Genomic DNA, 57,348 nt, shown 5'->3' on the forward strand with positions numbered 1-57,348 from the left:
ACATCGACCCCGACTGGTTCCAGAAGCTCACCCAGAAGGCCCGCCCCACGGCCACCATCCCGACCCGCAGCCGCTACGACGACGAGCCACCGTTCTAGCGTGCCGTGGTCCGATGGGCCGCCCACTGCGCGGGATGGCCTACCGTCACGCCGGTGACGGAGGCGGGTGCGGGGCGACGATGAACCGACGCCATTTCCTGGTCCTCGCCGGGCTGACGGGGTGGGCCGTCACCAGCGGGTGCGGGGCGCCCGACGCCGCCGCCGGCCACCCCGAGCGCCTCCCGGGCCTCGCCGACCCGGACCGCCGACGTGTCGCCGAGGCGGTCATCAGCACGTTCGAGAACTCGACGATCGAGCTGCCCTACGCCGCGGCCCACCGCCTCGACGACGGCCGCGGCATCACCGCCGGCCGGGCCGGCTTCACCAGCGGCACGCACGACCTCCTGCTGGTGGTGCAGCGCTACGCCGCGACCGCCGGCAACAACACCCCCGTGAGCCGGTACCTCCCGGCGCTGCGAGCCATCGACGCGAAGGTGCAGGAGGGTGGCGACGGCTCCAGCACCAAGGGCCTCGACGGCTTCGAGGACGCCTGGACCACGACGTCCCGCACCGATCCGGGACTCAACGCCGCGCAGGACGCCGTCTACGACGAGCTCTACTTCCGGCCCGCCGTCGACCGGGCCCGGGCAGCCGGTCAGACCACCGCGCTGGGCCAGCTCGTCGTCCTCGACACCGCCGTACAGCACGGCATCGGCGGCCGGGACGGCCTCCAGGCGCTGATCACCGAGACCGGGAAGCAGGCCGATCCGACGGCGTGGCTGGGGCGCTTCCTCGAGATCCGCCGGGCCCATCTCCTGGACCCGGCCGACGAGGAGACGGCCGAGGTCTGGAAGGAGTCGGTCCCCCGGGTGACCACGCTCGAGACGCTGCTGGCGCAGGAGCGGTTCGACCTGGACACCCCGCTGGAGTGGACGTTCGCCGGGGACCGCTTCAGCCTCCCCGCCTGACGAAGGTCACCGCCGACCACCGGGCCCACCCGGGCACCGCTATCGATCGTGGTGACCGGCCGCCACCGGGTTGGCCGACGGACGCCGACCCCGCCACGATGGCTCGATCCGAGCGCGTGGAGGTGGACGGGTGGCCCGGGGTCGGTCGAACACGGTGTTCTCGGCGGGGTTCTTCGCCGACGAGGGGTGGGACTTCGCCGTCCGGATCGCGCTGGGCCAGTGCGCCTCCGGCGGCGCCGATGCGGGCGAGGTGCTCGCCACCGTCGCGCGGATCCACGGCGGGAAGACCTGGACCCCGGAGTGGTCCGCCCGCGCCGAGCAGCTCCGGGGCACCGCCGAGCAGCGGGCCCGGCAGGGCGACGAGCGCGGCGCCGCGGCGGCGTTCCTCCGGGCGGCGGGCTACGGGGCCCTCGCCCTCGACGGCCTGACCGGCGAGGAGGACTCCGAGCAGCTCACCGCCGCCTTCCGCGCCCACCGCGCGAGCTGGGAGCGCTTCGTCGACTGCTCGGCAGGGCGGCACGAGCGGGTCGCGGTGCCCTACGAGGACACCACGCTGCCCGGCTGGCTGCTGCGCCCGGACGCCTCGGGCGCGCCGCGCCCGACGCTGGTGATGACCAACGGCAGCGACGGAGCGATCACCTCGCTGTGGGGCAGCGGGGCGGCGGCGGCCCTGGAGCGGGGATGGAACGCGTTCGTCTACGACGGGCCGGGCCAGCAGTCCCTGCTGTTCGAGCGCGGCGTCGGGTTCCGCCACGACTGGGAGGCCGTCCTCACTCCGGTGGTCGACGCGCTCGTCGCCCGCGACGACGTCGACGCCGATCGGCTGACCGCCTACGGCATCAGCCAGGCCGGCTACTGGCTACCGCGGGCCCTCGCCTTCGAGCACCGCTTCGTCGCCGCGGTCGCCGACCCCGGGGTGGTCGACGTGTCGACCGCGTGGACCGAGCGCCTGCCCGCGAGCATGGTCACGATGCTCGAGCAGGGCGACCGGGAGAAGTTCAACCGCAACATGCGGCTGCCGCTGCTCATCCCCTCGATCGCCCGCACCCTGCGCTTCCGCGCCCGCCCCTTCCAGCGCGACGACTGGTTCGACACCTTCACCGAGGCCCGCCGCTACCGACTGACCCCGGAGCTGGCCGACTCGATCCGCACGCCCCTGATGATCACCGACCCGGAGGACGAACAGTTCTGGCCCGGACAGGCCCAGCAGCTGGCCGACCTCGTGCCTGGCTCGCACCGCGTGCGGTTCCTGGCCGCCGAGGGCGCCAACATGCACTGCCAGCCGATGGCCCGCCTGCTCACCCACGAGCGGATGTTCGCCTGGCTCGACGAGCAGCTCGCGACGACCGGATCCTGACGCGGGCCAGGGAGTACCGCCGGCGCGTCCACCACGCGCGGGCGGTCGCGCGCAGGCGCCGGAGCGGACCCTCGACCGGCTCGGCGGGCTCGCTCGGGGCCGGGACGGGGACGACCCGGTCGAGGAAGCCGACCAGCGCGTCGGTGAAGGCTTCCGGGGCGTCCAGGTTGCTCAGGTGCGAGGCCGACGGGATCACGACGAGCTCGACGCGGGGGTCGCGACGGGCCCAGCGCCGCGCGCCCGCGGCGATGTCGCCCACGCGATCGCCGTCGCCGTGGACGAGCAGCATCGGCACCGGCAGCCGGTAGCCCGGCTCGGCGCGCAGGGCGTCCGAGACCAGCGACGACAGCACGCCGACGGTCGCGGCCTGGGGCATCGCCGCCGTGGCCTCCCGGACGTATCGGCGCGCGTCGGGGTCCCGGGCGGTGGCCCGGCCGGCGGCGTGCAGGAAGAGCCGGCGCGGGTACCAGGCCAGCGAGCGCAGGGCGGCGAGCGTCGCCACCTTCTCGGTGGGGAGACGGACCACGCTGTTGCAGGTCGCGTCGGCCACCACCAGGGCGTCGACGCGCTCGGGGTCGCGGCGCACGACCTCCTGTGCAATGTTGCCGCCCAGGCTCAGACCGACCAGCGCCAGCGGGTCCGGTGCCAGCGCGTCGAGCAGCGCCAGCACGTCGTCGACGGCGTCGTGGAAGCGGAAGGCGCCGGAGGCCGTCGACGCCCCGTGGTGGCGCAGGTCCACCGTGACCACCCGGTAGCGGTCACGCAGGACACGGACCTGCGGTCGCCACGCGTGATGGTCGAGGGCCGCGCCGTGCAGCAGGAGCACCGTCGGCGCGTGCGGTGGTCCCTCGACCCAGTACGACACCGTCGCGTCCGGGCGGTCCAGGGATCGAGCGGTCATCGAGCCGTCCTCCGACGACGCCCCTGCGGGCGTCGGGTGCGGGCGGACCGCCGGGCCGAGACGTCCTGTGGCGGTCACCGACACCGTGACCCGCGACCCCGCCCCGGTCAAGCCGCCCTCGCCCGGCGCCGCCCGCGTCCGGGTGAGAGCCGCCCCTCCCCGGGGCCGCGGCGCTGGTCACGGGCTCGCTCCGTCGGCCGTGGTGACGGGGTGGCGCCGACCACGCGAGTCGCCGTGCCGTGGTCGCGGCCCGGCGATCGCCGGTGCTCACCGCCGGCTCAGCACGACCAGCCGCTCGCGGGTGGGCGTCGGGGTGGGGTCCTGAGCGCTCGACGACACAGCGTCGGGCGGCGTCGGGAGCAGGTCCTCCAGCCCCCCGACGCGGCGCAGCTTCTGCCACCCCAGCCGCATGCCGCCGGCCGCCGTCACCATCGACCGGATCAGCACCGCGTACATCAGCTGCCGGTAGACGATCTGCTGCAGCGGCAGGAGCCAGAGCACGCGCAGCGGCTCGCGCTCGAGCCGGAAGGCGATCACCGCGGCGACGAGCTGGATCGCCTGCACCGACGACCACGCGATCAGCGTCGTCACCGGGTCGAGGAACAGCAGCCCGTAGATCAGGAAGATGTCGACCAGCGGCGCGAGCAGCGGCAACAGCACCTGGAACACCGCGAGGTGCCCCAGGCCCGCCCGGCCGAAGCGACCGGACGCGCCGGTCTCGAGCACCGCGCGACGGTGCTTCCACATCGACTGCATCGTCCCGTAGCTCCAGCGGTAGCGCTGGCGCCAGAGCTGGCCGAGGGTCGCGGGCGCCTCGGTCCAGGCCCGCGCGGACTCCTCGTAGACGACGCGCCGACCGCTGCGGCAGATCGCCATCGTGAGGTCGGTGTCCTCGGCGAGCGTGTCGTCGCTGACCCCGCCCACCTGCAGGAGCACCGAGCGCCGGAACGCGCCGACGGCCCCGGGGATGGTCGGCATGCAGCGCAGGACGTCGTACACGCGGCGGTCGACGTTGAAGCCCATGACGTACTCGATGTGCTGCCAGCGCGAGATCAACCCCCGGCGGGAGGCGACCTTCGCGTTGCCCGCGACGGCGCCGACCGACGGGTCCGCGAACGGCGCCACCAGGCGCCCGACCGTCGACGGCTCGAACACCGTGTCGCCGTCGATCATGACGATGAGCTGGTGACGGGCGTGGGCGAGGCCGGCGTTGAGCGCGGCGGGCTTCCCGCCGTTGGCCTGCCGGATCACGCGCACGTCGGGCAGGCGCAGCGCCTCGACGATCTCGGCGGTCCCGTCGGTGCTGCCGTCGTCGACGACGAGCACCTCGACGGGATGCTCGCTCGCCACCAGCGAGCGCACGGTCGCCGCGATGTTCTCCTTCTCGTTGTAGGCCGGGACGATCACCGAGACCGGCTCGGTCACCGGCGGTCCCCACGAGAAGTCGGCACGGTGCCGCTGCCGGTGGTGCCGGACGGCGACGACGAGCATCAGCACCAGCCGGAGCACGACGAGCACGCCGACGACGACCAGCAGCCAGGTCAGCGCATCGACGACGACGCCGGCCACCGCGACCAGCCCGATCAGCGTCGCGCCCAGCAGGTGATGGACCGTCGACACCGGACGGTTGTCGGCGGGCAGACCCACCGCGACCTCCGGGGTGGTGAAGCGGTAGCCCTGCGCCTGCAGCTGCGGGATGAGCCGGTCGAGGGCCGCGACGGTCTGGGACCGATCGCCGCCGGCGTCGTGGAGCAGGACGACGCCGCCCGCGCCGTTCGCGGGGACCGAGTTGGCGACGATGGCGTCGACGCCGGGGCGCTGCCAGTCCTCGCTGTCGGTGTCGGAGAGCACGGTGACGTAGCCGTCGGTGCCGGCGGTCCGGAACGAGCGCAGGGCGTCGTTGTCCACCGCGTCGGCGGTCGAGGAGTAGGGCGGGCGCAGCAGGTAGCTCGACTCGCCCAGGGCCCCGGCCAGCACGAGCTGGGTCTCGGTGAGCTCGCGGTCGATGCGCACGTCCGACGCCGCGGAGAGGTCGGGGTGGGTGAAGGTGTGGAGCCCGACCTCCGAGCCGGCGTCGCGGATGTCGCGGAGCAGCTGCGGGTGCTGGGCGGCCATCGAGCCGACGACGAAGAACGTCGCCGGGACCTGGTGGCGGCGCAGGACCTCGAGGACCTGCGGGGTCCAGACCGGGTCCGGCCCGTCGTCGAAGGTCAGCGAGATCGTCTTCGCCGGCATGCGCGCGCTCACCGGGGTGGCGCCGCGGGCGTCGATGACCGGTCCGCCGTCCGTGATGGCCGGCGGGACCTCGTCGTGGGCCTCCTCGGTCGGCACCGCGCCGGTGGCGTCGACGCCGACCTGCGAGCGGGCGAGTCCGTGGACCAGCAGCAGGCAGCTGAACATCAGCAGGGCGACCACGATGAACAGCACGCCGGGCCGGGGCGCGAGGCGCTTCCAGCCCCGGCCGGTGGTCACCGCGCGGTGCGGGTGGCGCGCCGGCGGGAGGTCCCGGGCGCGGGGCCCTGACGATCGAGGGGCGGACGATCGGGGCCCTGGGGAGCGGTGGCTGCCCACGGTCAGGCCGCCTGACCGGTCGTGAAGGGAGCGGGCAGCACGTCGGCGAGGGCCGGGTCCGTCGCGGTGCTGCCGGACGACCCGGTCCCGGTGCTGGTGCCCGTGCCGCCGGTGGTGGTGCCGCTCCCCGCGCCGGTGCCTGCCCCGGAGCCGGTGCCGCTGCCCGTTCCGGAGCCGGTGCCCGTCGTCGGGACCGCGCCGCCCGACGACGAGCCCCCACCCGAGCTGCCGCCCGCGGTGCCACCGGTCGCCGGCGTCGTGTCCGGCGTGGAGTGGGGAGTACTCGGCACGGCGCCACCGTGCGAGGTGCTGGGGCGAGGGGAGCTCGCGGGAACGGCGCCGGCGGCCGACTGCGGGCCGCGCACGACCCGGAGGGGAACCAGCGGCGACGCGTGAGCCCGGGGCGCTGCCGCCGCCTCCGGCTCTGCCTTGGCGTGCCGCCCGCCGGCTCCCTGCGAGTGCCGCGACGTGCCGTCGCCCCCGTGAGCCGCTCGATGGGTCGTCGCCGGGGTGGTCACCGCGGCGTCGGCGACGGCGGGGCCCTCCGACGTGACCGGCACGGCGACGTCCTCGACGCCGTCCTCCTCCACCGAGGGCGTCGGCTCCAGGGCTGCCCCGGCGGCGTCGATCACGCCCGCGTGCGTGCTGACGGTGATGCCGAACGCCGCCAGGTAGGCGGTGCAGGCTGAGGCGCCGAGATAGCCCAGGACCGTGACCCCGCGCCGCCGGCGCCCGCTCGCATCGACGAAGACCGGCGCCCGCTCGGCGAGCTCTCGTGGTGACTGCTCAGCGTCCATGGTCGTCCCCCCGTATCACCGACTCACAGCCGGCGGGGCTTCCTCGTGAAGCCCGATCAACCACTCATCGTCACCACAAGCGCCGATTGATACGTCGGACGTGTCACACGAACGAGTGAAGTAGGCCGAATGGGTCACGAATCCCGGACTCCTCGTCGGCTCCGACATCCTCGGCGAGGAGGAGACCGTCGCCGGGACGAGTGTCGAGTCGTGACCGAACCGGACGTAACGACGACCGCGGACACGCCGACTGCACGACCGTCTGCCGTCACGGGAAGCGAGCCGAGGAGGACGTGCCGATGAGCACCGAGCTGCGGGAAGGATCGACGCGCCTCGACGCCGCCATGACGCGTCGCCACCGGCTGGACGAGCAGGTCGTCGCCCTGGAGACCTTCGAGCGCCGCCTCGCCGAGCGCGTCCATGCCGCGCGGACGTCGCCCGGACGGTCCGACTCGGTGCGCGAGCTCCTCTCGCGCCTGCTCGGGGTCCGCGCCCGCCTCCAGGAGGCCGAGCTGGCACGGACAGAGGCCGTCGCAGCCGAGTCGCGGCTGCGCGACTCGGCCCGCGAGGAGCAGGACCGGGTCGAGCGGACTCGGCGCGAGGCCGACGACCGAGAGGAGTTCTACCGGGCCTGCCTGAGCGCCCCGTCGCTCCGAGCCTCCGAGAAGGCCGGAGACCTCGTCAGCAGCTGACGACAAGCGCCGGTAGTGCCGGTGTGACCGGTGGGCGCCACGCGGGTCAGGGCAGTGACGGCATCCAGTCGATGACGGCGGAGACGAACCGGTCGAGGACCTCATCGACCACGGCGGCTCTCGGCGAACTCGCGGTGGCTGCGCTCGATGCGGGGCCGCTCGTCCGCGTAGATCTTGCGGGTCGTCGCCACCCATCGCACGCGTGCGGGTGGGTCGTCGTCGAAGAGCAGGAGCCCGTACTGGGCGACCCGGCCCCCGCAGCTCGAGCGGCGCGGAGTCGAGCACCAGCAGGTCCACACCGGGCGGGAGCAGGACGTCGAAGGATGCCGGGGCCTCCCCGCCCCACCAGGCGCGACGTCGACGTCGGAATCCGGACGCGCCGTGCCCCGCGCACGGCTGCCGTACAGCAGGGCGAACCGCGCCGGCCTCCCGGAGGAGCCGCACGATCTCATCGCGCTCCGGAAGCGGGAGGTCGGACGTCGCGGTGGCGAGAGGTGGCACGCGGACCGCCGTGACCTGCGGCTCTCCGATTCTCCGGCGTGACCCGTGCGGACGCGCGTCGTTGTGCGGGTTGCGGCCCTCCGGCGGCGCGACCCCGCGCCGCGTCGACGGGGATCGGGCCTGCGGGAGGACGCACCGTGGCACCGATCGGACACCTGCGGCGTGGGCTCGTGACGGTGATCGCCGCGGTCGGGTTGGCGGCCCTGGGCGTACCGACCGCGCTCGGCGACGGCAGCCACGGGGACGGCGACGGCAGCGGCGGTGCGGGCTCGGTCGAGTACGTCAACATGGGCGACAGCTACAGCGCGGCCAGCGGCGTCCTGCCGCCCGCGCCCGGCGCGCCGCCCCAGTGCCTGCAGTCGGCCCGCAACTGGGGCCACGTCCTCGCCGACCGGTGGGGGTACGACCTCACCGACGTCTCCTGCGGCGCCGCCGAGACCCGCCACTACACCGAGGCGCAGTACCCCGGCGTCCCGCCGCAGGTCGAGGCGCTCTCCGACGAGACCGACGTCGTCACGATGACCATCGGCGGCAACGACAGCGGCGTGTTCAGCGGCACCATCCAGGCCTGCGCGACCGCAGCGGCCACCACTGCCGGCACCGGTAACCCCTGCGAGGAGCAGAACGGCGACCGGTTCACCGACACCATCGAGAACGTCACCTACCCGTCGCTGGTCGACGCGCTCGAGACCGTCAAGGCCGCCGCCCCAGACGCCCGTGTTGCGATCGCCGGCTACCTGCAGATCCTGCCCGCCGAACGGGGCTGCTACCCGATCATGCCGGTCGCCTCCGGCGACGTCCCCTACATCAACGACATCCAGGCCACCCTCAACGACGCCGTCCGCCGCGCCGCCGAGGCCACCGGCGTCACCTACGTCGACGTCACCGAGGCGTCCCAGGGCCACGATGCGTGCCGGCCGATCGGCACCCGCTGGGTCGAGCCCGCCGTCGGCGGCACCAACCCCGTCGTCGTGCACCCCAACGCCCTCGGCGAGCAGGCCATGGCCGACCGCGCCGCCGCCGAGCTCGGCGGAGCGTCCCGCGGCTGACGCCGCTCCCTGGGACCGCCAGGGGACCCCGGGTGGGAGGCGGTCCAGTGCGGCGCATGGAGCCCGCCGAGCTCTCCGCGGCGGTTACTCGCGCCGGTCGACGAATCGGTCGCTCGAACCTGCCGCCGACCTCGTCGGCAGCTGATCTCGCGCGCTAGTAGCCGAAGACGGAGCACCCCTCCTCGAAGTCACGGCGGCCCCGCTCGTCGGGTGGGCCGTACCCCTGGTCCCGGTCGTGATCGGCCAGCCAGCACTGCTCCCGGGTGCTCGGCAGGGTCGGCCCGTAGTTGTAGTTACAGCGCAGCTCGGCGTTCGACATCGGATCGTCCGTGTCGTACGAGCGTTCCTGGGCAGCGCGTTCGGCGAGGCAGCCGTAGGGATCGGCGCCCGAGGCGCCGGCGGTTCCCGATGCTTGCGACGAGCCGGCTGACGACGAGTCGCTGCTCGTCACGCATCCGAGACGCTCGGCGGCACTATCCGGGACCACGACCTCCTCGTCCCCGCCGCTGTCCGAGCAGACCGGTCCCGTGCCCATGGCCAGGAATCGCACGGGCGGCCCGAGCGCGTAGATGGTCCGCACGCCGTCGGGCGTCGACGACGACCGGAGAGACACGACGGCGAACCCGCCGGCGCACGTCGCCGCACTCGTGGGTCGGGCGTCGGCTCCGTAGTTGCTCTCTGCGCGGCGGAACACCTCGACGAGTTGCTGCGCACTCGGGCATGAGGAGCCGCCGGCGGCCGACGTGGTCGGCGCTGCGGGAGAGGGTGTGGCGATCGGGACGGGGCCCGGAGGGTTGACGGCCCCTTGCGACCCGGGGGACGCCACTGGCTGAGCCGGTGGCAGGAAGAACAACCCGATGAGCGCACCGGTGCCGACCGCCAGGACGGCGAGAAGCAGGGCGACCACCGCGAGGCGGACCCGCCGTCGGTTCGGAGTGGAGCCACGCCGCGACGTCGGGCCCGGGCGGCCCGACGGGGCCGCCGAGGTCCTCGGAAGCGGGATGCGGTCGGTGATCGCGTCGTGGACGATGTCGGTCACGCCGCCTCGTTCCGCGCCTTGAGGATGGCGTAGGCCTCGTCGACGCTTCCGACTTGGATCATCACGCCCGTCTGGTCGACGAGGAGGGCGAAGTAGTCGTACGGCGGCTGCTCGTGGTGCATGACGTCGCGGTCGATCTGGGCGTGCGCGAAGTGCCGCACCACCGGGGCCCGCCCTCGATCAGCGCGTCCGGCAACCCAGAGGCCTCCGCGCGTGACGGCGTAGACCGGTTCCCACAGATCACCGCGCCGGCCGTCGTAGGCGCCCATGAAGCTGACGTGGTCGGCCGCGCCGAGGATCGCTGTGCTTTGCGTGTCGAGTCGCGCGACGAGGGCGTCGGCGACGTCCGTGCGTCTCGCCAGCGCTTCGGGGTTCCACAGCTTCTTCTGACTCCCGCCCGAGGGATTGATGCGGTTCCCACCGAAGAGGGGCTCGAGGTGGTCGGCGTGCTCGAGCGCGTTCGTGCCGACGACGGCCACCGCTTGGATCAGATCGTCAGGAGATGTGCGGTCGTGCCAGAGCCGGACGATCCGGTCGAGGTCGTACGTGTCTCCCTCCGGATAGAGGTAGAGACCGCCGAGCAAGTACCGGCCCGCGTGCTCGGCGACGTACTGGAAGAGCGCGGGCCGCGGTGGGAGGTCCTGGAGGATCACGCCGCGGACCGACACGTTTACTCGTCCTCCGGACGTCTCCTCGGTGTCGACGAACACGCTCGTGGTGCCGATCGGCACGGCAACGACACCCGTCGGATTCCGATACACGTCCTCGAAGCGTCCGAACAGGGTGGTGAAGCACTCCTGCAGCGCCCGCGACGCGGGCGAGTCGGGCGGACCGTGACCGCCCGACGCCGTCTGGATGTCCACCCCGCATCCGCCGCAGAAGCGGTCGCCGTCGTGCAACCGCGCACCGCACCGCGCACACGCCATCGTTCGTCCCCCTCGTCGTTGTGGTGAGGCCTCGGCGCCCCGGCCCTCGTTCGGAAGCGCGGTCAGTTCGCCGGCCCGCCGGCCGTCGTCGGAGCAGTTGGGGTCATCTCGCTGGGCAGCGGCGTCGCCGGATCATCTGGTTGGTCCGGCTCGACCACTTCCGGAGGCGGCGGCTTGGCCGGCATCCCCTTTTGAGGGCCCATCGGACCGAGAGGGATGGGAGACGCAGAGCCACCGGGGTCCACGGGCACGACGCCGGGACGACCCCCCGAGCCAGGCTCGCTCGGGGCGCCGCGTGAAGGCGTCGTGGTCGGCGCGGGTTCCGTCGTGGCGCCCGGTCGCGACGACGGGCGTGGCGAGAGCGGAGCCGGTGGGGCGGCACTGCTGGTGCTCGGAACGGCGACGCTCGGGGCCGCGACCGGGGCGGTCCCCGCCACCCCGGCCCCCAGGAGGGCGGCGACCACGATCGCGGGGATCGCGACCACGGCACCGAGCACGGGGGCGAGAACGGTGGCCGAGGGCGCACCGCCGGACACACCGGCCGGCCACCAACTGGCCATGCCTGCTTCCGCGATCACGCCGAGGCCGCCGCCTTCTCCCTGGAGCAGGGGCGGTGCCTCGCGGGCGAGGGCGTCGCTCAGCCAGCCGGGTGCGGGCACCACCGCGGGCGCCGAGGCCAACAGCGTTCGCGGGGACACGAGTCGATCCCTGGCCTCCCGACACCCGAGACAGTGCTCGATGTGGCGGTTGACCCGCTTGCGGAGAAGGACGGTCATGGCGCCGTCCCAGGCACCCAGGAGCTCGGCGAGCTCGGCGCACCGCTCGGGCTGGTGGCGCGCGACGAGCAGCGCGCCGAGGCAGCGTCGGACGGTGTCCCGCAGCCTCGAGACCAGGGTGTTCGCGTTGGTGGCGCTCAGCCCGAGGGCGTCCGCCAGCTCCGGGCCGTCGAGCCCGTGCCGGTAGTGCAGTTCGAGCACCGCACGGTCCCGGTCGCTGAGCCCGCTGGCCGCGTCGGCGACCAGCGCCGCGAGCTCGCCGCGAGCAGCCAGCACCTCGGGACCGTCGTCGTGGGTGGCCCGTTCGGGCAGGACCTCGGCCGGCTGCTCCCGCCGACGGCTCCGCAGACGGGCGAGCGCTTCGTGGCGGGCGATCGCGTAGAGCCAGGGCCGCAGCTTGTCGTGCTCGCGCAGCTGATGCAGGCGGGTGGCCGCGGTACAGAACACGTCCTGCACGCAGTCCGCCGCCGCGTCGGGATCCCGCAGCATGCCCAGGCAGAAGGTGTGGAGGGAGTCGCCATAGCGGCGGTAGATCGCCCCGAATGCCGTGGGGTTGTGCGGCGCGGCCGCGGCGAGCGAAGCGTCGCTGACACGCAGAGGGCCGGTGAACACGTCGGCGGCACGTCGCGGGCGCGGGAGGCGCACGCGCAGGGGAACCGGCGAGAGCTCCGGGGTCGACCCGAGCGCAATCGGCTCGGTCTGCATGTCCGGGTCGTCCATGACGAACGGGAGCGCCGCGTGGGTCCCGTGGAGGCGGGCGTTCCCGAGGGTCACGCGGCCACCACGGTGCCCCGACCCACGTCGACCTGTGCACTCATCCCGCACCCCGCTCTCTCGTGCGGGTGGCCGGCACGAAGTACCGAGCCGCCCGCTGACCCCCCGGTCGGGCGTTGATCTGCGCATCGCCGCGACGCCGCGCAACGTTTCCGATCACCGGTCAGCGGTCGACTCTCCGCGCCCAACGGCGTCGCTCGACCCGGCGGAAAATCTTCTCGAGAAAAGTGTGCGGGTCGTCGGGGGTCGCTGCTCCTACCCGCGTCACCGCCGCCGAGACCGGCTGCGGGCGAGATGCGAGGAGAGCCCGATGTCCCTGCGTTGCCACCTGCCGATCCGCTTCAACGCCCTTCTCGGCGGCGCCCTGCTCGCGGGCGTGTTGCTGCCCTTCAGCGCCGGCATCGCTCTCGCCGACCCCGCGGCCTCCACCGACCCGGCCTGCGTCGCGCTCGTCGAGGCCGGGGACCTCGTCACCGAGCGGCAGAAGGCGCTGACCAAGGCCCGCAACGCCTACGAGCGGCAGAAGGTGGTCGTGGAGACCACCTACGCCGAGTACAAGCGGGTGCAGGCCGACGAGGAAGCCACCCCCGCCGACGTCGAGGATGCCCGGCTCACCGCCCACCGGGCCGTCGAGCGCAGTACCGCGCTCTTCGAGGCGCAGACCGCGGCCGGCCGCGCCCACGCTGCGGCAGTCCGCGCCCGGGACGAGGCCCGCCGGGACGCGGCGCGCGTCGACTGCACCCCCGACGAAACCACCACGAACCCGCGGCCCAACCCGAACCCCAACCCGAACCCCAACCCGAACCCGCGGCCGCAACCGGTCCCCCGGCCCGTCCCGCAGCCGACGGCGGTGAACCGGCCGGTGGTCCTCACGCAGCAGACCCATATCCACCCGACGTCGGTCTACCTCTACGACGGCGGCCGCTGGGTGGCCTACAGCGACGGCACGGCCGTCCGATGCGGCTCGAACGGTCAGGACGTCGAGCGTGTCGAGGTCGTGGAGACCGGAACCGAGCAGGGCGTCCCGAGCGCCGCCGACGTCCAGGACGCGAGCTACCCCACCGGTGGCGTCGAGGCGGGCGACGGGTCCAGCCCCGTCGACCCGATCCTGCCGGTGGCCGCCGGCGCCCTGGGTCTCTCAGCAGCCGGCACCGGGGCCTACGCCTGGCACCGCCGACGCGGCGCGGTGGGCTGACCGAGGGAACGACCTCCAGCAACCGAGTGAATGACATCTCCGCGCGAGATGTCCGTGCACGGACCGTCGATCGAAGTGATCACGAACGCCCCTGGGAGATGGGAAGTCATGGAACTGCTGATCGTGCTGCTCTGGCTCGTCGGATGGATGGTCGGGATCGGCGTGCTCCGCGCGCGAGCCGGTCTCGGCCTCTGGCACACGTTGCGCGTGTTCGGGCCCGGAGGTGTCGGGCTCGCCTGGCCGTTCCTGGCCGGAATGTGCGCGCTGCTCTGGCCGATCACATTGGTCGTCTGGCTCGCACGAGGCTGCCCGGAGCCGCGCGTCGTCTTCAACGAGCGCGCCGAGGCCCGTGAGGCCCGACCCGCCGCGTCGATCTGATCGTCATCACCAACCCCACCTCGGAGGAGAACGACATCATGGCGACCTGCCGCGTCTGCAACGGCAACAAGAGGTGCACGACCTGCAACGGCAACGGGTCAAAGGGCGGAGTGATCCGCTCCAGCTGCCCGACCTGTAAGGGCAAGCGCTACTGCTTCGCTTGCGACGGCAAGGGCTGGCGCAATTGACCGCCGCCGACACTCGGCACGGGAGCGCTCCGGGCGCCCGATACGCCGACACAATGACCCTCCGCGACGCCCTCCGCACCGTGCGAAGGTTCGGAGAACGGCGCTGTCAACAGGGCGACGCCTTCACCGAGACCTGCGACCTCGACGGCGCCTTCTTCTACGAGACGGGCGCCGCTCGGGTCGGGATCCGCCTGTGGGGCAACGACGATGAGTGGGCGATCAGCGTCTTCTCGGCGGCGCGGATGAACATGGCTCCGACGCTCGAGCTCTACCGATTCATCTCGCGCTGGCGCACCACCAGCGGGACGGGCGCGCCCTACGTCGTCGAGGACGGCGGAAGGGCCGCGGTTATGTGCGAGCGCGGTTACCAGAGCTCACAGCTGGCCAGCGACACGACGGGTTGGCGACTCATCGCCTCAACCATCGACCTCGTCGGCGAGTCCGCCCTCCCGATCGCCCGAGCGCTCGACCGCGCCGACGGCGTCCCCTTCACCGCCCGCGGCGAAGTCGGCCTCGAGCTGCTGCACGGGTGGTGGGAGATCGACGAAGAAGCCGTCACCCGCGCCCTGCGCGCCACCTGAACACCCTCCGGAGAACGGAATCCCCATGACCTTTCTGATCATCGTGACGGTCGTGGTCGTCGCCATCGTCGGCTTCCGCATCGCACGCAAGGGCAGAGCTCGAGACGAGTACGAGCAGCGCAGTGCCCAGCAGCCGCTCGACCCCGGGCTGAGCGAGGTGTTCCACCGGACGGCGGGCGAGTCCGACTGGAAGGCCCGCAGGCTCGCCGACGACGCGCTGCGGGAGGCCACCCCGCACGTGCACCGCCTGACCCGGGAGATCGGGCAGGCCCCCGTCCTGATCCTCCATCAGCGGACGGACAACTCCTACCTGGCGAAGGGAGGGCTGCTCGTCGTCACCACCGACCGAACACTCCTCTTCTCCGAGGGCAGGTTGTCCAGCGTCTCCCACAGCAGCGGGACGACCACCAGAATCCAGGGCACGGGAACGACGTTCTGGATCGAGATCGAGGGCGGGGACGGCTCGTTCACCTACGCCTGCGACAACCTCGAGATCGCACGACTGGTGTGCGCGACCATCGACATGTGGGCCGACAACCTCGACGTGCGGTACATCCCGGGGGCGCACATCACACCGGAGCGCGTACACATCCCGGTCGACTTCTACGCCGGCGTCCTGCAGGCCTCGCGGTACCCCGTCACGCACTCCAACCTGCGAGCGCTGCAGGAGCGATTCGGCATGCTCTTCATCCACTACACCCGCAAGCTGATCGACTCGACCTCCGGGCTCGCCGTCGGCGAGCACTTCACCCGGGACCACGGGCGCCCGACGGACGACCGTGAACTACCCCAGTGGCCCGAGCGCGTGCTGCGCGGCCTCATCGCGCTCGACCGCGACGCGGGGTACGTCATGGCCCCGTTCCTGCCTGGGCGGGTGCACAGCATTCTCCTCGAGGACTACCTCGCCCACCCCGAGCGGCCGCTGTCCATGTGGATGAGCAACGAGTACGAGAACGACGGCACGGGAGCTCGGCGGCACGGCTCCTACGGAGCCCTGCCTCCCATGTCGACGTGAGGTCGCCTCCCAACGACGGCCTCCGCGGGGGAAGAGACTGTCTCAGCCACGGCTACGACTGCACCCCGGGCTACTCGGGCCACAACGCCCTCTCCGGCTGGTCAGGGCGGTGGTACGGAGCTGACTCCCAGGCGCCCATCGGCATCCACAACTGCACGCTCTACGTCGCGTGGCGGCTGAAGCAGGCGGGGATGCCCGACCCGAATCGGTCGTGGGGCAATGCCGCCGGCTGGTCGATGTTCTTACGGCACGCGCGGCCGGGCAGTGGACGGTGTGCGTGTTCGGCATCAACGTGGGCCCGGACACGAACACCTGTACTGGCTGTCGGTCCCTCTCGGTCTCACCCGAACCCTTCGGGTACCTCGACGTCCGTCGGGTGCCCGGTGGCACCGAGGCCAGCGGGACCGCGCCATGGAGGTCGCGGACCGGGTCCCGACTGCACGGCCCGCGGCGGTGGGACCCGGAGGGCGACGGTGTCCGGGTCGTCGTCCACGCGCGGAGGCGCCGCGGCGTGGCGACGACCGGGCGTGCCGAGGTCCCGCGTCGTCGGCTCGGCGAACACCTGCTCGACGGCCGTCGACAACGCAGAGCGCTCGAGCCGGCAACCGCGGCAGAAGCGTCGGCTGCGCGCGACGGTGCAGCGCAGCGCGTACAGGTTGTCAGCACCGGCTCCCCGCCGCGATGAGGCGTCGCTCCGACGCGGCCGTCACGGCCCGTCGCAGATGTCCTCGTAGCCGTTGCCCGGCGGCAGGGACGTCTCGCCCTCGGTCGGGAAGTACCAGCCGACGCTGCGGTAGGCGAGCCGCCCGTGGCAGTCCCCGAGGTTGGTGGCGACGACCACCGCGGGCCGCGACACGCTGTCGGAGACGTAGCCGTCCGGGGGCATCCAGCTGCCCGTGCCCCGGCCGATGGCCGTGGGGCCGCCCCACGACTGCCAGGTCACGTCGGTGACCATCCCGGTCGGGTCGCCGCCGGCGTAGACCTCGGGGGGACGCACCGCGCCGAAGCCGGTCTGGTTCGGCGCCCAGACTGCGCCGAGGGTCGGAGTGGCTCCGCCGGGCACGGCGCTCTCGCGCAGGCCCGTGCCCGAGCCCTCCCCGGTCCGCAACGCGGTGTGGGACGCGTAGCCGCCTGTGTGCGACAGGCGCTTGGCGTAGCAGTCGTCCGGCCCGAATCCCGCGCTCTCGCACCAGGCGTTCGCGGCGTCGGCGGACGGGAAGGAGCGGTTGACCAGCGTGATCCAGAAGTCGCCGCTGCGGAAGCTGGTGTAGTCCCCCGACCACACGAGGATCGCGTCGGGCTGCTGCCCGCGGAGGCGCTGGTGGTCGGTGAGGATCGTCGCCGCGTCGTAGGTCTCCCCGTCGACGACCAGGCCCTGCTTCTTCGCCGAGAGCTGCGGCGCCCACGAGCCGACCAGTGCCTCGGCCGCCGCGGCGTCGGCGCCTCGCAGGACCTCCAGCGCCTGCGCGGGGTCCGCGGGCAGGGCCGGCGAGGCCGGTGTCGGAGCTGACGCGGCCACCGGACCGGCGGCCGTCGTCGTGCCGGCTCCGGCCGACCACGGCGTGCCGACGACGAGGAAGGCGCCGAGGACCACGGCCACGAGCGCGAGCACGCAGGCCACCACGATCAGGCCGCGGTTCGAACGGCGCTGCCCGGGAGCCGGCGACGGCCCGGCCGGCGGGAACGGTGTCGGCCACGGCGGGGCGGGTGGACCCGGCGGCCGCCCGGGAGGTCCGGGCGGTCCGGCCCATCCCTGCGTGGGCACGGCGGCCTGCGGGACGCCCCGTCGGGGTGATGGCGGCCCGAGCGGGGCCTGGTGGCCGCAGGTCGGGCAGAAGCGCGCACCGGGTCGCCACGGCGCCGCGCAGCCGCGACAGGTGGCGTCGGCCGCGTCGATGGTGGTCATGCCCGTCCCCCCGGAATCGATCGACGGCAACCGAGCCGTCGACAACGGGTCGCTGGGGGATGCGGAGTCGTTACAGATCACCCGCACGCCCCTCCATTCGCCGGGGCCGCCGGTCCGGTCTTCAGGGCCGCCCTCACGCGTTCATGCCTGTGTAGCGCCCCGGACTAGTTGCCACGGGGGCGCATCCCTCCTTGAAGTCCCACCGATCGCGCTCGTACGGCGTTGTCAGGCCTTGATCTTGGTCGTACGCGGCAAGCCAGGACTTTCGCCGTGATCGACTTCCCCGGCTTCAGCGCTAGGACAGATGCCGGGGGGAGGTATCAACGTCGGAGGAGCCCGAGCTCCGGCCGATGTCCGCCAGCCCTACGGCCCGCCCCGTGGAGACTGCGACCGCGTACTAAGCCAGCAGACGCCTTGCGCTCGCTGCTCACCACCAGCACCTACCGCAATTGCCCCTCTTGAGTCCGTCCGGCTCCTGCACCCTCGTTGACACCGTCACCCGCTGATGTCGTCACGGTTCCTAGAACCAGAACCGGTACAGAGGGCACCAACCTTGTTGTCTACCTCGACCGTGCAACAGGTACGCCTCTTCTTTGCAGTCAATAGCGACCAAGTCCAGCAGTGGGCGCCTTTCGGTCGTCCGTCCGAATGATCGCCGCACCCAGTCGCTCGCGACTACAGGCCGTACGTGCGAACTCGCTGACTGACACGTCCGAAGCGAGGTCATCTCTCGACCTCTGCATCACCAGCACGGGCTAGCACGCAGTACCATGCGCTCTTGGAACTAGAGCACCTACGCCGACCACGCACCCTTAACTAGCCACGGTTGGCCATAAGCCTTCACGTGCTCCTCGGATGAGCACGGCGACGTCCAGAGCGCCTACGTCGCGCCGAGCGAGACTCACGACATCAAAGACCCAACAACTGCGCCAGCTGTCCGTCCGCTCGAAGTGATTCGAATATCTGCCGCGACAGCGGTCTTACATGACTAGACTCGCCAAAGAGAATGCGCTCGACCGTTTCTGCGATCAGGAAAGCATCCGGCCTCTCTACCAACCATTCAGAAGGAAGAATCTCACCCAAGGAGCCTACCCGAGTTGCTACGACCGCGAGTTCGTTCGCGAGCGCTTCCAACACCACGAGCGGCTCAGCCTCATTCGCGTAGCTACTAGGAAAGAGAAAACAGTCGCTACGTTCAAGGACGGAGTAGATCTCGTCGGTGTTACACTGGCCGTGGTGCGTCACCGAAGAATCACTGGCGGCCAGACGTGCGACCCGATCAGCGAGTTGAGTCGAGCGAATTGGCCCAACAAGATCGAGGCTGACTTCTGCGTTCCGACTCCTGAGAATCTTGTACGCGTCTAGCACAACCGGAGTGCCCTTCTCAACGGAGAGATTGCTAACGTGCACAAGGCGCATCTTTGCCAAAGATCGGTCTTCTCGAGGCCGACCCCTTCGCACCACGAGAGCATTACTCACAACTACTCTCGAACCGACGCGGCCATATAGCGCGACGAAGCGCGTCTCCATATCTCGAGACAAGAACACTTGCCGATCTTTCGTGCGCAATAGCCGAGTCATTGCGCTCATCGCCAGCGTTCGCTTGCCAGACAAGTAGCGATAGCTGTGATGGTGGAGAATGACGCGACAGCCGCGGACTCTAGCTACAGCAACGGCTAGCACCTGATACCAAAGCCCTAGGCCACCTGCTACCGAAACGTAAACAACACCGCTCGAAGGCAGCGACAAGACTTCTCTCGTAGCCCTCAGGTTGGTGACGACTCGACGTACGTGGTAGGCCCATGAACGGCCTAGACTTCCACCAGATGTTGATATCCGCCTGACCTTAGCAGCCTCGACAACATCCGGATCAGTTGAGACCGCATCCGTCACCAACGCCGCTCCGTGCCGCGGCGGCGGAAAGGGACCGATGACAAGCATATCGCTCTTCGCGGCGTTTGGACCGATTGCCATTATCGACATGCCCGAGAGCGTGGCAGCGGGCTCAGCAACAATGCCATCAGCTGCCCAACCGTGATTCCACGGTCGGCGCGTCAGCTCCGTCCGACACTTCAGCTCGACGGTGGGGGCTCGGCCTCCGCGCGGCGCTCTGCGTATCCTGAGATCTAGCCGTTGGCCTAGGGGCGCCCGCCGAGGATGCGCTGGGGTCAGAGTAGTACGAGTCATACTGGCCATAGACGCGCGCGTCTGCTTTGGGGACGAAGGTAAGTACGGCTCCTAGCAGCCGGGCTCTCACGTTCGCAAGAATCGCCACCGAGGCACGCAACTGCTGCGCTTTGAGCAATCCGTGGCGGCAGAACAAGATCACACCATCGCAGGCAGGTGCCAGGGCGGCAGCATCCGAAACGGGCAGAAGAGGCGGTGCGTCTACCAAGACGTAGTCGAACTGCGCCCCCAACTCGTCTAGAACATTCTGCATACGCTCAGAGGACAAGAGCTCGCTCGGGTTCGGCGGGACAGCGCCACTGCCCAAGAATGTCAGACGATCGCCAGCTGACTGCAACACGTCCTTAAGCTCCGCTCGCCCCGCCAGAATCGTCGTCAATCCCACGTCGCTCGTGAGACCAAGGTACGAGCCAGCTTTCGGCCTGCGAAGATCGGCTTCCACGAGACAAACAGAGTAGCCACTAGCCGAGATGGCGAGCGCCAGGTTGCAGACGCTGGTCGTCTTACCCTCAGCCGGCACAGAACTGGTAACCAACACGCGCCTAGCCGGATTGTCAACCGACAGAAATTGAAGATTCGTCCTAATCTGCCTTGCTGCCTCAGCGTGAGTGGACTGCGTGCCCCTCCTAACGGTAAGCGCATCGTCTTGGATCGACGAGTCTTTCGGCATCACCCCGATGATCGGTGCCATCGTAAGATTCGTCACCGTGTCAGTGGACCGGACCGAGGTGTCAAGGAGGTCACGCAAGAACCCGACGCCCAGTCCAAGGATAAGTCCGAGAACGGCCGCCAGACCGAGATAGAGCGCCGGCCTCGGCTCTATTGGGGCCGCCGCTGGGACTGCGGGCTGCACCACGCGAGCGATCACTTGCGGAGGGCCCGGACGGCCGATCGGCTGTTCGAGCTCAGCCACAAGATCCGAAAACGAAGCAGCTCCAGCATTAGCGATGGCGGCCGACCTCGCAGGGTCCGAGTCCCGTACCGACAGCACGAGGATCACACTGTCTGGCTGCGTTGAAGCAGACATCTTCGCCGCGATTTGGGACGCGTTCTCTGGCAATCCCAGCCGCTCAACCACGCCCTGTCCGACACGCTCACCGGCAAGAAGCTGACTGTAAGACTGAACCCTCTGTTCAGAGAGAAGTCCGCCTTGGTATGCCTGCGTCGTATTATCAGCCTGCGAGGTGATGTAGATCGTCGTTTGCGACAAGTAGATGGGCGTCATCGAGAAGGTATATGCAAATCCGATCAGTAGACATATACCGAAGACGACACCGATCTCCTTCCATCTACGACGAACAACAACAACAACATCGTTGACGCTCATACTCCGTCAGCCCCGATCAGTCTGTTTCGCTGCGCACTCTCAAATTTTCCGTAGCCAGCAGGATCGTCGTAAAACGCGGAAGGTGCTGAAAGCCTCTGACGGCGGACAAAGAGGCTCAGCGCTACGAGACTCAGTCCAGCCAATACTGCGACCTCGAGATAGATTGGGAGCAGCTTCGCGCCATTGCCACGTATGAGGGTCGGGACGCCCGCCCATAAGGTCAAAGTTAGGACACCGACACGATAGGGAGGATTGAACTTCGGCCGCGAGAGCTGGGCCAGGATGACGCCGAGAAGTGTCATACCAATAACAACCCCGACAAGGTCGAGATCATTCATCAATAGGCCCACTATCGAGGGGACCGGGCAATAGGGCTGTCCACAGCTCCCGCCATAAGTCGCCTGCAGGAACTGATCACTGAACAAGTCCTCGGGTGATAGGTTCGCGGGCAACGCTGCCACGGCTGCCTCACCTATAGTCGCTTCTCCGTAACCATAAGGATAGCCCGATTGGCGGGCGATCGACGATAGCGCGACATAGTTGAACATCTCTGTGTCATACGATACGAAAAACTGACGTACCGGCTCCCCGACCCCTTCGTTGACCACGTACTCAAGAGCAGCTCCGACAAGCGAGTCTGATTCCCCTCGCGACCCTTCGCTGCGCACGAAAGGCGTGACCATTAGTAGCAGCGTTACGACAATTGCGGGTAGAAAGATTCGCGGACTCAGTACACGTTTCCACTTGTTGGTAGAGACGCAAAGGAGCAACGCGACAAGAACCGGAAGAATAAATCGACGTGTCCCGAGCGCCAGAGGCGGTATGAGCGCCAACGCGACGGCCATCCAGAACCAGAGTCGTTCGGATACTTTTAGGGGCCTGCTTGAGCTTATTCTCAACCGAACGATACAAACCATGATTGCGCCAACCATTGGTAGCGCACCCACGAGATTCGGTACATTGGTCTGGATTTCAGAGTTCACTTCATTACGTCCGGCGAAGAGAGTCGCGAGGTAACCGGCGCCTCCGCCGATGAGCGCTTGAAGCGCGACCCACAATAGGGTCCAGAGTATCGCTATGCTCCCGACCGCCGGCATGCTGGGCCATCTCATCGTCGAAGCCGACGGGCGAACACCTGGTAGTACAGCCGTTGGTGACGACTCCGAACTTGTTAGCACTACACGTTCGGCTATCAGGAACGAGATAAGCAGAACCGCAACGGCAACGAACCCGGCGAAGGCCGCATACTGGAACCCCGGCTCGATGTTAACACCGTAAAGAAGATACGATCTATCGTTGATCATGTAGAGCGGTCGTATCCCGAAGATTGAGACTAGTACCAGCAAGGTGATAGAAATCGGGCTAAGAATCCGACCGACCTCAAGTCGCGTGACCAAAAGCCATCCGCCCAGCCCGAGGACAACTGTGCTGACAGGGAACGCAAGTGATGGTCCGCCTGAAAGTATCATCGGTCGACGCCAGGAGTCGTAATAGCATTATTTGCAACGATCTCACTTGCGCCAGCCGCAAGCTCTCTGAAAGGCGACGCCATCTGCTCCGTCGAGTGTTCGTCGGCAATGCGAGCAGAGAGTTCGGCCGGGGCGCCGAACTTTTCGCTCGGCGAGGAACTTGCCAGATCGACGAGTATCGCGGGTAGCTCGCTCAATGCTTCTTTGGAGCTGTAAGCCCTACTGTTGAGATCATTGAGTAGAACCACTTCAGGGGCGTGGGGTTCATCGTAAGGATAGATGACAGGAACCCCGAAACCAAGTGCCTGAATTGCATTAAGCCCTATGTAGCCCGTCGCAATTAGGGCTCGAACGGAGTGGAAAATAGGACGAAGAAGCTCTGGGTCGTTGACTTCGCCATGGAAGACCACTCGGCCATCTATCCCTAGTTGGCGCGATAGGGCTTCCGCGGCTGGCCTCTCCTCACCGTCTCCAACGAGGTGAAGAGTGAAATCCTTAGGCAAGCTAGGTGCCGCTCGCGCGAAACACTCAATCACGACGAGCGGTTTCTTCGACTTCGTCAACCGTCCGATACTTAGGAACCCGCGAGCATCCCCTACGCGTCTGGAGCTGAGGAGGTTGGCCGAATATAGTGCATTATTCGCTGAGCGAATCCAACGGCCGGGAAGCCGCGTCCGGAACAGGGCGGCGTCTTCCGGCGTGTACGCGATAATTCCATTACATGCGCGCTCGAGGAAGGCACGAACAAATCCAGGGTCCCCGCCAGCCCGGGAGGTTGCATGTCCCCACCCCACGGTTGGGCGACCACGAGCCCGCCGAAGGAGTATCACCAGCCATGATGAGAGCACTCTAGGGTTCAGCTCAACTACGACCACTTCGGCCTCAATGACTGAACGAACTTTGATCGCTTGCCACGCAAGCCGCCCGCCGAAAAGGAATCGATTGCGACCGACGGAGGTCACAAGCGGGCTCTTTAACAGGCCGGGATCCGAGCGCGGAGACCCGTGAAAGAATCGATCACCAACGTGAAAGCGGACCAAATGTTCCAGATCACGTAGTTCTTCCAGGAGCCCACGGCGATACGCTGGCATCACAAGCTGGAGGACTAGGAGTCCGCGACTCTTGTGCTGTCTCACAAGGATCGGCCCCGATCTCTGCTGAACAACGCGAGAATCGCTCGCTCGGCCTGCCTAGACTCGATGGCCGCTTCGGCGATGATTTGAAGAGAGTGCTCTCGCTCGTCAATACGGTCGGCGATAAAATCCTCCGGCGCTCGACCAGAAACTTCAAGCCCACCTAGGTCGGCTACATGATGTCCTAGCTTAACGGCTCCCAATACCGACTCGAGCTTCCGCTGCCGATAGCTCGTCAAGCACAGTGGTAAGGCACCTTCGACGGCGGCGAGAACAAATACATGCAGTCGGTCAGTGATCACCACATCGGCTTCCCGGTACGTCTGGCGAAGGTTCCTTTCATGGCGAGTCCGGATCGGGTCCCACGCGAGAACGCCTCCAGCCAGCCGATCTGCAATCATCGAAGCACGGTCTCCGTCGCGCTCCACCTGCACGACCACAATCGGCTCGAGTTCGTACCGCTTCGTGACGTCGCTCAAGGCTTGGAACCACCGCTCAGGCGGATATTCCCGATCTCCGCGCATCGCGACTACTATCCGATTACACCGTCCTCGATGCTTCTCAACTGGTGCCTCCGCTAATCCGATGTCGGGGACGACCCGACCGACCTGCATCTGATCGCAGGACTCTCGGTCTCGCCAAGTTGTGCTGGTGGAGATCCTGCACGCAAGAGCGTGCACGAATCCGGTTAGGGGATGAACGTTCGCGACGGAGCGCGCGACCCTGATTACCTGACCTCCACGAAGTCGCACCAGCGCAGTAAGTAGCAAGGTGATTAGCTCGTGGGGCATCTGCCTCAAAGGCAATGTGAATTCGCCGGGCGCGAAAAAGAGGACCGGCCGACGCGTGGCGACGCATCGCAGGAACCAAGCTGACTGTCGCTGGATCATTTCACTTGCCTTGAGCTCAAGGCTCTGGATCCAATCCGGATCTGCATCTCCCGCGAAAACCTTGACAGGTCCGATTTGGCGCGCCAGTTCAAGGGTTCGGCGTCGGATCAGCAGATCACCCAGATTGTCGAACTGGGCGGACACGCTCACGAACGTGGTCTGCATTAATGGACCGCCTGGACTTCGGTTAGCCTCGGACTGTTCAAAGTGAGTAGCAGTAGAATAATCTGCACTAGAAACGCGATCGCACCCGCCAAGGCTGCGCCGTTGGCACCAATCAAGTAACCAAGTAGACCGATCGACGCAAGGTGCAACGACGCCACGACCCAGGCAATGGACGCCGCGTGTGTTGGAGTGATTACCTGCACTCCGCTATTCAAGACCGACGAGATTGCCGCGAGACTTAACGAACCAATTGCAATGGCTGTCGGCATAGAGCTGCTCCCGTAGCCTGCGCCGAGAACTACTGGAAGCAAGAAATAGGCAGCAGCCGCCAGTAGGAGGTAGAACGGGACAGCCAGAATGACGACAGGGAGAACATCTCGCCGACCGAGCGGGCGACCTTCCCGAGACAATCTCGCGAGGACGAGTTGCGCATACGTCGTGGGCAGGATTCGAAGTGGTGGAACTAGACGACTAGCCGGCGCAAAGGACGTCGCTGCTTGCAGGCCCCCGGCTGCGCCTAGGACCACGAGGTCTAGTTGGCGCACTTGTTGAGCTATTCCGTTCATCCAGAACGGCATTACTGTACGTAGTACTTCTGCCCGACTTTGATGGGCTACCCCGTCGCCCACCGCAAAGCTTCCGATACGTGCGCCGAGAAAGATCAGCGCCGCAATCGATGAAGCCGCGGACGAGATCGCGAATACCTCCACTGAGTTAACTTCGACGACACCCGCCACCAATACCGCAACTAGGACAAGCGCTCGTCTTCCGACTAATGCGATGCTACCCCGGACGATGCGATTCCAAGAAACAAGGTAGACGGTCCTGACCTCAACCTGCCTCTCGGCGGCGACCCACACCGCTAGAGGCAATAGTTGGATAAGGATTAACGAGTCAAGCAGTCTCGCCGCTATGAATAGCCCTACAAAGGCGGTCACTGCGGACGCGACGGCAACGTCGCGCCCCAGTCTCAAGATCGCTAAGACTTGGCCGCTATCATTGTGGAACCGCGCAATGGCCGTACCGCAGCCAAGGTCGGCGAACGCCTGAAAGAGTAGGAGCGCACCAAGCGTTGCGGAGAACACCGCGAACTCGGTCGGGGCTAGTGCCCGGGCGATCACCACGAGGGTAATGGCCTGAAGCAGTGTGGCGGCTATCCGGCTCGATGCAAATCCCGTGAACGACCTCAGCAAATCAAGGCCATCCCGACATCCGTGCGGCTCCGCTTGAGGCCGGCCCATGGAGAAGTCATCGGCCGAGGGCGGTCGTCTCGGCGTCGACCATGAGGTGGGCGAGTTGTTCGGGCATGGTCTGGGCCTTCCAGCCGAGCTCGCGCTGGGCCTTGGACGCATCCCCGATCAGGGCGTCGACCTCGGTCGGCCGCAGGTAGGTCTCGTCGAAGCGGACGTGCTTCTCCCAGTCGAGCCCGACCCGCTCGAAGCAGTACCGGGTGAACTCCCGCACCGTGGTCGCGGTCCCGGTGGCCAGCACGTAGTCGGTGGCCTGGTCGGCCTGCAGCATCCGCCACATGCCCTCGACGTACTCCTCGGCATACCCCCAGTCCCGCACCGCGTCGAGGTTGCCGAGATACACGTTCTCCTCGATCCCCGCCGCGATGCGGGCGGCGGCGCGGGCGATCTTGCGGGTCACGAACGTCTCCCCCCGCCGCGGGGACTCGTGGTTGAACAGGATCCCGTTGACCGCGAACAGCCCGTGGGCCTCGCGGTAGTTCCGCGCCATCCAGTACCCGTAGACCTTCGCCGCCCCGTACGGGCTACGCGGGTAGAACGGGGTGTCCTCGTCCTGCGGCGGCGGGGTCGCCCCGAACATCTCCGAGGACGACGCCTGGTAATACCTCGTGTCGACCCCGACCATCCGGATCGCCTCGAGCAACCTCGTGGTCCCCACCCCGGTGGTGTTGCCGGTGTACTCCGGCTCATCGAACGACACCCGCACATGCGACTGCGCCGCCAGGTGATACACCTCGTCGGGACGGATCTTCTCGATCAACGTCACCAGACGCGAGCTGTCGGTCAGGTCCCCGTAGTGCAGCACCAGACGCTGATCGCGCTCGTGCGGATCCTGATACAGGTGATCGATCCGCCCGGTGTTGAACGTCGAGGAGCGACGGATGATCCCGTGCACCTGATAGCCCTTCGAGATCAACAACTCGGTCAGGTACGACCCGTCCTGCCCCGTGATCCCCGTGATCAACGCCCGCTTCACTGCGCCCCCCTACTCAGACATCTTTTCGTGCACGACACTCGGACGAGCGGCGAAAGCCCCAGAATCGTCGCCACGTTGGTCGCCTCGCCGAAAGAGCAGATCGGCCTGGAGGATCTCGTGCGACTCTCCACGAGCAGGATTTTCGATCGCGATCAACTGGAACCCACGGGACGAGAGATAGGCAATGATCTCGGTGCCCAGCGCTTGGCCTTCGTAGAGATGCCTGAAGGAGCACTCGAGGTAGATGTCCGCGAAGCCTCGAATTTGCTCGCCGAGCCCTTTCAGTACCTCCAACTCCAGCCCCTGGACATCGATCTTCAGCAGACCGGTCCCCGCACCGAACTCGGCGGTGTGCCGGTCAAGACGATGTACGGGCACCGAGAAACGGCCGACTTCGCCGGCGTTCGCAACCTGCTCAGCCAGCTCGCCCACCGGAAGGAGTGAGGACGAATCCTCGCGGCCGGAAACAATGAATTCCTCGATGCCCTCCTCGTTACTGAGGGCGACTTCGTGTACCTCACCCCGGCCACCGACGACCGCTCTTGCAGTCGCTGCACATTTGGGCTGCGGCTCGAAGCAGAACAAGCGGGAATGTGGCCACTGGTTCTTCGCGAACGACGCGAACTGCCCTCTGGACGCTCCGGCATCGACGACGTAGTCGTAATGGCTCAGGAAAGGAACTTGCAGGTGCTCCAGCCCTGGGAAGACGCCCCTCCGGAGGTCGCTCCAGTAGGCTGGTCGCGTAGCGAGCCTGCCAACCTTCATTATCCGCATCCGAAGGATCTCCAGTTTCCAGCGGATGCTCATGATCGTCCATGCTCTCTAATCATCGTCCCCCCGAGTCGACGCGAGCACTGTAACGACCGTCCCTTCAACGGCAGCGAGGGGACGAAACTAGTGGCGCGTTCGGCTCATGTGAAGGCCCCGAACAGCCTAACCATTTTGGCGCAATCAGCCCAAGTCGGCGATCTCAAACGGTCTTCGCGCCAAGGCGACGCGAACGAGCGGCGACCGCACGACGAGGAGCGGGAACCACGACAGCGTCCGTGGCCGGAACGCCCAGCGGAAGCACCGCGGCGCGGCGCGCGCCAGCGAGCTGCTCGACCCAGGTGACGTAAGCCGTACGGGCGGCACCCTCGGCGAGGGCGTCGCGAGCGAACAGCTGGCCGCGCAGACCCATGGCCAGCGCCTCCTCCTTGTCGGCGCCGACCTCCATGACGACCTGGAGAAGGGCCTCGGGCTGACCCGGTGCCACGAGCCGGCCGCCGCCCGAGGCGGTGACCTCGCTGGTGGCCGCGCTCTTCGAGCTGGTCGCCGCGACGACCGGCCGGCCCGAGGCGAAGTAGGAGGTGAGCTTGCTCGGGACGCACATCTCGGCGACCTCGGGCCGCTCGTTGAGCAGCAGCACGTCCGCAGCGGCCATGGCCGTCTGGAACTCGTCGCCGGGCAGCGGGTCGATGAACTGGAGGCGCTCGATGCCGGCGCCGAGCTCCTCGAGGTAGGCACGCTGGTTGCCGGCGCCCAGCAGGACGAACCGCATCGGGAGGCCGTCGCGGTCGGCGGCGCGAGCGGCCTCGACGACGTTCTCCAGGCCCTGCTTGGCGCCCATGTTGCCGGCGTGGAGGGCGATGATCTCGTCGTCGCGCCATCCGAGCCGGTTGCGGAGCTTCTGGGTGTCGCCGACGACGCCCTTGATGTGGGTCCAGTTGCGGATCGTGGTGATGCGCTCGTCGTCGATGCCCAGGTTCACCAGCGAGTGGCGGAAGCTCTCGTGGATCGCGATGACACCGTCGGCCCGGCGGAGCAGCGCACGCTCGAGGCGCTCCGCGGCCTTGGCGCCCCTGCCGCCGAGAGCGCCGGTCTCGGCGATCGCCCGGCTGTAGAGGTCCTGAGTGATGACGCCGATCGCGGTGCGGCCCGGGGTGCGCCACCGCAGGGCGGCCGCAACGGTGAGAAGGGCGGGGCTGACGGCGAGGACGACGTCGGGGCGGGGGCCGGCCACGGCCGCGGCCTGCAGCGCGAAGACCGCCTCCATCTTGATGCGGCTCTTGCCGGTCGGGACCCCGGGAACCGGGTGCGAGACCCGGGTGATGCGGACCTTGCCGTCCTCCTCGTGGATGCGACGACCGCGGTAGCCGGGGGCGATCTCCCAGTGCGGGTAGTGCGGCAGCCCGGTGATGACGTGGACGTCGTGGCCGGCCTCGGCCAGGAAGTGCGCCATGCCCGTCGTGTAGGGCGCGATGCCGGTCGGCTCCGGTGCGTAGTTGAGGCCGAGGATCAGGATGCGGAGGGCCTTCGTCATGGTCGTTTCTCCTGTAAGTGGCAAGGGGGTGCTAGCGGAAGGAGGTGCGACGAGCTGAGAAGGGCGCCTAGTAGGCGCCGCGGCCGCGGAAGACCGCGCCGACCGTCTTCCAGAGGATCGAGATGTCGAGGGCGGCGGACCAGTTCTCGACGTAGCGGAGGTCCAGCCGGACCGACTCTTCCCAGGTGAGGTCCGAGCGTCCGCTGACCTGCCAGAGGCCGGTGAGGCCCGGGCGGACGCAGAGCTTGCGCAGCGCGTCCTCGGTGTAGGTGGCCACCTCGCGCTGCAGGGCGGGGCGGGGGCCGACCAGCGACATCGAGCCGCCGATGACGTTGAACAGCTGTGGGAGCTCGTCGATCGAGAAGCGGCGCAGCACCCCGCCGATGCGGGTGATGCGCGGGTCGCGCTTCATCTTGAACAGCGGGCCGGCGCCCTCGTTGGCGGCGGCGAGCTGGGCGACCTGCTGGTCGGCGGTGACGACCATCGAGCGGAACTTGATCATCCGGAAGGTCTGGCCTGCGCGGCCGACGCGCTCCTGACGGTAGAACACCGGGCCGCCGTCCTGGCGGATGAGGACCGCGATGGCGAGGAACACCGGCGCGAGGATCAGGACCAGGGTCGCGGCGGCGGCGCGGTCGAAGAGGTTCTTGGCCATACGGGCCGGGCCGCCCCAGCGGGGCTCGGTGAGGCGCAGCAGCGGCAGGCCGTCGACCGGGGCGACGTGCAGCCGGGGGCCGGTGATCTCCATGAGGCCCGGGTCGACCACCAGCTCGACGCCGGCGCCCTCGAGGTCCCAGGCGAGGCTGTGCAGGCGCTTCGGGGTCCACCCGGGCGTCGGGGCGACGGCGACGACCTCAATGCCGAGCTCGTGCACGTGGCGGGCGACGTCGTCGAGGTCACCAACCACCGGGACACCGGCGATCTCGCCGGCGCCGGTGGAGGTGCAGGCCGCCGTGACGGTCCAGCCGTGGTGCGGCACGCGGCGGGTGCGGGCGACGAGGTCGGCGATCGCGGCCTCGGAGCCGACGACGAGCACCGAGGACATGCAGCGGGCGTCGCGGCGGGCGCGGTGCAGGACACGGCGTACGGCGTAGCGGCCGAGCAGCAGGCCGGCGCCCGTGGCGGGGATGACCCCGAAGATCCAGGGGCGGACCTGCTCGACCTTGAGGGCCATCCCGGCGAGGGCCAGGACGACGGCCGCCACGGCAGTGCCGCGGAGAACGCGGTTGAACTCGTCGGCGCCCTGACCGAGGACCCCGCGGTCCCAGGCCCGGAAGGCCACCAGCCCACCGAGTACGAGGGCCGCCGCGACGGCGTTGAACTGCGTAGAGGGCCCGAGGCCCCAGTCGCCGATCACCGTGGCGAGGGCCGAGACGATGGCGATGACCGTCAGGTCGGTCGCGACCGTGATCTGGAGGAGCCGGCGCTGCCAGCGACGCGAACTCGGTCGGGCAGTGACGGTCGAGGTGGAGTCGGCGGCGGCGCGAGGACGCGGCACCGAGCTCTCAATCGATTCCGTCAACTCGAGGCCACTGCTCACTGCGATCCCCCCGGATGTCACGGATGGTGAACGACCATCCGCCCCTCTGACCTCGCGGCGTCGGCTCTGTGTGAGCCGGACCGCGTTCTTGTGCCGCTATCGCGTGACCTCGCCCAGGTCGTTACACACGCCCTGCGGCCGTTCCTCGGCGTGTCGCAACGACACGCGCTGTTTGATGACGCGCGTTCACCCATCCAGCTCTGTGTGGTCTGGATCGCACCGCCTGTGCGTAACGTTTCGGAGGGCAACGATCAGCGGTGCACCGACCGGACGTTCACCCAGCTGGGGCTCGCGCGTCGTACTTCCACCGCGCTCGAGTCGGCGTCAGCGGGAGCCGCTGATCACGGTCGCTAGTCCGTTCAGGGCAGCGCCGGAGGTCACGCCGCCTTCACGCCGAAAGGTCGGTGAAAGCGGAACCGTGTCTGCTCTGCGTCACGGGCCGCTGGCCGGTGGCAGGAGGGAGCGACGCGATGTCGATCGCCTCGCGCCGCCGGACAGGGCCCGGGGCCACGGGCTGCGACCCGTCCCGGCCTGACGAGGGGGGTACGTCAGGGCGGCGGGAGCAGTCCGAGCGGGCGGGCGTCCGGCGGGATGGGGAGACCCCCCGCCGGGCGCCCGTGCCCCGGCTTGACGTAGCGGACGAAGCCCCGGGCGGCCTCCGCCCAGGGCGCCCAGCCGAGGCCGTCGGCGACGGTCGCGGCCTGGCCCAGGAGCTTGCGGGCCTCCGTCCGGTCGCCGAGCACGGCGGCGGCGAGGCCCTGGTAGAGCGCGAGCGGCCCGAAGGTGGCCGAGCCGATGCCCACGACGACCACCGCACCGGGGTCCGGGGGCAGGTCGCGGCGGACGACCTCGGCGGTCGGGACGTCGCCCAGCGCGAACGCCGCGCAGGCGGCCAGGCAGAGGCCGGGCCGGTCGAAGAGCCGGCCCTCGCGCCCCTCGCGCTTGCGGTGCCAGTCGGCGAGGTGGCCGGCGGCGGTGTCGAGGTCCTCGGCGACCGCGGCGTCCACCGCGGCGGCGGCCGACCACGCCGCGACCAGCGGGTACATGGCGGCCGCGCCGGCGGGCAGGCCCTGGAGCGAGGGCAGGGTGCGCCCCAGCAGGTGGCGCACCAGCAGGTGCACCCCGTAGGCGCCGACGGCGTCGGGGAGCCCGAGCTCCTGGCCGCGGTGCAGGGCGGCGAGCGCGGCGGCGTCGGCCTCGTCGGTGTCGCCGCGGGCCAGGGTGAGGCCGGCGTCGAGCAGCGAGACCATCCACATGGTGCGCGGCCGGTGACGGTCGACGGCGAGCGGCTCGAGGGCGCGGCGCGCCGCGACGGCCGCGTCCTGCCGGCCGGTGGCCAGCAGCGCGGCGATGCGCAGCTCCTCGGCCTCGAACCACAGCGCGTCCACGCCCTCGGCGTCGGCGAGCGCGGCGGCCTGCTCGCAGACCGCGAGCCGCTGGGCGGCGGGGACGGGCGCGTCGACGAGGTGGTTGGCCTCCAGGACGCGGACGCCGGCGAGCAGGCCCGGGTCGCCGAATCCCGTCGCGGCGAGCTCCAGCAGCTCGGGCAGCGCCGTGGGGTCGTCGACGTCCCCGTGGAGCTGCTCCTCCTCCAGGATCAGGCTGCGCAGCACCTCGGCGCGCTGCCGCTTCGACAGCGGCAGCGCCCGGGCGCGCCGCAGTCGCCGGGCGCGTCGGGGGCGCCCGGCGACGCTGATGCCCATGGCGTCGTGCCCGACGGCGGCGACCACCGCGTCGTCGACCTCGCGTGTGTCCGCCGCGGCAAGGCCCTGCTCGGCGCCCAGTGCGGCGTGCTCGACGACCTCGTCGAGCACCTCGTCAGCCTCGTCGTGACGGCCGAGCGCCTCGAGCACGAGACCGCGGTGCAGCGAGACCGAGCTGGGACGCGACGAGTCGAGCACCGCGTCGAGCTGGACGAGGGCTTCCTCCATCGCGCCCTGGCGGTACGCCGCGATACCGGCCCCGAGCCGGGCGTCGCCGAGCTCGAGGGTCGGGAGGAGCGGGCCGGCGCCGACGGCGTGGCGCAGCAGGGTGAACGGTTCCGGCCGGCTCTCCGTGACGAGGACCCGGTAGCGGGCGTGGTGCAGCGCCTGCGCGCTCGCCGGCGGGACGGCGTCGAGCACGGCGTCGCGGGTCAGGGCGTGCCGGAAGGCGAAGCCGTCGCCCGTGGCGGCGAGCAGACCCCGGTCGACGGCGCTGCGGAGCTGCTTCGACAGCGCCCGTGGAGCGACGTCGAGCAGGGCGCCCAGGTCGGCGAGCGAGAGCGGGGCGAGCACGGCCAGGCCCTCGAGGGCGTCGCGGGCCTCGGGCTCCAGGCCGGCGAGCTGGTGGTCGAGCAGGGGCCGCAGGCGCGCGGGGATGACGGTGGCGAGCTCGTCGACCGCCTTCTCCCCGTCCGGGGCGTCGAGGCCGGAGAGCGACTCGATCACCGCGGAGACGTGCAGGGCGTGCCCCCGCGTGCGCTCGAAGAGCGCCTCGGCGACGCGCGCGGCGCCGTCGGGCGCGAGCCCCGGAAGGTGCCGGACGACCAGCCGGCGCACCGCTGCGGAGTCGAGCTCGCTGAGGCGCACGTCGCTGACGCCGTCGAGCAGCGCCAGGTCGGCGTGGGTCCCGCCCCAGATCGGGTGGGCCTGCGCGTCGGGCTCGCGGGCGGCGACGAGCAGCGCCACCCCGGCGGGCAGGCCGAGGCGGGCGAGGCCGCGCAGGGCGGCGAGCGTCGCGGAGTCGGCCAGGTGGAGGTCGTCGAGGGTCAGCAGCACCGGACCGGGCCGGGCGGTGAGCCGGTCGAGCAGCGCGCGACCCGGGGCGGGCTCCCCCGGGGCGACCGGGGGGACGCCGAGGTCGGCGAGCGCCTCGGCCCACGCCGTCCACGGTGGCGCGTCGACGTCGCACGAGCCGCCGCCGACGGCCGCCCCGCGCATCCACGCCTCGCGGCGGGCGGCGCGCAGCAGCGCGGTCTTGCCGATGCCGGCCTCGCCGGTGATCAGGCGGATCGCGCCCGCCTCGGGGGCCTCGAGCAGCGCCCGGACCGCGGCGAGCTCCTCCTCCCGGCCGACCAGGGTAGGTCGCGGCTGGCGAGTGGGGGTGGGGGCGAGCAGCCGGAGGGTGAGGTCCTCGATCTCGGCGCCCGGCTCGACGGCGTAGTGGTCGTGCAGCACGCGGCGCGTGGCGGTGAGGATCTCGAGGGCCTCGCTCGTGCGGCCCTGGCGATGCAGGCCGGACGCGGCGATGACGGCGAGGCGCTCGCGCGAGCGGTCGGCGGTGAGGTCGGCGACGACGAGCTCGACGGCCTCGGCGGGACGGTCGAGGTCGAGCAGGGTGGCGCCCATCCGCTCGACGAGACGCAGGCGCCGGTCGACGGCGCGCACGCGCTCGACCTCGAGGCGCTGGCCCACCGGCGTCCCGGCGAAGGGCTCGCCGCGCCAGGTCGCCAGCGCCCGTCCGCCGCGCTCGAGCACGGTGTCGCGCGAGGCGTCGGCGGCGAGGGCGGCGGCGGCGTCGTCGTGGAAGCGGTGGAGGTCGACGGCGTCGCGCGGCAGGTCGAGCCGGTAGGTCTCGCCGATCGGGACGATCGGCAGCCGCGTCCCCTCGTCCGGGGCCTCGCGCCGGAGCCGGCTGACCAGCACCTGCAGCGCGCCGTCGGGCCGCTCCGGGAGGTCCTCGGCCCAGATCTCGTCGATCAGCGCCGGCACCGCCACGGTGCCCCGGCACGCCGCGGCGATCAGGGCCAGGAGGGTGCGCAGCCGTCGCCCCGGCCGTCCGATCTCGCCCGACGCGCCCTCGATGGCGACCTCGCCGAGCACCCGGATACGGACATCCGAGGACGACGACGGTGACATCGAACCCCCAGGGATACTCACAGTGACGGAGACACAGGACATTACGTCCTTCGAGGTCAGAAGCAAGGACGAGGTCCGGCCCGGAGACCTACTCCTCGTCACCCAGATACCCGGTGAGGCGCTCGGCCGACTCATGGAGCGCTTCGACGGCACCGTGCTCTCGCACTCCGGGATCGCCGTGAGCATCGACGAGGACGGACGCCCCCAGCGCGACGGTCCGGCGAACGGCATCGCCAGCGCCCTGGCCGACAACCTCCGGTACGACGTCGGCGGCATCCGGTGGGACAGGTTCGAGAAGTTCTGGCCGAGTCGCGATTTCTACACCATCGCGATGCCGGACGCCCTGCGCGCCCGGGCCCTCGACTACCTCGATCGCTTCGAGCCGACGCCGGGCGAGGAGGGGGCCTTCTCCTTCCTCAAGCTCGTCAACGTCGCCGCCGGCCTGCGGTCGGTGGAGCTGTGGGCGACCGACCGCGACCTCGGCGACCGCCTCTACCGCGCCTGCCGTGACGTCGCGACCTCCTGGGCGGCCACCCCCACATCACCGAGCTTCTACTGCGCCGAGCTCGTGGCCACCGCCTACGGACGACGCTTCACCCGCGCCGAGTTCACCCCGCCCCCGGCCCGTGGCCTGCGCAGGGACATCGAGGAGCCGGAGTGGGCCTCGACCGTGATGGAGCGTCTGCAGCGCCGTGTCGACGACCTCGAGGACACCGACGACCGGTCTGCCGCGACCATGCTCGCCCTCCTCTCCTCCGACGACTGGGACTTCGTCGTCGACGCCTCCACGGCCATCGCCCAGTCCGGCGGCAAGGCGATCGGCGACCTGCTCGACGGGATGGTCGACCGCGTGAGTTCCTGGGTGCGCGGGGACGAGGAGGCCGACCCGGGCGAGAAGCCCCGCGCCCCGGAGGCCCTGCCCGACCCCCGGCCGATGCCGGGCCTGCCCGACCCCGACTCCCCGCTCCCCCACGGCCTCGTCACCCCGCGGATGCTGTGGCAGGTCTTCGGGCGCGACGAGCTGTGCCGCATCGAGCAGCCCTCGCTCCGGGCCCACTGAGAACCACAGCGTCACGCCTCCGAGGACAGGTGTCTCCGTCGTCCGCTTCTCACGCTCGTTCGGCGTAACCCTTTGATCTCAACGAGTGCGAAGAGTAGTCGGCGTCGCCGACGATCTGTCACTGTCCCCCGATGGGGGAAGACACACAGGTGGCGGAGCGGAGCGTGCTCTCACGAATCCGACGTCGGCTCCATCGGCTCAACGACAGGACGCGCGAGAAGAGCGAGCAGCTGATGAGCGCGCTCGGGGTGCACCACAGCGAGGAACGGCTGATCGCCGACGCCGCGAACTACTGGGCCGATCGCAGCGACCCGCGCTGGCTCGACGACTCCCACTGGTGTGGCGGGCGACGGGTCGACGAGGGCCGGTTCGACCAGATCGGGACCGACCACCTCGCGCTCTTCGACCAGCTCGCCGCCATGGTCGGCGGACGCCCGCAGCTCGGCCGGGTGCTGGAGTGGGGCGTCGGGGGCGGCGCCAACGCGGCGCGGTTCGCGCCCCGGGCGGAGAGCTTCGTCGCGCTCGACATCAATCCCCACTCCACGGCCGAGGCCGCGCGCGTCGTCAAGGACCACTGCCACACCCCGGTCACCGAGGTCGTGGTCGACATCGCGGCGCCGGACGCGGTGCTCGACGACGTCGCCGCCGGGAGCGTCGACCTCTTCCTCTGCCTCTACGTGCTCGAGCTCGTCCCGAGCCCGGACTACGGCCTGCGGCTGATGCGCCTCGCGGCCACGATGCTGCGTCCCGGCGCCCTGGCCTTCGTGCAGATCAAGTACAGCACCGGCGCAACCGGCACCTGGTCGCCACGTCGCAACTACCGCTTCCACAACGCGAACATGACGACCTACCGCCTCGACCACTTCTGGACCGCGATGGACGACATGGGCCTGCGACCGGTGGGCATGACGCTCGTGCCCGAGAGCGACCTCGACCAGAACTACGGGTATCTGCTGCTGCGGCGGACATAGGGACGCAACCCCGGCCGCACGAGGCCGGCGAGGACGCAGGGCCGGCAGTCCCGCGTGCGCTCATGCGGAGGCTGGAGCGGAGGGTCGAGGAGCTCGACGACCCGCGCTCCCCCGTCCCCCACGCCCTCGTCACCCCGCGGATGCTGTGGGCGGTGTACGGGCACGACGCCGAGGGTCGGAGCACGCTGTGCCGGGTCGAGCAGCCGTCCTGACGTCTATCGAAGGGTGATGTCGGCGCCGCTCGACTCGATCTGCTCGCGGCTGAACCCGACGCCGTCGCCCGCACCGCTCCCGGCCTTGACCCGGAAGTAGTCGCCGGTCGCCGCGACGTCGGGCATCGTGAACGAGTACTCGCAGCTGTCGGAGTAGCCGTAGTACGACGTGCTCCACGTGTTGCGCGCAATGCCGTACCCGGTCAGCGAGGTCGCGCCGACGAGATCGCCGGAGGCGTCGTAGATCGTCACCGAGGTGCCGTTGACGGCGGAGCCCGTGCAGGAGGAGCCCGGCGAGACGTAGCCGGACATGCCGTAGACCGTCACGGTGCCCGTCACCGTCATCGTTCTGCTGTTCGACGCGACGGTGCCGATCAGCATCACCGCCGCGATCGCCGCGACGATCGCGATGACGACCCAGCCCCAGCGCATGCCGGGTCGCGTCGGTGTCCCGGGTCCGATCGGGCCCGGACCGGCGGGCGGCATCGACCAGGAGGACGGGGCGGGCCGGCCGTGCGCCGTGGGGTGAGGGGCCGGCGGCGCGTAGTACGGCGGCGTCCACGGGCCGGTGGGCCGCGGGATCGCCACGGTCGTCTCCTCGGCGGTGGGCGTCGGCCCCGTGGTGTGGGGCCGCTGCTCGGTGCTGCTGCTCATGATCGTCTCCCCGACGTCACCCGGCGCCGTCGTGGCGCCCGATGCCGCCGGTGTCGCCGGATCGACCGCGGCCGTTACGCCCCCTCCACTCGTCCGGGTGACGCATGCTGAATCGAGCTGACCGGTCGTAACGACGGCGCCGGCAGGGCGATGTCGTGGGCAATCGGGCCGGCTCCCTCGGCCCGGATCGTCGGGGGATGATCACGTGAACGAGCGGTGCAGCTGTGGCGCGGACCTGATCGCGGACCTGCCGATGTGCCTCGCCTGCGGAGCGCGGCGTCCGGCGCCGCAGGTGCTGGTCGGGGCGGGCGCTCCGCGTCCCGCTGCGCCGTGGGGCCCGCCGCCCGCGCCTCGCCAGATGGTCCGACCGGTGGTTCGGCCGCTGCCCCAGCCTCCGGTGCCCCGGGCTTCGATGCCGGTGGCGCCGATGCCGGTGGCGCCGGTGCCCGCGCCTGCTGCTCCGGCCCGCTCGTCGTCGGCGCTGTGGATCGTCGCCGCGGCGGCGATCGTGGTCCTCGCCGTGATCGGCGCGCTGGCCGTCGTGCTGCTGCGCCCGAGCTCCGCGGGCACCCCGGTCGTGACGACGCCGGCGCCGGTCACCGTGACCGCTGCCCCGAGCACCGTGTACTCCTCGCCGTCCTCCTCGTCGTCCTCGTCCTCCTCGACCGGGGACGGCGGCGGCACGAGCACGCTGCAGGCGATCGTCGACTCCGACCGCACCGCGATGGAGGGCTTCGACGGGATGTGGGTGCCGCAACTCTCCTCGAAGCAGCCCGGCACCGTCGACAACGGCACCACCTACGACGCGTCGTCGATCTACGCGAACTACCAGGGCCTGGTCGCGAGCCACACGAACGTGCGGCTGCTGTGGTCCGGCGACTGGTCGGTCTACCGCGAGAGCGACTACTGGGTCGCGGTGTACGGGCAGGGCTTCACGACCGCCGCCGGCGCCAACGCCTGGTGCGACGCGCAGGGCTTTGCCGCCGACGACTGCTTCGCCAAGCAGCTCTCCCACACGGCCGGACCGGCCGGCACCACCGAACCCCGCTCCTGAGCCGTCACGACCCGCTGCCCGGAGACCCCGATGACCCCGCCCGGCTCCCGCCTGCCCGACCTGTCGGTCCTCTTTCCCTTCCGCGCCTGGCTGCGCCACCCGGCCCTGCGCGCCTGGACGACGTGGTTGTTCGTCGCCCTCGTCGCGACGCCGCCGGCCGCGCTCGCCCTCTTCCGCGACGCCTCGGGCGTGGGCGGTGAGGCGACCACCTTCGCCGCCTACTTCGCCGCAGCCTGGTTCCTGGTCCTCTGGGTCGTCGTCCGACCCCAGGCGATCAAGGGGTCCCTGCTCCTCGGAGTCGTCGTCCTCGCGCTCGTCCTGGAGGCTCCGCTCGCGCTCGCGATGGAGGAGTTCGTCGACGGCGATATGGACAACCTCGCCGGAAGCATCTTCGGAGCGGGCCTACCGGAAGAGCTCGCGAAGATGCTCCCCGTCGTCCTGGTGGTGCTGGCGCAGCGGCGGCTCGGCCTCGTTCCCCGCGACACCCTCTTCCTCGGAGCGGTGAGCGGGCTCGTGTTCGGCGCGGTCGAGGCCGTGTACTACGCGACGGGCAGCAGCGGTGGGGGCACCTACAGCGCTCTGATCCTGGTCTGGCGTTTCGTCACCGACCCAATCGCGCACGCCCTGTGGTCCGGGGTGGCCGGCTACTTCGTCGGTCTCGCCGCCCACTACCGCGCGCCGGGCCCGTTCTTCGCTCTGATCGGCATCGGGATCGGCGTTCCGGCGCTGCTGCACGGCCTCAACAACTGGGTGCCGGTGAACACCAGCATTCTGTGGGTCGTCGTCACCGTCGTCAGCGCTCTGCTGTTCCTTGCGTACGCCCGCGTCGGGCTGGTTCCGACGCGTCCCGTCGCACCGATCGCTCCCCCGCTCGCCCCGCCCGGTCGTGCGGGTCGTCCCGCCGTCGTCGACCCGCCGACCGCACCGATCGCGATGCCCCAGCACAGCTCCGGGCGGCACGCGCTGGTCTGACGCGGCGAGGCGAGGGGCCCGAGCGAACCGTGTCCTCGGGACACGGTTCGCCCCGCACCCGTCAGCTCACCGGAGTGTCGAGCAGCTCCTTGAGCTGGGCGTCGATCTGCGGCATGTAGTCGGGATTCACCGCGAAGAGTCCGAGGTGGCCGAGCACGTCGTTGATGACCCGCAGCTCGGAGCCCTTGATGTGGGCCTGCTCGGTGACGTGGTCACGGATCGGGAAGAACATGTCCTCGTCGATCGGCAGGACGAAGGTCTTCGCCGTGATCCGGCCGAGCGCGGCGGCCAGGTCGCCACCGGTGTGGCGGGCGACGTCGCCGCGCTGCCACTTCCACATCATCGCGAGCAGGTCGTTCGGGTCCATCGCCGTGAAGTAGGGCTGCAGGAAGCCGGCGAGGAACGCGTCCATGTCCTCGAACCCGAGCCCGGTGTAGACCTTCTGCTTCCAGAACTCGGTGGAGAAGCCCATGACGCCCCAGATGCGGGCGTGGCGCTCGAGCCCGGCCTGGACCTCGGCGTTCGAGGTGTACTCGCCGCCGTGGAACCCCGGGTCGGAGGTGATCGCCTCCATCAGCACCCGAACGTAGAGGAAGTCGTGGTCGGTGTTCTGCGCGGTGCCGGCGATGGGCGCGGCGCGCTTGACCTTGTCGGGGAAGCGCACGGCCCACTCGTAGGTCTGCTGCGCGCCCATCGACCCGCCGGTGACCAGCTGCAGGGTCTCGATCCCGAAGTGCTCGCGTAGCAACCGCTCCTGCGCAACGACGTCGTCACCGATGCGGACCTTCGGGAACGCCGACATCGAGAGTGCGGCGTTGGCCCCGTTGGCATTGTGCGGTGAGGTCGACAGACCGTTGCCGATCTGATCGATGATCACGATGAAGTACTTCGACGGGTCGAGCGCGTGGCCCTCGCCGATGTACTGCTCGCGGAAGATCTGGTGGGTGCCCGAGTACCAGGTGGACACGAAGATCGCGTTGTCCTTGGCCTCGCTGAGGGTCCCGAACGTCGCGACCGCGAGGTGGCAGTCGGGGATCGACCCGCCCTCCTCGAGATCCAGACGTCCGATGCTGACGAGGTCGTAGTCCCCGTGGAACTCGTGGCTGTAGTACGGATTGTCGATCGCCGCCATCGTCGGCTCCCCTGATCGCCCGGTTGTGGACTCCTCATCCACCCACAGCCCCGAGGGCTGCGGAAGGAGGAGGCGCGCACTACGTACCGAAGCCGCCACAGCGACGCTGGGCGAGGACGACCTCGGGGAGGAGGGTCGAAGTCGTCGATGAGGGGGTGGCGTGCGCGTCGCCCCCGGTAGCCCGCAGGATCTCATCGACTCGACCACCAGCGCTGGGTGAAGGTCCTCACCCGACTCCCGCGCACCCCAGGGGGAACTCTCATGACCGACCCGCTCGCCGGCTGGGAGATCGGCCGGCCGCTACCCCGTGACGCGCGCGTGCTCGTCGCCGGCTCGTCGGGGCTCGTCGGCTCCGCCGTCGCGCGTCATCTGCGCGCCGCGGGCTTCACCGACGTCGTCGGAGTGCGCTCGGCGCAGGTCGACCTGCGCGACGCCGACGCCACCGCCCGCTTCCTCGAGGAGACCCGGCCGGCCGTCGTGGTCGACGCCGCCGCGCGCGTCGGGGGGATCGCGGCGAATGCGGCCGAGCCCGTCGAGTTCCTCCACGACAACCTGCGCATTCAGGCCAACCTGCTCGATGCCGCGCACCGCGTCGGTGTCGGCCGCCTGCTGCTGCTCGGCTCGTCGTGCATCTACCCGAAGTTCGCCGACCAGCCGATCCGCGAGGACTCGCTGCTCACCGGCCCGCTCGAACCCACCAACGACGCGTACGCGATCGCGAAGATCGCCGGGATCATGGGCGTGCAGTCGTACCGCCGCGAGTACGGCCGGTCGTGGATCTCCGCGATGCCCACGAACCTGTACGGGCCGGGCGACAACTTCGACCTCGAGAAGTCCCACGTGCTGCCCGCGCTCATGCGCAAGTTCCACGAGGCCCGCGTGTCCGGGGCGCCGACCGTGACCGTGTGGGGCACCGGGACGCCGCGCCGCGAGTTCCTCCACACCGACGACCTCGCCGCCGCGTGCCTGCACCTGCTCGAGCGCTACGACGACCCGTCGCCGATCAACGTCGGCGTCGGCGAGGACGTCCCGATCGCCGACCTCGCGTCGCTCGTCGCCGACACCGTCGGGTTCACCGGCGACATCGTCTACGACACCTCCCGCCCCGACGGCACGCCGCGCAAGCTCCTCGACGTCTCCCGCCTGCAGTCGCTGGGCTGGACGCCGACCATCGGCCTCGCCGAGGGCCTGGCCTCGACCTATCAGTGGTTCCTCGAGCAGCAGTGACATCGGTCTGATCGGGCGAACGCGAGGGCTTCCATACATCGCCCGTCCGGCGCGTAACGACGGTCCCGGCCCCGCCGACAGAGCCCGTAGACGTTCGAGGACGACGGGGGTTGCCTGCGATGACGATGATCCTGACGGCCGTGGCCGGTGCGACGGCCGGTGCGGCGGCGTGGCTGATCGCCCCCTGGGCGAGCATGGCCGTCCACGGCACGGTCGACGAGCGAACCTGGGCCACGCAGCGCTGAGGCCGAGCCTCACAGTTCGGTCTCGTCGGCCCCGCGGGCCGGAGCCCTCCCCCACGATGCTCACAGCACGTGGGGTGCGAGGTCTCCGGGGGGAGTGCCGACGATGGCGAAGTGCGGGCGAGGACCGGCGGTGGCCGTGGGGGTCCTGGTCGGAGCCGCTCTGGGATGGGCGCTCGCGCCCGTCGTCGACATGGCGCGACACGGCACGCTCGACCAGCAGAAGGTGCGAGCCTGGCGCGAGGCCGGGCCCCGGCGACCGCGAGCCGTCCCGCGGTGCGACGAGCTGAGCGTCCCGGCGCCCCGGAGCGGGGCCACCGGGGCGTCAGCTCCCGCGACCCGCCGCTAGGGCTTGAGCACCCGCGTCTCCTCGACGCGGGCGGCGTCCATCTCCTGGAACTCCATGCGCCGCCGGCCCGCGAGCCTCTTCTCGAGGCGGTCGACGTAGGGCAGGAAACCGGCCCGCTCGCAGCCCTTGAGGCTCGCGATGTTGTCGGTGCCGACGAACGTGACGACGTAGCGCGCCCCGAGGTCGGTGGCCTTCTCCGCGATCATCGACATGCCGGCGCTCATGATCCGCTTGCCCTGGTGGCGCACCGGCGTGAACGCGCCCTCGAGCAGCGCCTCGTCGGGGCCGAGCACGGGGAAGATGCCGTGGAAGAACGACTGCACGTCATCGTTGTCGTCGGCGGAGAACAGCCACTGCACGTAGCAGGGCTCGTCGTCGGAGTTGACCGCCACGTAGGGGCTGCCGATGCCCTGGTCCAGGAGGCGACCACGGGTCTGCCGCTCCCAGCGCTCGGCGGTGTCGACCTCGGCGTGGATGTCGAGGATGTGCTCGACGTCGTCGTCGCGCATGGCGCGCACCGAGATCGGGATCTTCGCGACGGGCGTCTCGTGGGGGGCCACCAGGTCCCGCTTGAGTCCGTAGGAGTGCGACGTCGACAGTGCTCGCTTGCCGACGGAGCGCATCGTCGGGATGAAGGTCCCCGACTCCAGCGTCGTCCTGGCGAATCGGGCGTAGCGCGTGAGCGTCGTGCCGGCGCTCGAGTTGTCCTGCACAGCGAAGTCCTCACCGTTGGGGAATCGGCCATGGTCGCCGATCGCTCTCGACCGAGCGACCACCACCCGGGGTGAGACGCGCACACGAACGGAGGGTTCGTTCGCCGCCCATACACATCACCCGATCGGGGTAGAATCGCGCGCGTCACCGTGATCGAGCTAACGATCCGTGTCTCATGGACGAGAATCGGATCGAGCGCCGGCGGGGAGCCGGCTCAGCACCCTCGGGGGGTCCCATGTCCAAGCACTCGGCTCCACAGCCCGGCCGCAGCACCGGCGACCCCGTCGTGCTCATCCGTCCGGTGGCGCTGAGCGCTGCGGACTATCTCGGTCGTCTGCGGACCGCCGCGACGACCCTGGTCCCGACCACGGTGCCGGGTCGGCACTCGCGGGGCTGACACCCCGGGACCGGACCGTCAGGCCGGTAGCACCGTGCCCGCGTGCTCCGTCCCTGCGTGCTCCGTCCCCGCGTGCAGCGGGCCCGCGTCGTTGACGGCGAGCAGCAGCGGCACCGGTCCGCTCGTGTCGATGCGGCACACCGCGGCGTCGACGAGGAACATCCGCCACGCGATCTCGATGCCGACCCCGAGGGCCCAGCTGATCGCCGCCTTGATCGGCGAGACGTGGCTGACCACCACCACCTCGCCCTCCGCCGCCTCCGCCGCCAGGTCGGCGCACGCGGCGGCCACGCGGTCCCGCACCGCCACGAGCGACTCGCCTCCGGCCGGCACGTGCTCGGGGTCGGAGCGCCAGGCGTGCCAGGCGTCGCCGTCGAGGGCCGTCATGGGTTGGCCGTCGAGCTCGCCGTAGTCCATCTCGGTCCACCGCGTGTCGACCTCGACGGGCACCTCGGCACCGAGGAGCACCGCGGTCTCGCGGGCCCGGACGAGCGGGCTGGTCACCAGCCGCGTCGGCCGCGGGAGCCCTGCGGCGAGGGCGCGGGCCTGCCGCCGTCCGGTCTCGGTGAGCGGCGGGTCGGCCCGCCCGCACATCACCCCGCGGGCGTTGGCCTCACTCTGACCATGGCGGACGAGGGTGAGCACCTACGCCACGGTAGTGCCGCCCGAGTGGCGATCCGGTGCGCATTCGGGCGACGAGCAGCGTCCGCGAGCAGCACCAGGGCGCCCGGAGCGCACGAGATCAGGGCGAGGACGCCGTAGACGACGGCCGTCGCGAGCCCCTGGCCCGGGGCGAGGCCGACGGCGGCGAAGGCGACGGCCGCCACCGCCTCCCGCGGGCCCCAGCCGCCGACCGTCAGGGGCACCGACATCGCCAGGAGCGCCACGGTGAGGAGCGGGAGCAGCTGCCCCAGGGGGGCGGTGACCCCGGCCGTGCGGGCGGCGACGACGAACAGCGCGAGCAGCCCGGCGAGCGCCACCAGCGAGAGCAGGACGACGGCGGGCGCGGTGCGCCACCGGCCGAGGCCCTCGCGGACGTCGCGCATCGCCGCGACGAGCCCGAGGCGCCACCGCGCCGCGCGGCGGGCGGTCCAGAGCCAGCCGACGACGCCGGCGACGAGGAGGACCACGCCGGCCGCGACGAAGCCGAGCCCGGGGCCGACGACGGCGTGCACCACGGCGGGCTGCGCGAACAGCACGGCGGCGCCGACGGCGACGACCACGACCTGGCCGGCGACACGCTCGATCACCACGGCGCGCGCGCCGCGTCCGTCGCCGGGACGGTGGTGACGCACGGCGCGGTGCACGTCGCCGAGCACGCCGGCGGGCAGCAGCGAGTTGAGCAGCGTCGCGCGGTACGCGTCGGCGGTGGCATCGCCCAGCGGCAGCGTCAGCCCGACGCCGCGGGCGACGACGCACCAGCGGGCGGCGCCGGCGACGGTGGTGAGCGCGCCGAGCAGGAGCGCGGCGGCGACCACCGGCCCGGAGATCCCGGCGAGCGCCTCGACCACGCCGCCGGCGCCCAGGCGCACGACGAGCAGGACGGGGAGGCCGAGGCCGACGACGAGGCGGATCACGGTGCCGAGGCTAGGCATCCGGCGGGGTGCGGGAATCGCCTTCGGAGAATGAGGGGCGGCGGTCTCGGGGCTGGTGCGGGGAACGGGGACGTCGATCGTCGGGGGCGGGGTCGAGCAGGTCACGGGCGCGGGGAGCGTCACGTCGAATCAGTCCAGTGGGGAGCTGGGGAGCGGGTGGTCCGAGGTCGAGCGGGTGGTGCGGGTTCGGGGTAGGGGTGTCAGGCAGGGGGTGTCAGGGCAGGGCCAGCAGGTCGAGGTGGCCGACGTGGACGCGCAGCCGGCCCTGCTCGGCGGCCTCGAGGCGTCGGTCGAGGTAGGCGTCGGCGTGCCGCGCAAGGTCGGGGTCCTGCGCGACGGCCGCCGACACCCAGCCGTGCAGCCAGGCGACGGCGAGGTCGACGTCGTCGAGCCCGAGCTGCCAGGGGCTGGTCCGGGAGACGACGTGGGCGCCGCGGCGGGCGAAGGCCCGCTCCGCGACGTCCGGGGCGGAGGGGCCGAGCAGCCGGCGGCCGTCGACGACCCGCTGCTGGTGGGCGTCGAAGGCCGCGGCCATGGAGACGTCGCGCGCCTCCGCGGGCTCGAGGCGGACCTGGCCGACCACGCTGAGCGTCAGCAGCGCGGCGCAACCGGCGCCGACGCACGCGGCGGCGACGGCCTCGACCTCCTCGGCGGTGAGCACGTCGAGCAGGGCCGACGCGGTGACCAGGTCGATCCCGGCGAGGTCGTCGGCGGTGAGCGTGGTGATGTCGACCGCGCGGGTCTCGGCGGTCACGGGCGAGCGGTCGCGGGCCCGGGCGGGGAGGTTCGCGGCGGCGTGGGCGAGCAGGTCGGGGTCGCGGTCGGCGAGCACCCAGTGCTGCGGGCCGGGCAGGCGGGGCGCGAGCCAGCGCGCCATCGACCCCGTGCCGGAGCCGAGGTCGAGGATCCGCCCGACGGCAGGGTGACCGGCGCGGAGGTCCTCGACGAGATCGACCGCGCGGGCCTCGGCGTCGGCGGGCTCGCGCAGGGCGAGCCAGTCGGGCGCCGCGGGGGCGCCGGGCCGGGTGTGGCCCGGGGCGGGGTGGCGGGGGCCGGGGAGTCCCCCGCTCAGCTCGGGGCGCGCAGATCCGTCAGCACCTGCTGCACCCGTTGCGAGGTCTGCGTCCACGTCGAAAGAGTGCAACGCCGAGATCTCGCTGAGATCTGTCGCCCATTGCGATGCGCATGATCGGCGAACCAGCGGTGTAGTCCTGCGACGAGTGCGGGAACATCCTCAGCAGAAACTAAGATTCCGGCGCCGTCGAGGGTCTCGGGCAGCCCGCCGGCGTCGCTCGCCATGACGGGGATGCCCCGCGCGAGCGCCTCCGTCACCACCATCCCGTACGTCTCGACCCGCGAGGGCGCGACGAGGAGATCGGTCGCGTCCCAGGTCCTGTCCAGGTCAACGCCGGAGAGGGGTCCGGGGTGACGGATCCGGTCTCCCAGACCGTGCCGGGTGATGCTGGCACGCAGGTCGGCGACGAAGGTGGGGGCGCGCCGGGTGGGGCCGACGAGGTCGAGGGTCCACGGGTGCTCCGGAAGCGTGGCGAGGGCCTCGACGAGCAGGTCCTGCCCCTTGGTGGGCGTCACGGCGCCGAGGCAGAGCAGGCGGTGCGCGCCGTCGGTGCCGGTGGCGAGCGGGGCGGGGTCGACGCCGGGGACGGCGACGGCGACCCCGTCGAGGCCGTGGCGCGCGTGGAGGCGCCGCGCCGCCCAGGGACTCGTCGCGAGAACGGCCCCGGCGGCGCGCAGCACCGCGCCATCGCCGGCGTCGAGGTCGGGCGCCTCCTCGCCGAGGGGCAGGTGCACGAGCACCGCGAGGGGGCGGCGCGCGGCGCGCGGGACGACGATCTCCGGCACCCCGCACGCCACCAGCCCGTCGAGCAGCACCGGGCCGTCGCCGTCGGCGAGCACCGCGTCGAGCTCCCGGCGGGCCGCGTCGTCGGGTCGCGGCCAGGTGCCCGCGACCTGCGCGTCGCGCACGGCCACCCCGTCGGCACGCAGCCCCTCGATGAGCCGCGCGTCGTAGACGTCACCCCCGCTGACGAGGGCGGGGTCCGCCACCGGTCTCACGAAGGTCACCGCGCGCACCGCCCCAGCATGCCGAGGGTGCGCTCCGCGCATGTGAGCACTTTCGGGTGCTGGAGCACCCGAAAGTGCTCACATGGGGCGCAGCCCCACCTCAGCGCGGGGGACCCGGCGGCGGGGTGAGGCGACCCGAGGAGGTCGTCAGCGTCACCGTCTGTCCCTCGACGGCCCCGCCGATCGGGTCCTCCCCGACCACCGTGCCGGCCGGGGCCCGGCTGTCGACCGGCGCCACCGCCACCGCGAAGCCCGCGCCCCGCAGCGCCGCGGTCGCCTGATCGGCGGGCTCGCCGATCACCGACGGGATCGTCGTCAGCCGCCCGCCGGTGACGAACCGCGGGTCGGGCGTGGGCAACGGCTGGACCGGGCCGCTCCCGAGGATCGGCGTCACGGCGCGGTACCAGGTCCGGGCGGGCGTGGTCCCGCCGAAGAGGTTGCCCGTCCCGCACGACGTCGGGGGCGCGCCGGTGCAGATCGGGCGCGGCGACGACGAGTCGTCGAACGTGATCGCCGCCGCCGCGAGCGACGGTGTCGCGGCGACGAACGCGGCCGACTCCGAGGTCTGGGTGGTGCCGGTCTTGGCGGCGATCGGCCGGTTCCAGCCGGCCGCCGCCGCCGCGGCGGCCGAGGTCCCGCCGGGCTGGTCGTCCTTCGACAGCCCGGTCATCTCGGTGTCGGCCAGGGGTCCCGGCACCGCCTGCTCGCACGCCGCCTCGTGCACCGGCACCGCCCGCCCGGTCTCGTCCGTCACCGAGGTGACGGGGCTGGGCGGGCACCAGACGCCGTGGCTCGCGAGCGTCGCGCCGACGTTGGCGAGCTCGAGCGAGCTGGTCGGCGCGACGCCGAGGGTGAACGACGCCTGGTTCTGCGCCGTGACCGTGTCCGCGATCGACGGCTGTCCCGGGCCGGGCGACTCGGCGAGCGACCGCATCCCCAGCCGGACCGCCATGTCGACCACCGGCGCGATCCCGGTGGTCTCCTCGAGCTTGACGAAGGCGGTGTTCGGCGACTGCGCGAGGGCGTCCTGCAGGGTCATCTGCGGCGGATAGTCGCCGTCGTTGGACACGACGAAGCCCGGGGTCAGCGGTGAGGCGTAGCCGTTGCCGGGGACCGGGATCACGGTGTCGATCCCCCCGCCCTGCGCGAGGTAGGCGGACGAGGTGAAGATCTTGTAGACCGACCCCGCGCCGAGGTTCTCGGGCGTGCCGGGCAGGTCGTAGGTGGTCTGCTGCTGCGACGCGTCGAGCCCGTAGCCGCGGTTGGCGACCATCGCGGTGACACGGTGGGCGTCCGCCCCCGGCGCGACGATCGAGAGCACGTCGGCGACGTGCGGCTGGGTGGATGGCACCTCGGCGTCGACGGCGGACTTGGCCTGCTCCGTCGCGGCGCGGTTCATCGTCGTGCGCACGGTGTAGCCGCCGCGCCGCAGCTCGTCGGCGCTGATCCCGCTGCGGGCGAGGTCGTCGAGGACGTACGAGCAGAAGAACCCCGCGTCGCCCGCGCCGAGGCAGCCCTCCGTGGGGCCGTGCAGCGCCGGGCCGACGCCGAGGGGCGCCGCGGTGGCCTCGGCGGCCTGCGCGGGGGTGATGGCGCCCTGCTGCGCCATCTGATCGATCACCACGTTGCGCCGCGCCGTTGCGGCCGCGGGGTGGCGCACCGGGTCGTCCTGGGCCGGGCTCTGCACCATGCCGGCCAGGAGCGCCGCCTGCGGCACGGTCAGGCGGTCGGCGGTGGTGTCGAAGTAGGTGCGGGCGGCGGCCTGGACCCCGAACGCCTGGTTCCCGAAGGAGACGACGTTGAGGTACCAGGTGAGGATCTGGGCCTTGGGCACGCCGTGGTCGAGCTGCTCGGCGACCTCCGCCTCGCGCACCTTCCGCCCGAGGTCCGGCGCCGTCGCGCGCAGCTGCTCCGCCGGCGTCCGCGCCGCGACGTACTCGTCGTAGTTCTTGACGTACTGCTCGGTGAGCGTCGAGGCGCCCTGGGTCGCGCCGCCGGTGCTGTTGTTCACGAGCGCCCGCACCACCCCGCGGGCGTCGAGCCCGGACTCCACGAAGAAGCGGCGGTCCTCGATCGCGACGATCGCCGCCTTCATGGCCGTCGAGATCCGATCCGACGCCACGACCTGGCGGTCCTGGTCGTAGAGGTAGGCGATCGGCGCGCCGGCGTCGTCGGTGATCGTCGTGACCGAGGGCATCTGCCCGGTCAGCACCCCGGGCGTCGTCGCCTCGACGCCGCCGACGGCCTGCCCCGCGAGGTGCCCCAGACCTCCGACGACGGGGTACGCGAGACCGGCGAGCAGCAGGCCGCCGATCACCGCGATCCCCACGAGTCGCGATCCGAGGGCCACCGATCTCCGCACGGAGGTTCATCATCCGCCGGCAGCCTGAGCCGGGTGTGAACGCGCGGTCGTCACCCGATCGAGCGGGAGGGAAAGCGTGCCGTCGACGCGTCGACCGTCGGGATGCGGGTTACCCGGGTGGCGACCGACGCCGTGGGCTCCCCCATGACGATCGCCCGGGACACCGTCGTGAGACGGTCCCCGCCGATCCACCACGGCCGACCGTCGACCCCGACGACTTGGAGTCCCCGATGGCCCGGCACCGCCGGACGTCCGACCGTGCCCGCACCGCGCGAGCGGTCCTCGCACCGATCGGACTGGCCGCCGTCAGCGCCGTGGGGGCCTCGCCCCTCGCGCTGGCAGCACCCACCGCTCCCGCCCCGTCCGCGGTGGGTCAGGGCGACGCCGTCCCCTGCACCGACACCGCCGACGTCTGCGTCGACCTCAGCGAGAACAAGGCGTGGCTCGCCGACGACGGCGTCGCCACCGGTGACGCGATGACGATCACGTCCGGCTCGCCCGCGGACCCGACGCCCACCGGGACGACGACGGTGCAGCGCAAGGAGCGCCACCACGTCAGCCAGGAGAACCGGGACGCGCCGATGCCGTACTCGATCTTCTTCGACGACGAGGGCCGGGCGTTCCACAGCGGCGACACGGCCGGTACCTCGCACGGGTGCATCCACCTCGAGGTCGAGGACGCCCGCGCGGTGTTCGCGGCCCTCGACATCGGCGACGAGGTGCAGATCCGGCAGTGACTCGGGAGTGCGTGTCCGTGCCCCGGCACGGACACGCACTCACGAGAGCGTCAGCTCGAAGCTCGCCGACGCCACGTGGGACTCGTGCAGGGTCACGGCGATGCTCGCGAGGCTCCGGCCGCCCTCGCCCAGGCTTCCGTCGCCCGCGCGGGCGCCGAGGCGCTCGGCGATGACCTTCGCGAGGTACTCGGTGGTCGTGTTGACGCCCGCGAAGTCCGGGTGCTCGTCGAGGTTGCGGTAGGTGAGGTCGGCGAGGGCCGTGTGCAGCTCCTCGGTGGCCCGGCCGATGTCGACGACGATGTTGTCGGCGTCGAGCTCGGCCCGCCGGAACGTCGCGTCGACGACGAAGGTCGCGCCGTGCAGCGCCTGCGCCGGCCCGAACACCGCCCCGGTGAAGCTGTGGGCGATCATGATGTGGTCGCGGACGGTGACGGCGAACATGCGGACTCCTCGTCGACGGGTACGCGCCCCATCACATCAGCCCGGTCAGACCAGCGCGGCGACCACCGCGACGGTCACGCCCACGGCGAGCACGGCGAGGAAGAGCCACAGGTCGCCGATCAGGCGCCCGCGCCAGGAGACCTCGGGGGACGACGGCGCGGCGACCGGCAGCGAGCGGACCTGGGGCACCGGCGCGTCCGGGATGCGGGAGATCACGCGCACCGGCCGGGGGACGCGACCCGTGGAGGCCGCCGACGAGGTGGTCACGGACATGACGGTCTCCCGAGGACGGAACGGCGGAGCCTGACGGCGGAGGGTGACGGCGACGCCGCCCTGCCTGGTGCTCACCGACACAGAGAACCTGGCCACGTGACTGTAGGCAACGTCCATGTCGTCAAACGGACCGGGGTTGGGCCGAACCGGTGACGGCCGCTCGACGCGCGGTCGTCGAGAGCGCCTAACCGCAGCCGCACGCTCCGCCGCAGCAGCCGCCGCCACCGCCACCCGGAGGCGAGGCCATGGCCCGCGGCGTGCCGGTCGGCTGGGCCGTCCGGGCCTTGCCGCCGAGGCCGACGGTGTTCAGCAGCTTCACCGTGTCGTCGTGACCGGTGGGGCAGGGGGCCGGGTCGCTCGCCGCGCTCATCGGCCGGTCGACCTCGAAGGTCGACGCGCAGGTCCGGCAGCGGAACTCGTAGCGCGGCATGGACCGCAGCCTACGAACCCGGAGTTCTGGCGCATAGGAGCAGCGAGCATCCGGCGGAGCACGCCGAGAGGGGGTTCGTCACCACGGGTCAGTAGCGAACGCGCACCCCCAGGCCCGGGCGCTCGCCGGCGGCGAGGGCCGGGAGCACGTCCGGGAGGTCGTCGAACGCGCAGGTGTCGGTGATCAGCGCGTCGAAGCGCGGGTCGGCGAGCAGGCGCAGGGCGAGCGCGAGGCGGTCGCGGAGACTCCACCGGGGCCGGCGGGCCGGGGCGACCTGGCCCACCTGGCTGGCGCGGATCGCAAGGCGCCGCGAGTGGAAGGCCTCGCCCAGCGGCACGCGGGGCGCGCGCTCGCCGAACCACGACATCTCGATCACCTCGCCCTCGTCGCCGAGGAGCTCCAGCGACCGCGCGAGCCCGGCCTCGGTGGCGCTGGCGTGCAGCACGAGGTCGCACTCCCCCGTCGCGGCGTCCGGGGTCGCGAACCCGACGCCCAGCGCGTCGGCCACCGCGCGCCGGGATCCGTCGACGTCGACGAGCTCGACGCGCACCCCGGGGAACGTCGCGAGCACCCCCGCCACCGACGCCCCGACCATCCCGGCGCCGACCACGGCGATGCGGTCGCCCACGCGTGGCGCGGCGTCCCAGAGGGCGTTGACCGCGGTCTCGACGGTGCCGGCGAGCACCGCACGCTCGGGCGGGACGCCGTCCGGCACCTCGACCACCATCGACGCCGGCACGCGGAAGCGCTCCTGGTGGGGGTGCAGGCAGAACACGGTCCGCCCGGGGCCGGGCCCCTCCTCGACCACACCCACCGCGAGGTAGCCGTAGATCACGGGGCCCGGGAAGTCGCCGGACTGGAAGGGCGCGCGCATGCGCTCGTGCTGGCTCGAGGGCACCTCGCCGCGGAACACCAGCGTCTCGGTGCCGCGGCTCACGGCGGAGTACAGGGTGCGGACGACGACGTCGTCGGGCCCCGGATCGGGCAGCGGGACCTCGACGATGCTCGCCCGGCCGGGTGATTCGACCCGGAACGCCCGTGTCGTGCCGGTCATGGACGACCCTCCTCACCCCGCGACGATCACGAGGCGGCCATGCTGGCACGCGTGCAGAGCGAGCACGGCCCGTCCCCGATCCTGACCGTCGAGCTCGTCGGCGGCGCGCTGGCGAGTGCGGGCCTGCTCGGGGTGCTCGCCGAGGGGTTCGGGCTCGGCCCTTTCGGTCTCGTCGTCGGGGCGGCGGCGGCCGCGGCGCTCGTCGCGGTGCTCGTCGGCGCCGGCGTGCCGGCCCTGGGCCCGGCGGGACGGGTGACCCTGGCCCGCGGCGTGCTCGTCGTCGGCGTCACCGCGCTCGTCGCCGATCCGGTGTCGACGCCCGCGCTCGTGGTGCTCGCGGGCGTCGCGCTCCTGCTCGACGGGGTCGACGGCCAGGTCGCGCGGCGCCGCAACGTGACCTCGGAGTTCGGCGCGCGCTTCGACATGGAGCTCGACGCGTTCCTGCTGCTGGTGCTCTCCTGGCACGTCGCGGGCCAGCTCGGGAACTGGGTGCTGCTCATCGGGCTCGCGCGCTACCTGTTCGTCGCCGCGGGCGTCGTGCTCCCGTGGCTGGGCGGGGAGCTCGAGACGAAGTTCTCCGGCAAGGTCGTGGCGGCCGCGCAGGGCATCGTGCTGGTCGTCGCGGCTTCGGAGCTGCTGCCGCTCGTGGCCGCGCAGGTGCTCGTCGGGGTCGCCCTCCTCGCGCTCCTGTGGTCGTTCGGCCGCGACGTCGTCCGGCTCTGGCGCGGCGCCGACACCCACCCCGTCCGCGTCCGCCGCGGCCTCGCCGCCGTGGTGACGGCGCTCGCCGCGCTGCTGGTGCTCGTCGCGCTGCTCACCCCCGGAGACATCGCGCGCCTCGTGCCGCAGTCCGGCCTCCGCATCCCGTTCGAGATCCTCGTCGCGCTCGTCGTGGCCGTCCTCCTGCCGCGCTGGGCCCGGCTCGTGGCCGCGTGGACCGCCGGCGTCGTGCTCGGTCTGATGCTGGTGCTGACGCTGTTCGACCTCGGCTTCTCCGTCGCGATCGCGCGGCCGTTCGACCCGGCGCGCGACGCGGTGCTGCTCGGCAACGCCTACGACTTCGTCGCCGAGACGTCCGGTCCCGTCGTCGGCGTCGTCATGGCGGTGCTCGTGGGGCTGCTCGGGGTCGCGCTGCTGGTCGGCACGGGCGGCGCGGTCGCCCGGCTCGCGCGGATCGCCGCCGACCACCGGTCCGGCGCGCTGCGGCTCGCCGGCGCGCTCGCCGTGGCCTGGATGGTGGCCTGGACGCTCTCGGCGCAGCTCCTGCCGGGCGTGCCGGTGGCCTCGCGCGACGTCTCCATCCGCGCCGTCGACCGGGCCGTCGCGATCGGGGACGGCGTGCGCGACCAGCGGGCGTTCGAGCGCGAGGCCTCGGTCGACGCCTACCGCGACGTGCCCGGCGACCGCCTGCTCACCGCGCTGCGCGGGCGCGACGTGGTGATCGTCGCGGTCGAGAGCTACGGCCTGTCCGCCCTCGACGACCCCGCGATGGCGGGCCCCGTCCGGGCGGTGGTCGCCGGCGGCGAGCAGCGCCTCGGGGCCGTCGGGTACGGCGCGCGTACGGGCGTGCTGACCTCCCCCGTCGCCGGCGGTGGCAGCTGGCTCGCGCACGCCACGCTGCTCTCGGGGCTGTGGATCGACGGCGAGCAGCGCCACACCGACCTGACGTCGTCGAGCCGGCTCACGCTCTCGCGCGCCTTCCACGAGGCCGGCTGGCGCACCGTCGCCGTCCAGCCCGGCACCACGGGCCCCTGGCCGGAGGCCGCGTTCTTCGGCCTCGACCGCGCCTACACCCACGACGACCTCGGGTACCGGGGCCCGCGGTTCAGCTGGTCGCCGATGCCCGACCAGTACCTGTTCTCCGCGTTCGACCGCCTCGAGCGCGGCCCCGGGGCGCCCCCGACGATGGCCGAGCTCGTCCTGACCTCGAGCCACGGACCGTGGGCGCCGCTGCCGCGCACCGTGCCGTGGGAGGCGGTCGGCGACGGCAGCGTGTTCGGCCCCGAGGAGCCGCAACGCTCGTTCCAGTCGATCTTCACGACGAACTCGGCCGAGGTCCGGGACGACTACCGGCGGTCGATCGAGTACACGCTCTCGACGGTCTACGCCTGGGCCGAGCGCCAGGCCACGGCGCGTCCCGACCGCGCGCCCGTCCTCGTCGTCCTGGGTGACCACCAGCCCTCGCCCGCGGTCACGGGACCGACGGCGAACCGGGACGTCCCGATCTCGATCGTCAGCCGCGACCCGGCCGTGCTCGCCGCCGTGGACGACTGGGGGTGGTCGGACGGCCTCACCCCGGACCCGGGCGCGCCCGTATGGCGCATGGACACCTTCCGTGACCGCTTCCTCGACGCGTACGGGCCGCGTCCCTGACGCCCGCGCAGCCTCGGCTCAGTGGAGGTCGCCGACCTCGAAGCGCCCGGACCCGTAGCTGATCACGGTGCCCTTCTCGACGTGCGAGAGGAGATGGGCCAGCGCGTCGCGGCCCTTCGCGGCGGCGTCGACGTCGTCCAGGTGGCCGGTGACGTCGATGTTGTCGTGGCGTTCGGTCTCGACGGTCACCATGAGCCCGCCGTTGGGGTGCGACGTCGTCTTGACCGCGACGACCTCCGACGCGCGGTAGAGGTCGCCGTCCTCGGCACGGATCCAGCTGGGCTTCGCCATGCCCGGATCGTGCCTGCCCGCGACGAGATCGTCACGCCTCGGCCGTCACGTCCTCGGCGGGGCGCCGCCAGGCCGAGGACAGCAGGCCGCTCGGGTCGCGCGGCATCGGTCGGGGTGCGACCTCGGGGCGCCCGGCCAGGCCGGCGACCGCGTCGGTGAGGTCGTCGGCGTCGACGCCGAGCGCGGCGAGCATCTCCGCCGCCTGCCCCCACGGCCGCGCGAGCAGCGCCGTGAGCAGGCCCGCGGCGCTGACGACGCCGTCGCTCGCCCCGGCCGCGAGGACCTCGGCGACCGCCGGCCCCGCCACCGGCACGTCGTCGCCGCCCTCGTCCACGGGCTCGGACAGCGAGGACGACGCGACCAGCGCCATCGCCGCGCCCACGGTCGCCGTCGTCACGCCCGCGTCCGCGAGGAGCCCGCGCTCCGGGCCCTCGGCGCGCACGAGGGCGAGCAGCAGGTGCCCGGTGCCGAACGCACCGTGCCCCCGGTCCGCGGCCTCCGCCCACGCCAGCGCGACGATCCGCTCGGCGTCCCCGGCGACGGTCGGCGCCGGCAGGTCCTCACGGTCGCCCGCGTCGTCCTCGGTGTCCGTGCTCGTCGCATCCACCGGGCGGTCGAACGAGACGTCGAGACCCCGGAGGGCGTCGAGGGCCTCGGCGAGCGCGTCGTGGATGGGCGTGGAGATCCCCATGACCCGTGGTCTCTAGCGCGTCCCGGCGCTCCGCGCGAATCGCCCCGGCGGCGTCCGGGCACGTCCGGGTCCCGGCCCGCACCGGTGGTCACGCCGACGGGTCACGACCGCGATCGCCGCGCCATTCCCGTGACGGACGTGGGGGACATCGGTCACGCGTCGTGGTCTGCGGGTTCGCGTCGCGGGCAGCCACCGCCCGTCCGGCGGAATCGCCGACGACACGCCGCGCCGACGGAGATGCTTCGGTTCCCGAAGCATCTTCGTAGCCGGTCTCGAGCAGCTCCTGGACGGTGTGGGCGGCGCGCACCGGGTTTCACCGCAGAGCATGATCACGGAAAGTGCCCGTGGTCGGCAGGTCGGGTCCGCGCTACTCTGAGCGAGTGAGATCGGTGGGGCGCCATCTCACGCTGAGCAACAGTGGGGGAGACGATGGCGAGCACGATCACCGCCGAACGGCGGACGACACAGGAAGGCGGACGGGCCGAGCGGGCGTCCGAGATCCTGGCCGGGCTCGCGGCGCTGCCCTCCCTGCAGGGGATGACGCCCCCGGAGGCCCGGGCCGCGCAGGTGATCGGCAAGCCCTGGGACACGGCCGAGATCGTGGAGCTCGCCATCGCGTGGGTGGGCACGGGACTCGACGTCCCGACGCTCACCGACCTCGCCGGCCGTGACTGGGACGATCCCGTGCTGCCCACGCTCTTCGACATCGTCCTCGACGACCTCGGCGCCGGGCACCCGGCGTCGAGCACCGCCCGGCGCCGGGTCGCCGCCTACCTCGCACGGCGCGCGGCGGCACTCGCCCCGGTGCCCGCGCCCCGCCGAACGGCCTGACGCCTCACCGCAGGCGCGCGTCACCCACGAAGCCGGTGCGCGGCCCCTCGTCGTGCACGCGCGTCATCACGACGGCGTCGGTGCGCAGGGTGGTGCCGTCGCCGAGGTCGAGCGTCGGGTGGGACTCCCGGGCGTCGAGGTGGGCGACGATGCGCGCACGCAGCGCGCTCGCCTCGTCGTCGTCGAGACCGGTCACGGTGTGCTCGTGACCGCTGCGCAGGGCCACGTACAGACTGGAGCTCATGACCCCAGCGTGATCCTCGCGAGCGCTGCTCGGGGCGGTGTTCGCCCAGAGCAGGACGGGCGCCTGGAACCCGGAACCCGTCGTCCCGGGTAGTGGTCCGAACGGGGGTACTGACCCACTAGGGTGACCGCGTGCCGTGGGGTGAGCGGTCGGACACGCTCCGCGCCCGCCGTCGGCCCACTCTCTGATCGTCGCGCTCCCCCGTTCGTCTTCCTCGTTCGTCCCCCGCC

Annotated in this window: 53 protein-coding genes; 20 read left to right on the forward strand and 33 right to left on the reverse strand. The window is 71.2% G+C overall.

Going from position 1 to position 57,348, the window contains the following annotated elements:
- The first annotated feature begins 178 nt into the window (after positions 1-178).
- Complete coding sequence (locus PH189_RS26735; protein ID WP_274191903.1) at positions 179-1,006, forward strand: chitosanase; 828 nt, start codon at positions 179-181, stop codon at positions 1,004-1,006.
- A 130-nt stretch (positions 1,007-1,136) separates the two neighbouring features.
- Positions 1,137-2,363 carry an alpha/beta hydrolase family protein gene (locus tag PH189_RS26740; protein ID WP_274191904.1) on the forward strand — a complete coding sequence of 409 codons (1,227 nt, stop codon included), beginning with the start codon at positions 1,137-1,139 and terminating at the stop codon, positions 2,361-2,363.
- Here PH189_RS26740 and PH189_RS26745 read toward each other — a convergent pair.
- From PH189_RS26745 to PH189_RS26755, 3 genes are all read right to left on the reverse strand, one after another.
- A complete protein-coding gene (locus PH189_RS26745) occupies positions 2,305-3,264 on the reverse strand; it encodes an alpha/beta fold hydrolase (RefSeq protein WP_274191905.1) in 960 nt (319 codons plus the stop codon). The genes PH189_RS26740 and PH189_RS26745 overlap by 59 nt on opposite strands.
- Positions 3,265-3,531: 267 nt before the next feature.
- Positions 3,532-5,736 (reverse strand): bifunctional polysaccharide deacetylase/glycosyltransferase family 2 protein, encoded by a 2,205-nt coding sequence (locus tag PH189_RS26750; RefSeq protein WP_378014979.1) that lies wholly within the window; start codon positions 5,734-5,736, stop codon positions 3,532-3,534.
- 101 nt (positions 5,737-5,837) lie between these two features.
- Positions 5,838-6,632, reverse strand: a complete 795-nt coding sequence (locus PH189_RS26755) for a hypothetical protein (RefSeq protein WP_274191906.1) — start codon at positions 6,630-6,632, stop codon at positions 5,838-5,840.
- A gap of 299 nt (positions 6,633-6,931) precedes the next feature.
- On the opposite strand from PH189_RS26755, the gene PH189_RS26760 reads away from it, so the two are divergent.
- Positions 6,932-7,324 (forward strand): hypothetical protein, encoded by a 393-nt coding sequence (locus tag PH189_RS26760; RefSeq protein WP_274191907.1) that lies wholly within the window; start codon positions 6,932-6,934, stop codon positions 7,322-7,324.
- Positions 7,325-7,425: 101 nt separating this feature from the next.
- Here PH189_RS26760 and PH189_RS26765 read toward each other — a convergent pair whose 3' ends face one another.
- Positions 7,426-7,623 (reverse strand): hypothetical protein, encoded by a 198-nt coding sequence (locus tag PH189_RS26765; protein WP_274191908.1) that lies wholly within the window; start codon positions 7,621-7,623, stop codon positions 7,426-7,428.
- Between the two features lie 339 nt (positions 7,624-7,962).
- On the opposite strand from PH189_RS26765, the gene PH189_RS26770 reads away from it, so the two are divergent.
- Positions 7,963-8,874, forward strand: coding sequence for an SGNH/GDSL hydrolase family protein (locus PH189_RS26770; protein WP_274191909.1), 912 nt, complete (start codon positions 7,963-7,965; stop codon positions 8,872-8,874).
- Positions 8,875-9,028: 154 nt separating this feature from the next.
- Here the strand turns inward: PH189_RS26770 and PH189_RS26775 are convergent, their stop codons facing one another.
- The 3 genes from PH189_RS26775 to PH189_RS26785 all read right to left on the reverse strand — a co-directional run bounded on the left by PH189_RS26775 (position 9,029) and on the right by PH189_RS26785 (position 12,389).
- On the reverse strand, positions 9,029-9,913 hold the full coding sequence (locus PH189_RS26775; protein ID WP_274191910.1) for a hypothetical protein: 885 nt from the start codon (positions 9,911-9,913) through the stop codon (positions 9,029-9,031).
- On the reverse strand, positions 9,910-10,776 hold the full coding sequence (locus PH189_RS26780; protein WP_274191911.1) for a hypothetical protein: 867 nt from the start codon (positions 10,774-10,776) through the stop codon (positions 9,910-9,912). Before PH189_RS26780 ends, PH189_RS26775 begins: the two co-directional genes overlap by 4 nt.
- A 125-nt stretch (positions 10,777-10,901) precedes the next feature.
- A complete protein-coding gene (locus PH189_RS26785) occupies positions 10,902-12,389 on the reverse strand; it encodes a sigma-70 family RNA polymerase sigma factor (protein WP_274191912.1) in 1,488 nt (495 codons plus the stop codon).
- A 310-nt stretch (positions 12,390-12,699) separates the two neighbouring features.
- Between PH189_RS26785 and PH189_RS26790 the strand changes: the two genes are divergently transcribed.
- The 4 genes from PH189_RS26790 to PH189_RS26805 all read left to right on the forward strand — a co-directional run bounded on the left by PH189_RS26790 (position 12,700) and on the right by PH189_RS26805 (position 15,746).
- Complete coding sequence (locus PH189_RS26790) at positions 12,700-13,584, forward strand: BAR domain-containing protein (protein WP_274191913.1); 885 nt, start codon at positions 12,700-12,702, stop codon at positions 13,582-13,584.
- Between the two features lie 108 nt (positions 13,585-13,692).
- Positions 13,693-13,962, forward strand: coding sequence for a hypothetical protein (locus PH189_RS26795; RefSeq protein ID WP_274191914.1), 270 nt, complete (start codon positions 13,693-13,695; stop codon positions 13,960-13,962).
- 268 nt (positions 13,963-14,230) lie between these two features.
- Entirely contained in the window at positions 14,231-14,731 is a 501-nt protein-coding gene (locus PH189_RS26800) for a hypothetical protein (protein WP_274191915.1), read from the forward strand.
- 25 nt (positions 14,732-14,756) lie between these two features.
- On the forward strand, positions 14,757-15,746 hold the full coding sequence (locus tag PH189_RS26805) for a hypothetical protein (protein ID WP_274191916.1): 990 nt from the start codon (positions 14,757-14,759) through the stop codon (positions 15,744-15,746).
- Positions 15,747-16,452: 706 nt separating this feature from the next.
- Here PH189_RS26805 and PH189_RS26810 read toward each other — a convergent pair.
- The 11 genes from PH189_RS26810 to PH189_RS26860 all read right to left on the reverse strand — a co-directional run bounded on the left by PH189_RS26810 (position 16,453) and on the right by PH189_RS26860 (position 34,730).
- The gene (locus PH189_RS26810; protein WP_274191917.1) at positions 16,453-17,652 is read right to left on the reverse strand and encodes a hypothetical protein; all 1,200 of its coding nucleotides are present in this window, start codon (positions 17,650-17,652) and stop codon (positions 16,453-16,455) included.
- Positions 17,653-18,561: 909 nt separating this feature from the next.
- Entirely contained in the window at positions 18,562-19,071 is a 510-nt protein-coding gene (locus PH189_RS26815) for a glycosyltransferase (RefSeq protein ID WP_274191964.1), read from the reverse strand.
- A gap of 601 nt (positions 19,072-19,672) precedes the next feature.
- On the reverse strand, positions 19,673-21,166 hold the full coding sequence (locus PH189_RS26820; RefSeq protein ID WP_274191918.1) for a tyrosine-protein kinase domain-containing protein: 1,494 nt from the start codon (positions 21,164-21,166) through the stop codon (positions 19,673-19,675).
- Positions 21,163-22,011 carry a hypothetical protein gene (locus PH189_RS26825; RefSeq protein WP_274191919.1) on the reverse strand — a complete coding sequence of 283 codons (849 nt, stop codon included), beginning with the start codon at positions 22,009-22,011 and terminating at the stop codon, positions 21,163-21,165. Before PH189_RS26825 ends, PH189_RS26820 begins: the two co-directional genes overlap by 4 nt.
- Positions 22,012-22,631: 620 nt before the next feature.
- A complete protein-coding gene (locus PH189_RS26830; protein ID WP_274191965.1) occupies positions 22,632-23,726 on the reverse strand; it encodes a glycosyltransferase in 1,095 nt (364 codons plus the stop codon).
- Between the two features lie 41 nt (positions 23,727-23,767).
- Positions 23,768-24,823 carry a polysaccharide pyruvyl transferase family protein gene (locus PH189_RS26835; protein WP_274191920.1) on the reverse strand — a complete coding sequence of 352 codons (1,056 nt, stop codon included), beginning with the start codon at positions 24,821-24,823 and terminating at the stop codon, positions 23,768-23,770.
- A gap of 1,248 nt (positions 24,824-26,071) precedes the next feature.
- Complete coding sequence (gene gmd, locus PH189_RS26840) at positions 26,072-27,049, reverse strand: GDP-mannose 4,6-dehydratase (RefSeq protein ID WP_274191921.1); 978 nt, start codon at positions 27,047-27,049, stop codon at positions 26,072-26,074.
- Positions 27,050-27,058: 9 nt separating this feature from the next.
- Complete coding sequence (locus PH189_RS26845; protein WP_274191922.1) at positions 27,059-27,856, reverse strand: FkbM family methyltransferase; 798 nt, start codon at positions 27,854-27,856, stop codon at positions 27,059-27,061.
- A gap of 163 nt (positions 27,857-28,019) precedes the next feature.
- Positions 28,020-29,351, reverse strand: a complete 1,332-nt coding sequence (locus PH189_RS26850) for a glycosyltransferase family 4 protein (RefSeq protein ID WP_274191923.1) — start codon at positions 29,349-29,351, stop codon at positions 28,020-28,022.
- 67 nt (positions 29,352-29,418) lie between these two features.
- Positions 29,419-30,849: a sugar transferase gene (locus PH189_RS26855; RefSeq protein ID WP_274191924.1), complete on the reverse strand. Its 1,431-nt coding sequence runs from the start codon at positions 30,847-30,849 to the stop codon at positions 29,419-29,421.
- Between the two features lie 590 nt (positions 30,850-31,439).
- The gene (locus PH189_RS26860) at positions 31,440-34,730 is read right to left on the reverse strand and encodes an ATP-binding protein (RefSeq protein WP_274191925.1); all 3,291 of its coding nucleotides are present in this window, start codon (positions 34,728-34,730) and stop codon (positions 31,440-31,442) included.
- A 22-nt stretch (positions 34,731-34,752) separates the two neighbouring features.
- On the opposite strand from PH189_RS26860, the gene PH189_RS26865 reads away from it, so the two are divergent.
- From PH189_RS26865 to PH189_RS26875, 3 genes are all read left to right on the forward strand, one after another.
- Positions 34,753-35,790, forward strand: coding sequence for a hypothetical protein (locus PH189_RS26865; protein ID WP_274191926.1), 1,038 nt, complete (start codon positions 34,753-34,755; stop codon positions 35,788-35,790).
- Positions 35,791-36,023: 233 nt separating this feature from the next.
- Entirely contained in the window at positions 36,024-36,761 is a 738-nt protein-coding gene (locus PH189_RS26870) for a class I SAM-dependent methyltransferase (RefSeq protein WP_274191927.1), read from the forward strand.
- A gap of 62 nt (positions 36,762-36,823) precedes the next feature.
- A complete protein-coding gene (locus PH189_RS26875) occupies positions 36,824-36,973 on the forward strand; it encodes a hypothetical protein (protein WP_274191928.1) in 150 nt (49 codons plus the stop codon).
- A 3-nt stretch (positions 36,974-36,976) separates the two neighbouring features.
- Here the strand turns inward: PH189_RS26875 and PH189_RS26880 are convergent, their stop codons facing one another.
- Complete coding sequence (locus PH189_RS26880; protein ID WP_274191929.1) at positions 36,977-37,627, reverse strand: hypothetical protein; 651 nt, start codon at positions 37,625-37,627, stop codon at positions 36,977-36,979.
- Positions 37,628-38,054: 427 nt separating this feature from the next.
- Between PH189_RS26880 and PH189_RS26885 the strand changes: the two genes are divergently transcribed.
- Positions 38,055-38,681: a hypothetical protein gene (locus PH189_RS26885; RefSeq protein WP_274191930.1), complete on the forward strand. Its 627-nt coding sequence runs from the start codon at positions 38,055-38,057 to the stop codon at positions 38,679-38,681.
- Positions 38,682-38,711: 30 nt separating this feature from the next.
- Positions 38,712-39,653, forward strand: a complete 942-nt coding sequence (locus PH189_RS26890) for a PrsW family glutamic-type intramembrane protease (protein WP_274191931.1) — start codon at positions 38,712-38,714, stop codon at positions 39,651-39,653.
- 61 nt (positions 39,654-39,714) lie between these two features.
- Here PH189_RS26890 and PH189_RS26895 read toward each other — a convergent pair whose 3' ends face one another.
- Entirely contained in the window at positions 39,715-40,785 is a 1,071-nt protein-coding gene (locus PH189_RS26895) for an alpha/beta fold hydrolase (RefSeq protein ID WP_274191932.1), read from the reverse strand.
- Positions 40,786-41,046: 261 nt separating this feature from the next.
- Here PH189_RS26895 and PH189_RS26900 point away from each other — a divergent pair, with 261 nt between their 5' ends.
- The 3 genes from PH189_RS26900 to PH189_RS26910 all read left to right on the forward strand — a co-directional run bounded on the left by PH189_RS26900 (position 41,047) and on the right by PH189_RS26910 (position 42,603).
- Positions 41,047-42,012, forward strand: coding sequence for a GDP-L-fucose synthase family protein (locus tag PH189_RS26900; RefSeq protein ID WP_274191933.1), 966 nt, complete (start codon positions 41,047-41,049; stop codon positions 42,010-42,012).
- 119 nt (positions 42,013-42,131) lie between these two features.
- Entirely contained in the window at positions 42,132-42,257 is a 126-nt protein-coding gene (locus tag PH189_RS26905; protein WP_274191934.1) for a hypothetical protein, read from the forward strand.
- Between the two features lie 130 nt (positions 42,258-42,387).
- Complete coding sequence (locus PH189_RS26910; RefSeq protein ID WP_274191935.1) at positions 42,388-42,603, forward strand: hypothetical protein; 216 nt, start codon at positions 42,388-42,390, stop codon at positions 42,601-42,603.
- On the opposite strand, the gene PH189_RS26915 is transcribed toward PH189_RS26910, so the two are convergent.
- Entirely contained in the window at positions 42,600-43,316 is a 717-nt protein-coding gene (locus PH189_RS26915) for a GNAT family N-acetyltransferase (protein WP_274191936.1), read from the reverse strand. The two genes, PH189_RS26910 and PH189_RS26915, sit on opposite strands and share 4 nt — an antisense overlap.
- A 236-nt stretch (positions 43,317-43,552) precedes the next feature.
- Between PH189_RS26915 and PH189_RS26920 the strand changes: the two genes are divergently transcribed.
- Positions 43,553-43,714 (forward strand): hypothetical protein, encoded by a 162-nt coding sequence (locus PH189_RS26920; RefSeq protein WP_274191937.1) that lies wholly within the window; start codon positions 43,553-43,555, stop codon positions 43,712-43,714.
- Between the two features lie 18 nt (positions 43,715-43,732).
- Here PH189_RS26920 and PH189_RS26925 read toward each other — a convergent pair whose 3' ends face one another.
- The 5 genes from PH189_RS26925 to PH189_RS26945 all read right to left on the reverse strand — a co-directional run bounded on the left by PH189_RS26925 (position 43,733) and on the right by PH189_RS26945 (position 49,741).
- Positions 43,733-44,359: a histidine phosphatase family protein gene (locus tag PH189_RS26925; protein ID WP_274191938.1), complete on the reverse strand. Its 627-nt coding sequence runs from the start codon at positions 44,357-44,359 to the stop codon at positions 43,733-43,735.
- Positions 44,308-45,291 carry a lysylphosphatidylglycerol synthase transmembrane domain-containing protein gene (locus PH189_RS26930; protein WP_274191939.1) on the reverse strand — a complete coding sequence of 328 codons (984 nt, stop codon included), beginning with the start codon at positions 45,289-45,291 and terminating at the stop codon, positions 44,308-44,310. Before PH189_RS26930 ends, PH189_RS26925 begins: the two co-directional genes overlap by 52 nt.
- Before the next feature lie 232 nt (positions 45,292-45,523).
- On the reverse strand, positions 45,524-46,438 hold the full coding sequence (locus tag PH189_RS26935) for a class I SAM-dependent methyltransferase (protein WP_274191940.1): 915 nt from the start codon (positions 46,436-46,438) through the stop codon (positions 45,524-45,526).
- Entirely contained in the window at positions 46,378-47,391 is a 1,014-nt protein-coding gene (locus PH189_RS26940; protein ID WP_274191941.1) for a glycosyltransferase family 4 protein, read from the reverse strand. The genes PH189_RS26935 and PH189_RS26940 overlap by 61 nt, the downstream gene beginning before the upstream one ends.
- 100 nt (positions 47,392-47,491) lie before the next feature.
- Entirely contained in the window at positions 47,492-49,741 is a 2,250-nt protein-coding gene (locus PH189_RS26945) for a transglycosylase domain-containing protein (RefSeq protein ID WP_274191942.1), read from the reverse strand.
- 242 nt (positions 49,742-49,983) lie between these two features.
- Here PH189_RS26945 and PH189_RS26950 point away from each other — a divergent pair, with 242 nt between their 5' ends.
- Positions 49,984-50,490, forward strand: a complete 507-nt coding sequence (locus PH189_RS26950) for a L,D-transpeptidase (RefSeq protein WP_274191943.1) — start codon at positions 49,984-49,986, stop codon at positions 50,488-50,490.
- 39 nt (positions 50,491-50,529) lie between these two features.
- On the opposite strand, the gene PH189_RS26955 is transcribed toward PH189_RS26950, so the two are convergent.
- From PH189_RS26955 to PH189_RS26970, 4 genes are all read right to left on the reverse strand, one after another.
- Entirely contained in the window at positions 50,530-50,931 is a 402-nt protein-coding gene (locus tag PH189_RS26955) for a 6-pyruvoyl trahydropterin synthase family protein (protein WP_274191944.1), read from the reverse strand.
- A 45-nt stretch (positions 50,932-50,976) separates the two neighbouring features.
- Positions 50,977-51,204, reverse strand: a complete 228-nt coding sequence (locus PH189_RS26960) for a hypothetical protein (protein ID WP_274191945.1) — start codon at positions 51,202-51,204, stop codon at positions 50,977-50,979.
- 184 nt (positions 51,205-51,388) lie between these two features.
- Complete coding sequence (locus PH189_RS26965; RefSeq protein ID WP_274191946.1) at positions 51,389-51,634, reverse strand: FmdB family zinc ribbon protein; 246 nt, start codon at positions 51,632-51,634, stop codon at positions 51,389-51,391.
- A gap of 88 nt (positions 51,635-51,722) precedes the next feature.
- Complete coding sequence (locus tag PH189_RS26970; RefSeq protein ID WP_274191947.1) at positions 51,723-52,688, reverse strand: zinc-dependent alcohol dehydrogenase; 966 nt, start codon at positions 52,686-52,688, stop codon at positions 51,723-51,725.
- A 39-nt stretch (positions 52,689-52,727) separates the two neighbouring features.
- Between PH189_RS26970 and PH189_RS26975 the strand changes: the two genes are divergently transcribed.
- Positions 52,728-55,061, forward strand: coding sequence for a CDP-alcohol phosphatidyltransferase family protein (locus PH189_RS26975; RefSeq protein WP_274191948.1), 2,334 nt, complete (start codon positions 52,728-52,730; stop codon positions 55,059-55,061).
- 18 nt (positions 55,062-55,079) lie between these two features.
- On the opposite strand, the gene PH189_RS26980 is transcribed toward PH189_RS26975, so the two are convergent.
- Together PH189_RS26980 and PH189_RS26985 are read right to left on the reverse strand one after the other, a co-directional pair.
- On the reverse strand, positions 55,080-55,352 hold the full coding sequence (locus PH189_RS26980) for a hypothetical protein (RefSeq protein ID WP_274191949.1): 273 nt from the start codon (positions 55,350-55,352) through the stop codon (positions 55,080-55,082).
- 31 nt (positions 55,353-55,383) lie between these two features.
- Complete coding sequence (locus PH189_RS26985; protein ID WP_274191950.1) at positions 55,384-56,043, reverse strand: Clp protease N-terminal domain-containing protein; 660 nt, start codon at positions 56,041-56,043, stop codon at positions 55,384-55,386.
- 429 nt (positions 56,044-56,472) lie between these two features.
- Between PH189_RS26985 and PH189_RS26990 the strand changes: the two genes are divergently transcribed.
- Positions 56,473-56,874 carry a hypothetical protein gene (locus tag PH189_RS26990; RefSeq protein WP_274191951.1) on the forward strand — a complete coding sequence of 134 codons (402 nt, stop codon included), beginning with the start codon at positions 56,473-56,475 and terminating at the stop codon, positions 56,872-56,874.
- Positions 56,875-56,878: 4 nt separating this feature from the next.
- On the opposite strand, the gene PH189_RS26995 is transcribed toward PH189_RS26990, so the two are convergent.
- On the reverse strand, positions 56,879-57,118 hold the full coding sequence (locus PH189_RS26995; protein ID WP_274191952.1) for a hypothetical protein: 240 nt from the start codon (positions 57,116-57,118) through the stop codon (positions 56,879-56,881).
- Positions 57,119-57,348: the final 230 nt, after the last annotated feature.

Source organism: Actinomycetospora chibensis, assembly GCF_028737215.1.
In the GTDB taxonomy this organism is placed as follows: domain Bacteria; phylum Actinomycetota; class Actinomycetes; order Mycobacteriales; family Pseudonocardiaceae; genus Actinomycetospora; species Actinomycetospora chibensis.

Bases quoted from the DNA above. Each gene is read 5' to 3' on its own strand.
- PH189_RS26820 (WP_274191918.1), bottom strand. From the start codon at position 21,166: ATGAGCGTCAACGATGTTGTTGTTGTTGTTCGTCGTAGATGGAAGGAG.
- PH189_RS26815 (WP_274191964.1), bottom strand. From the start codon at position 19,071: ATGCGCCTTGTGCACGTTAGCAATCTCTCCGTTGAGAAGGGCACTCCG.
- PH189_RS26905 (WP_274191934.1), top strand. From the start codon at position 42,132: ATGACGATGATCCTGACGGCCGTGGCCGGTGCGACGGCCGGTGCGGCG.
- PH189_RS26850 (WP_274191923.1), bottom strand. From the start codon at position 29,351: ATGACGAAGGCCCTCCGCATCCTGATCCTCGGCCTCAACTACGCACCG.
- PH189_RS26835 (WP_274191920.1), bottom strand. From the start codon at position 24,823: ATGCAGACCACGTTCGTGAGCGTGTCCGCCCAGTTCGACAATCTGGGT.
- PH189_RS26995 (WP_274191952.1), bottom strand. From the start codon at position 57,118: ATGAGCTCCAGTCTGTACGTGGCCCTGCGCAGCGGTCACGAGCACACC.
- PH189_RS26805 (WP_274191916.1), top strand. From the start codon at position 14,757: ATGACCTTTCTGATCATCGTGACGGTCGTGGTCGTCGCCATCGTCGGC.
- PH189_RS26965 (WP_274191946.1), bottom strand. From the start codon at position 51,634: ATGCCGCGCTACGAGTTCCGCTGCCGGACCTGCGCGTCGACCTTCGAG.
- PH189_RS26790 (WP_274191913.1), top strand. From the start codon at position 12,700: ATGTCCCTGCGTTGCCACCTGCCGATCCGCTTCAACGCCCTTCTCGGC.
- PH189_RS26875 (WP_274191928.1), top strand. From the start codon at position 36,824: ATGCGGAGGCTGGAGCGGAGGGTCGAGGAGCTCGACGACCCGCGCTCC.
- PH189_RS26825 (WP_274191919.1), bottom strand. From the start codon at position 22,011: ATGGCCGTCGCGTTGGCGCTCATACCGCCTCTGGCGCTCGGGACACGT.
- PH189_RS26990 (WP_274191951.1), top strand. From the start codon at position 56,473: ATGGCGAGCACGATCACCGCCGAACGGCGGACGACACAGGAAGGCGGA.
- PH189_RS26810 (WP_274191917.1), bottom strand. From the start codon at position 17,652: ATGACCACCATCGACGCGGCCGACGCCACCTGTCGCGGCTGCGCGGCG.
- PH189_RS26745 (WP_274191905.1), bottom strand. From the start codon at position 3,264: ATGACCGCTCGATCCCTGGACCGCCCGGACGCGACGGTGTCGTACTGG.
- PH189_RS26960 (WP_274191945.1), bottom strand. From the start codon at position 51,204: ATGTCCGTGACCACCTCGTCGGCGGCCTCCACGGGTCGCGTCCCCCGG.
- PH189_RS26830 (WP_274191965.1), bottom strand. From the start codon at position 23,726: ATGCCAGCGTATCGCCGTGGGCTCCTGGAAGAACTACGTGATCTGGAA.
- PH189_RS26755 (WP_274191906.1), bottom strand. From the start codon at position 6,632: ATGGACGCTGAGCAGTCACCACGAGAGCTCGCCGAGCGGGCGCCGGTC.
- PH189_RS26985 (WP_274191950.1), bottom strand. From the start codon at position 56,043: ATGGGGATCTCCACGCCCATCCACGACGCGCTCGCCGAGGCCCTCGAC.
- PH189_RS26980 (WP_274191949.1), bottom strand. From the start codon at position 55,352: ATGGCGAAGCCCAGCTGGATCCGTGCCGAGGACGGCGACCTCTACCGC.
- PH189_RS26845 (WP_274191922.1), bottom strand. From the start codon at position 27,856: ATGAGCATCCGCTGGAAACTGGAGATCCTTCGGATGCGGATAATGAAG.
- PH189_RS26870 (WP_274191927.1), top strand. From the start codon at position 36,024: ATGAGCGCGCTCGGGGTGCACCACAGCGAGGAACGGCTGATCGCCGAC.
- PH189_RS26890 (WP_274191931.1), top strand. From the start codon at position 38,712: ATGACCCCGCCCGGCTCCCGCCTGCCCGACCTGTCGGTCCTCTTTCCC.
- PH189_RS26975 (WP_274191948.1), top strand. From the start codon at position 52,728: ATGCTGGCACGCGTGCAGAGCGAGCACGGCCCGTCCCCGATCCTGACC.
- PH189_RS26900 (WP_274191933.1), top strand. From the start codon at position 41,047: ATGACCGACCCGCTCGCCGGCTGGGAGATCGGCCGGCCGCTACCCCGT.
- PH189_RS26895 (WP_274191932.1), bottom strand. From the start codon at position 40,785: ATGGCGGCGATCGACAATCCGTACTACAGCCACGAGTTCCACGGGGAC.
- PH189_RS26860 (WP_274191925.1), bottom strand. From the start codon at position 34,730: ATGTCACCGTCGTCGTCCTCGGATGTCCGTATCCGGGTGCTCGGCGAG.
- PH189_RS26880 (WP_274191929.1), bottom strand. From the start codon at position 37,627: ATGAGCAGCAGCACCGAGCAGCGGCCCCACACCACGGGGCCGACGCCC.
- PH189_RS26920 (WP_274191937.1), top strand. From the start codon at position 43,553: ATGTCCAAGCACTCGGCTCCACAGCCCGGCCGCAGCACCGGCGACCCC.
- PH189_RS26735 (WP_274191903.1), top strand. From the start codon at position 179: ATGAACCGACGCCATTTCCTGGTCCTCGCCGGGCTGACGGGGTGGGCC.
- PH189_RS26950 (WP_274191943.1), top strand. From the start codon at position 49,984: ATGGCCCGGCACCGCCGGACGTCCGACCGTGCCCGCACCGCGCGAGCG.
- PH189_RS26885 (WP_274191930.1), top strand. From the start codon at position 38,055: ATGCCGGTGGCGCCGGTGCCCGCGCCTGCTGCTCCGGCCCGCTCGTCG.
- PH189_RS26760 (WP_274191907.1), top strand. From the start codon at position 6,932: ATGAGCACCGAGCTGCGGGAAGGATCGACGCGCCTCGACGCCGCCATG.
- PH189_RS26795 (WP_274191914.1), top strand. From the start codon at position 13,693: ATGGAACTGCTGATCGTGCTGCTCTGGCTCGTCGGATGGATGGTCGGG.
- PH189_RS26955 (WP_274191944.1), bottom strand. From the start codon at position 50,931: ATGTTCGCCGTCACCGTCCGCGACCACATCATGATCGCCCACAGCTTC.
- PH189_RS26970 (WP_274191947.1), bottom strand. From the start codon at position 52,688: ATGACCGGCACGACACGGGCGTTCCGGGTCGAATCACCCGGCCGGGCG.